General features: G+C 60.9%; 57 protein-coding genes and 2 riboswitches (1 of these 59 cut by a window edge). Of the genes, 22 read left to right on the top strand and 35 right to left on the bottom strand.

Features of this window, described 5'->3' with window-relative positions; genetic code table 11:
* A protein-coding gene (locus DHB74_RS10525) for an NADPH:quinone oxidoreductase family protein (protein ID WP_499161415.1) crosses the window boundary here: on the top strand, positions 1-178 show its 3' end. 800 nt of this gene lie to the left of the window's left edge; 178 of the gene's 978 nt are visible here — the last part of the coding sequence; its start codon lies off the left edge, out of view; its stop codon occupies positions 176-178.
* A 98-nt stretch (positions 179-276) separates the two neighbouring features.
* Here the strand turns inward: DHB74_RS10525 and trmL are convergent, their stop codons facing one another.
* From trmL to glcD, 9 genes are all read right to left on the bottom strand, one after another.
* Positions 277-741, bottom strand: a complete 465-nt coding sequence (trmL, locus tag DHB74_RS10520) for a tRNA (uridine(34)/cytosine(34)/5-carboxymethylaminomethyluridine(34)-2'-O)-methyltransferase TrmL (RefSeq protein ID WP_036991364.1) — start codon at positions 739-741, stop codon at positions 277-279.
* Positions 742-901: 160 nt separating this feature from the next.
* Positions 902-2,332, bottom strand: a complete 1,431-nt coding sequence (gene ntrC, locus DHB74_RS10515; protein ID WP_499161414.1) for a nitrogen regulation protein NR(I) — start codon at positions 2,330-2,332, stop codon at positions 902-904.
* Entirely contained in the window at positions 2,329-3,414 is a 1,086-nt protein-coding gene (glnL, locus tag DHB74_RS10510; protein ID WP_499161413.1) for a nitrogen regulation protein NR(II), read from the bottom strand. Before glnL ends, ntrC begins: the two co-directional genes overlap by 4 nt.
* A 240-nt stretch (positions 3,415-3,654) precedes the next feature.
* A complete protein-coding gene (locus tag DHB74_RS10505) occupies positions 3,655-4,278 on the bottom strand; it encodes a DUF4124 domain-containing protein (protein ID WP_051611155.1) in 624 nt (207 codons plus the stop codon).
* Between the two features lie 181 nt (positions 4,279-4,459).
* Positions 4,460-6,634 (bottom strand): malate synthase G, encoded by a 2,175-nt coding sequence (locus DHB74_RS10500; RefSeq protein WP_036991354.1) that lies wholly within the window; start codon positions 6,632-6,634, stop codon positions 4,460-4,462.
* Between the two features lie 19 nt (positions 6,635-6,653).
* A complete protein-coding gene (locus DHB74_RS10495; RefSeq protein WP_036991353.1) occupies positions 6,654-7,055 on the bottom strand; it encodes a GlcG/HbpS family heme-binding protein in 402 nt (133 codons plus the stop codon).
* 19 nt (positions 7,056-7,074) lie between these two features.
* Entirely contained in the window at positions 7,075-8,292 is a 1,218-nt protein-coding gene (gene glcF, locus DHB74_RS10490) for a glycolate oxidase subunit GlcF (protein WP_036991352.1), read from the bottom strand.
* Between the two features lie 18 nt (positions 8,293-8,310).
* Complete coding sequence (glcE, locus tag DHB74_RS10485) at positions 8,311-9,405, bottom strand: glycolate oxidase subunit GlcE (RefSeq protein WP_074779195.1); 1,095 nt, start codon at positions 9,403-9,405, stop codon at positions 8,311-8,313.
* Positions 9,405-10,904, bottom strand: a complete 1,500-nt coding sequence (gene glcD, locus DHB74_RS10480) for a glycolate oxidase subunit GlcD (RefSeq protein WP_036992007.1) — start codon at positions 10,902-10,904, stop codon at positions 9,405-9,407. Before glcD ends, glcE begins: the two co-directional genes overlap by 1 nt.
* Positions 10,905-11,140: 236 nt before the next feature.
* Between glcD and glcC the strand changes: the two genes are divergently transcribed.
* Positions 11,141-11,911: a transcriptional regulator GlcC gene (gene glcC / locus DHB74_RS10475; RefSeq protein ID WP_036992005.1), complete on the top strand. Its 771-nt coding sequence runs from the start codon at positions 11,141-11,143 to the stop codon at positions 11,909-11,911.
* A 49-nt stretch (positions 11,912-11,960) separates the two neighbouring features.
* Here the strand turns inward: glcC and DHB74_RS10470 are convergent, their stop codons facing one another.
* Positions 11,961-13,679 carry an L-lactate permease gene (locus DHB74_RS10470; RefSeq protein ID WP_499161412.1) on the bottom strand — a complete coding sequence of 573 codons (1,719 nt, stop codon included), beginning with the start codon at positions 13,677-13,679 and terminating at the stop codon, positions 11,961-11,963.
* Between the two features lie 342 nt (positions 13,680-14,021).
* Positions 14,022-15,425: a glutamate--ammonia ligase gene (gene glnA / locus DHB74_RS10465; protein WP_036991347.1), complete on the bottom strand. Its 1,404-nt coding sequence runs from the start codon at positions 15,423-15,425 to the stop codon at positions 14,022-14,024.
* A gap of 323 nt (positions 15,426-15,748) precedes the next feature.
* On the opposite strand from glnA, the gene thiI reads away from it, so the two are divergent.
* From thiI to DHB74_RS10440, 5 genes are all read left to right on the top strand, one after another.
* Positions 15,749-17,203 (top strand): tRNA uracil 4-sulfurtransferase ThiI, encoded by a 1,455-nt coding sequence (gene thiI, locus DHB74_RS10460; RefSeq protein ID WP_499161411.1) that lies wholly within the window; start codon positions 15,749-15,751, stop codon positions 17,201-17,203.
* Between the two features lie 121 nt (positions 17,204-17,324).
* The gene (typA, locus tag DHB74_RS10455; RefSeq protein WP_036991344.1) at positions 17,325-19,136 is read left to right on the top strand and encodes a translational GTPase TypA; all 1,812 of its coding nucleotides are present in this window, start codon (positions 17,325-17,327) and stop codon (positions 19,134-19,136) included.
* Positions 19,137-19,721: 585 nt separating this feature from the next.
* Positions 19,722-20,297 carry a hypothetical protein gene (locus DHB74_RS10450; RefSeq protein WP_499161410.1) on the top strand — a complete coding sequence of 192 codons (576 nt, stop codon included), beginning with the start codon at positions 19,722-19,724 and terminating at the stop codon, positions 20,295-20,297.
* 93 nt (positions 20,298-20,390) lie between these two features.
* Positions 20,391-21,671, top strand: coding sequence for a hypothetical protein (locus tag DHB74_RS10445; RefSeq protein WP_499161409.1), 1,281 nt, complete (start codon positions 20,391-20,393; stop codon positions 21,669-21,671).
* A gap of 171 nt (positions 21,672-21,842) precedes the next feature.
* A complete protein-coding gene (locus DHB74_RS10440) occupies positions 21,843-22,610 on the top strand; it encodes a hypothetical protein (RefSeq protein WP_499161408.1) in 768 nt (255 codons plus the stop codon).
* Positions 22,611-22,787: 177 nt separating this feature from the next.
* Here the strand turns inward: DHB74_RS10440 and DHB74_RS10435 are convergent, their stop codons facing one another.
* Positions 22,788-24,029: a serine hydrolase domain-containing protein gene (locus tag DHB74_RS10435; RefSeq protein WP_499161407.1), complete on the bottom strand. Its 1,242-nt coding sequence runs from the start codon at positions 24,027-24,029 to the stop codon at positions 22,788-22,790.
* Positions 24,030-24,103: 74 nt separating this feature from the next.
* Between DHB74_RS10435 and DHB74_RS10430 the strand changes: the two genes are divergently transcribed.
* Both DHB74_RS10430 and DHB74_RS10425 read left to right on the top strand, forming a co-directional pair.
* On the top strand, positions 24,104-24,517 hold the full coding sequence (locus DHB74_RS10430; protein WP_280165054.1) for a GFA family protein: 414 nt from the start codon (positions 24,104-24,106) through the stop codon (positions 24,515-24,517).
* A gap of 112 nt (positions 24,518-24,629) precedes the next feature.
* Positions 24,630-25,868, top strand: coding sequence for a DUF2254 domain-containing protein (locus tag DHB74_RS10425; RefSeq protein ID WP_499161406.1), 1,239 nt, complete (start codon positions 24,630-24,632; stop codon positions 25,866-25,868).
* Positions 25,869-25,900: 32 nt separating this feature from the next.
* Here DHB74_RS10425 and mapR read toward each other — a convergent pair whose 3' ends face one another.
* The gene (mapR, locus tag DHB74_RS10420; RefSeq protein WP_136868445.1) at positions 25,901-27,310 is read right to left on the bottom strand and encodes a GntR family transcriptional regulator MpaR; all 1,410 of its coding nucleotides are present in this window, start codon (positions 27,308-27,310) and stop codon (positions 25,901-25,903) included.
* Between the two features lie 17 nt (positions 27,311-27,327).
* The gene (gene ccoG / locus DHB74_RS10415; RefSeq protein WP_499161405.1) at positions 27,328-28,734 is read right to left on the bottom strand and encodes a cytochrome c oxidase accessory protein CcoG; all 1,407 of its coding nucleotides are present in this window, start codon (positions 28,732-28,734) and stop codon (positions 27,328-27,330) included.
* Between the two features lie 354 nt (positions 28,735-29,088).
* On the opposite strand from ccoG, the gene DHB74_RS10410 reads away from it, so the two are divergent.
* The gene (locus DHB74_RS10410; RefSeq protein WP_036991330.1) at positions 29,089-29,442 is read left to right on the top strand and encodes a CidA/LrgA family protein; all 354 of its coding nucleotides are present in this window, start codon (positions 29,089-29,091) and stop codon (positions 29,440-29,442) included.
* The gene (locus tag DHB74_RS10405) at positions 29,439-30,125 is read left to right on the top strand and encodes an LrgB family protein (protein WP_036991328.1); all 687 of its coding nucleotides are present in this window, start codon (positions 29,439-29,441) and stop codon (positions 30,123-30,125) included. The genes DHB74_RS10410 and DHB74_RS10405 overlap by 4 nt, the downstream gene beginning before the upstream one ends.
* A 51-nt stretch (positions 30,126-30,176) precedes the next feature.
* Here DHB74_RS10405 and DHB74_RS10400 read toward each other — a convergent pair whose 3' ends face one another.
* Positions 30,177-31,637: a catalase gene (locus DHB74_RS10400; RefSeq protein ID WP_499161590.1), complete on the bottom strand. Its 1,461-nt coding sequence runs from the start codon at positions 31,635-31,637 to the stop codon at positions 30,177-30,179.
* Between the two features lie 147 nt (positions 31,638-31,784).
* Positions 31,785-32,405 carry a trimeric intracellular cation channel family protein gene (locus DHB74_RS10395; RefSeq protein ID WP_036992001.1) on the bottom strand — a complete coding sequence of 207 codons (621 nt, stop codon included), beginning with the start codon at positions 32,403-32,405 and terminating at the stop codon, positions 31,785-31,787.
* Between the two features lie 23 nt (positions 32,406-32,428).
* Positions 32,429-32,526, bottom strand: a riboswitch (glycine riboswitch).
* Positions 32,527-32,559: 33 nt separating this feature from the next.
* A riboswitch (glycine riboswitch) is annotated at positions 32,560-32,648 on the bottom strand.
* A gap of 116 nt (positions 32,649-32,764) precedes the next feature.
* Between DHB74_RS10395 and DHB74_RS10390 the strand changes: the two genes are divergently transcribed.
* From DHB74_RS10390 to dtd, 5 genes are read left to right on the top strand one after another with little or no spacing between them, the layout of a single operon-like run.
* Positions 32,765-33,301 (top strand): DUF924 family protein, encoded by a 537-nt coding sequence (locus DHB74_RS10390; protein ID WP_499161404.1) that lies wholly within the window; start codon positions 32,765-32,767, stop codon positions 33,299-33,301.
* Between the two features lie 49 nt (positions 33,302-33,350).
* Positions 33,351-34,307: an META domain-containing protein gene (locus DHB74_RS10385; RefSeq protein ID WP_499161403.1), complete on the top strand. Its 957-nt coding sequence runs from the start codon at positions 33,351-33,353 to the stop codon at positions 34,305-34,307.
* A gap of 20 nt (positions 34,308-34,327) precedes the next feature.
* Positions 34,328-34,909, top strand: coding sequence for an NnrU family protein (locus DHB74_RS10380; RefSeq protein ID WP_499161402.1), 582 nt, complete (start codon positions 34,328-34,330; stop codon positions 34,907-34,909).
* 44 nt (positions 34,910-34,953) lie between these two features.
* Complete coding sequence (gene pip / locus DHB74_RS10375) at positions 34,954-35,925, top strand: prolyl aminopeptidase (RefSeq protein WP_499161401.1); 972 nt, start codon at positions 34,954-34,956, stop codon at positions 35,923-35,925.
* 1 nt (position 35,926) lies between these two features.
* Entirely contained in the window at positions 35,927-36,364 is a 438-nt protein-coding gene (dtd, locus tag DHB74_RS10370; protein WP_499161400.1) for a D-aminoacyl-tRNA deacylase, read from the top strand.
* A 2-nt stretch (positions 36,365-36,366) separates the two neighbouring features.
* On the opposite strand, the gene DHB74_RS10365 is transcribed toward dtd, so the two are convergent.
* The 3 genes from DHB74_RS10365 to DHB74_RS10355 all read right to left on the bottom strand — a co-directional run bounded on the left by DHB74_RS10365 (position 36,367) and on the right by DHB74_RS10355 (position 38,141).
* A complete protein-coding gene (locus DHB74_RS10365; RefSeq protein ID WP_499161589.1) occupies positions 36,367-36,708 on the bottom strand; it encodes a GlpM family protein in 342 nt (113 codons plus the stop codon).
* A gap of 85 nt (positions 36,709-36,793) precedes the next feature.
* Positions 36,794-37,387 (bottom strand): 2-hydroxychromene-2-carboxylate isomerase, encoded by a 594-nt coding sequence (locus DHB74_RS10360; protein WP_499161399.1) that lies wholly within the window; start codon positions 37,385-37,387, stop codon positions 36,794-36,796.
* Positions 37,388-37,412: 25 nt separating this feature from the next.
* Positions 37,413-38,141: an SDR family oxidoreductase gene (locus DHB74_RS10355; RefSeq protein ID WP_074779232.1), complete on the bottom strand. Its 729-nt coding sequence runs from the start codon at positions 38,139-38,141 to the stop codon at positions 37,413-37,415.
* A 103-nt stretch (positions 38,142-38,244) separates the two neighbouring features.
* On the opposite strand from DHB74_RS10355, the gene DHB74_RS10350 reads away from it, so the two are divergent.
* The gene (locus DHB74_RS10350) at positions 38,245-38,757 is read left to right on the top strand and encodes a winged helix-turn-helix transcriptional regulator (protein WP_036991314.1); all 513 of its coding nucleotides are present in this window, start codon (positions 38,245-38,247) and stop codon (positions 38,755-38,757) included.
* Positions 38,758-38,792: 35 nt separating this feature from the next.
* Here the strand turns inward: DHB74_RS10350 and DHB74_RS10345 are convergent, their stop codons facing one another.
* From DHB74_RS10345 to ubiE, 9 genes are read right to left on the bottom strand one after another with little or no spacing between them, the layout of a single operon-like run.
* Positions 38,793-39,500 carry a 16S rRNA (uracil(1498)-N(3))-methyltransferase gene (locus tag DHB74_RS10345; protein WP_036991313.1) on the bottom strand — a complete coding sequence of 236 codons (708 nt, stop codon included), beginning with the start codon at positions 39,498-39,500 and terminating at the stop codon, positions 38,793-38,795.
* Positions 39,497-40,282, bottom strand: a complete 786-nt coding sequence (tatC, locus tag DHB74_RS10340) for a twin-arginine translocase subunit TatC (protein WP_036991312.1) — start codon at positions 40,280-40,282, stop codon at positions 39,497-39,499. The genes DHB74_RS10345 and tatC overlap by 4 nt, the downstream gene beginning before the upstream one ends.
* On the bottom strand, positions 40,279-40,665 hold the full coding sequence (tatB, locus tag DHB74_RS10335) for a Sec-independent protein translocase protein TatB (RefSeq protein ID WP_136868437.1): 387 nt from the start codon (positions 40,663-40,665) through the stop codon (positions 40,279-40,281). Before tatB ends, tatC begins: the two co-directional genes overlap by 4 nt.
* A 6-nt stretch (positions 40,666-40,671) precedes the next feature.
* Entirely contained in the window at positions 40,672-40,902 is a 231-nt protein-coding gene (gene tatA / locus DHB74_RS10330) for a twin-arginine translocase TatA/TatE family subunit (protein ID WP_036991309.1), read from the bottom strand.
* Positions 40,903-40,923: 21 nt separating this feature from the next.
* Positions 40,924-41,256: a phosphoribosyl-ATP diphosphatase gene (locus tag DHB74_RS10325; RefSeq protein ID WP_036991307.1), complete on the bottom strand. Its 333-nt coding sequence runs from the start codon at positions 41,254-41,256 to the stop codon at positions 40,924-40,926.
* Positions 41,249-41,662, bottom strand: coding sequence for a phosphoribosyl-AMP cyclohydrolase (gene hisI / locus DHB74_RS10320; RefSeq protein WP_036991304.1), 414 nt, complete (start codon positions 41,660-41,662; stop codon positions 41,249-41,251). The genes DHB74_RS10325 and hisI overlap by 8 nt, the downstream gene beginning before the upstream one ends.
* A gap of 12 nt (positions 41,663-41,674) precedes the next feature.
* Positions 41,675-43,291 (bottom strand): ubiquinone biosynthesis regulatory protein kinase UbiB, encoded by a 1,617-nt coding sequence (gene ubiB, locus DHB74_RS10315; RefSeq protein WP_036991302.1) that lies wholly within the window; start codon positions 43,289-43,291, stop codon positions 41,675-41,677.
* Positions 43,288-43,914, bottom strand: a complete 627-nt coding sequence (locus DHB74_RS10310; RefSeq protein WP_136868435.1) for a ubiquinone biosynthesis accessory factor UbiJ — start codon at positions 43,912-43,914, stop codon at positions 43,288-43,290. Before DHB74_RS10310 ends, ubiB begins: the two co-directional genes overlap by 4 nt.
* Positions 43,914-44,675: a bifunctional demethylmenaquinone methyltransferase/2-methoxy-6-polyprenyl-1,4-benzoquinol methylase UbiE gene (gene ubiE / locus DHB74_RS10305; protein WP_036991993.1), complete on the bottom strand. Its 762-nt coding sequence runs from the start codon at positions 44,673-44,675 to the stop codon at positions 43,914-43,916. Before ubiE ends, DHB74_RS10310 begins: the two co-directional genes overlap by 1 nt.
* Positions 44,676-44,810: 135 nt before the next feature.
* Between ubiE and DHB74_RS10300 the strand changes: the two genes are divergently transcribed.
* Together DHB74_RS10300 and DHB74_RS10295 are read left to right on the top strand one after the other, a co-directional pair.
* Positions 44,811-45,086 carry a polyhydroxyalkanoic acid system family protein gene (locus DHB74_RS10300; RefSeq protein ID WP_036991298.1) on the top strand — a complete coding sequence of 92 codons (276 nt, stop codon included), beginning with the start codon at positions 44,811-44,813 and terminating at the stop codon, positions 45,084-45,086.
* Positions 45,087-45,163: 77 nt separating this feature from the next.
* Positions 45,164-45,940 carry a phasin family protein gene (locus tag DHB74_RS10295; RefSeq protein WP_036991297.1) on the top strand — a complete coding sequence of 259 codons (777 nt, stop codon included), beginning with the start codon at positions 45,164-45,166 and terminating at the stop codon, positions 45,938-45,940.
* Positions 45,941-45,996: 56 nt separating this feature from the next.
* Here the strand turns inward: DHB74_RS10295 and DHB74_RS10290 are convergent, their stop codons facing one another.
* From DHB74_RS10290 to DHB74_RS10265, 6 genes are all read right to left on the bottom strand, one after another.
* Positions 45,997-46,377 (bottom strand): gamma-butyrobetaine hydroxylase family protein, encoded by a 381-nt coding sequence (locus DHB74_RS10290; protein ID WP_280165064.1) that lies wholly within the window; start codon positions 46,375-46,377, stop codon positions 45,997-45,999.
* Between the two features lie 24 nt (positions 46,378-46,401).
* Positions 46,402-47,742, bottom strand: coding sequence for an ATP-dependent protease ATPase subunit HslU (gene hslU, locus DHB74_RS10285; RefSeq protein ID WP_499161398.1), 1,341 nt, complete (start codon positions 47,740-47,742; stop codon positions 46,402-46,404).
* 19 nt (positions 47,743-47,761) lie between these two features.
* Entirely contained in the window at positions 47,762-48,292 is a 531-nt protein-coding gene (gene hslV, locus DHB74_RS10280; protein WP_036991992.1) for an ATP-dependent protease subunit HslV, read from the bottom strand.
* A 154-nt stretch (positions 48,293-48,446) separates the two neighbouring features.
* Positions 48,447-49,034, bottom strand: a complete 588-nt coding sequence (locus DHB74_RS10275; RefSeq protein WP_036991290.1) for an SPOR domain-containing protein — start codon at positions 49,032-49,034, stop codon at positions 48,447-48,449.
* A 5-nt stretch (positions 49,035-49,039) separates the two neighbouring features.
* Positions 49,040-50,785 carry an arginine--tRNA ligase gene (gene argS, locus DHB74_RS10270; protein WP_499161397.1) on the bottom strand — a complete coding sequence of 582 codons (1,746 nt, stop codon included), beginning with the start codon at positions 50,783-50,785 and terminating at the stop codon, positions 49,040-49,042.
* A gap of 99 nt (positions 50,786-50,884) precedes the next feature.
* The gene (locus DHB74_RS10265; RefSeq protein WP_499161396.1) at positions 50,885-53,101 is read right to left on the bottom strand and encodes a primosomal protein N'; all 2,217 of its coding nucleotides are present in this window, start codon (positions 53,099-53,101) and stop codon (positions 50,885-50,887) included.
* A 222-nt stretch (positions 53,102-53,323) separates the two neighbouring features.
* Between DHB74_RS10265 and rpmE the strand changes: the two genes are divergently transcribed.
* The 3 genes from rpmE (at position 53,324) to DHB74_RS10250 (ending at position 55,733) form a co-directional block, all read left to right on the top strand.
* On the top strand, positions 53,324-53,539 hold the full coding sequence (gene rpmE / locus DHB74_RS10260) for a 50S ribosomal protein L31 (RefSeq protein WP_036991287.1): 216 nt from the start codon (positions 53,324-53,326) through the stop codon (positions 53,537-53,539).
* A 23-nt stretch (positions 53,540-53,562) separates the two neighbouring features.
* Positions 53,563-54,333, top strand: a complete 771-nt coding sequence (locus DHB74_RS10255; protein ID WP_499161395.1) for a thermonuclease family protein — start codon at positions 53,563-53,565, stop codon at positions 54,331-54,333.
* Positions 54,334-54,470: 137 nt separating this feature from the next.
* Complete coding sequence (locus DHB74_RS10250) at positions 54,471-55,733, top strand: malic enzyme-like NAD(P)-binding protein (RefSeq protein ID WP_036991285.1); 1,263 nt, start codon at positions 54,471-54,473, stop codon at positions 55,731-55,733.
* Between the two features lie 145 nt (positions 55,734-55,878).
* Here DHB74_RS10250 and DHB74_RS10245 read toward each other — a convergent pair.
* Positions 55,879-56,077: hypothetical protein (locus tag DHB74_RS10245; RefSeq protein WP_499161394.1), on the bottom strand; the 199-nt coding region annotated here is incomplete at its 5' end.

Raw genomic sequence — 56,077 nt, 5'->3', positions numbered from 1 at the left:
TGCCAAGCGCGAGCCCCAGGCCAACCTCGAGAACTTCCAGCAGCTGTTCCGCTGGTACAGCGAGGGCAAGCTCAAGCCGCTGGTATCCCAGACCTTCGAAATGAACCAGTACGAAGCAGCGTTGACCACCCTGACCACGCGTCAGGCCGTGGGCAAGATCGTCATCAAGACGCGTTAAGCCTCTGCGGCTTCGGGTGTAGGGGCGGGTTTGTCCGCGAGGAGCTGTAGAAAGCTTCGCGGCCAAGGCCGCTCCTGCCTCTTGCCGCCGCCCCGCATTCAATTGGCCCCGGCAAAACCCTGTTGCCGCCAGGCCTCGTAGACCAGCACCGCAGCACTATTGGACAGATTCAGGCTCCGGTTATCCGGATGCATGGGGATGCGCAGCACCTGCTCGGGTGGCAGCGCGTCACGGATATCCGCAGGCAGGCCACGGCTTTCCGGGCCGAACAGAAATAGATCCCCTGGCTGATAGCTGACCTCGCTGTAGCACTGCCGGCCCTTGGTGCTCAGGGCGAACACCCGGTTGGGTTGTACCTTCGCCAGACAGCTGGCCAGATCCGCATGGGTCTGCACCGGTGCGTACTCGTGATAATCCAGTCCCGCCCGGCGCAGGCGCTTGTCATCCAGTTCAAACCCCAGGGGTTCAATCAGATGCAGCTGGCAGCCGGTATTGGCGCACAGCCGGATGATATTGCCGGTATTGGGCGGGATCTCGGGTTCGAGCAGGGCGATATGAAACATGCGGCGCATTCCAGTGAAAAACGCGCCAGTGTAACCGGGAATCACGGCTGGCAAACAGCCGAAAAAAAAGGCGACCCCGGCCTGCCTGAACCGGAGCCACCCCAATACACCCACTGACAGACTAAGCAGCTAGTGTGCCAGTTTCATTGCAGAACCATGATCATTCGGAGTCGTCCTCCTCATCAGTACCCAATTCCAGGCCCAGGTCCTTGATCTTGCGGGTCAGGGTATTGCGGCCCCAGCCCAGCAGTTGCGCGGCGTCCCGGCGGCGGCCGGCGGTGTGCTTCAGCGCCGTTTCGATCATGATGCGCTCGAACGCGGGTACCGCCTGATCCAGCAGTTGGGTGACGCCGCGGGCCAGCTCACGGTCGGCCCAGATGCGCAGACTTTGCTCCCAGTGACCGTCGCCTGCACTGTCCTGGTGCTGAACGAGCAGCTCCGGCGGCAGGTCTTCAACCAGCACTTCCCGGCTGGAAGCCATGACGGTGATCCAGCGGCACGTGTTCTCCAGCTGGCGTACGTTGCCCGGCCAGGGCAGGCCACGCAGATAGTCGCGGGTCTGGGGCTTGAGAATCTTGGGCTCCACGGCCAGCTCCTGGGCGGCGCGGGAGAGGAAATGCTGGGCCAGTGCCGGGATATCCTCCCGGCGTTCGGACAGGCGCGGGATATGGATGCGGATGACGTTCAGGCGGTGGAACAGATCCTCGCGGAACTTGCCGGCCTGCACCAGGCTTTCCAGATCCTGATGGGTAGCGGCGATGATCCGCACATCCACCTTGATCGGCGTATGCCCACCGACCCGGTAGAACTCGCCGTCGGCCAGCACCCGCAGCAGCCGGGTCTGGGTTTCGGCGGGCATGTCGCCGATCTCGTCGAGAAACAGAGTGCCGCCATCGGCCTGCTCGAAGCGTCCACGGCGCTGCATGGCGGCGCCGGTAAAAGCGCCCTTTTCGTGACCGAACAGCTCCGATTCCATCAAATCATGGGGAATCGCCGCCATGTTCAGGGCAATGAAGGGATTTCGCGCCCGCGGGCTATGGCGGTGCAGGGCATGGGCCACCAGCTCCTTGCCGGTGCCGGACTCACCGTTGATCAGCACGGTGATATTGGAGTGCGACAGCCGGCCGATGGCGCGAAACACCTCCTGCATGGCGGGCGCCTCGCCGATGATCTCCGGCGTGTGGCTGATCTGGTCGCCGGTGGCGTGATCATCTTCATGGCTGTGAGCCAGGGCCCGCCGCACCAGCGATACCGCCTCATCCACATCGAAGGGTTTGGGCAGATATTCGAAGGCGCCGCCCTGGTAGGACGCCACGGCGCTATCCAGGTCGGAATGGGCAGTCATGATGATGACCGGCAGTTTCGGATAATGTTCGCGGATGCTCGACAGCAACTCCAGACCGCTGGTGCCGGGCATGCGGATGTCGCTGATCAGCACATCGGGGCGTTGCTGGCGCTGCAGGCGCGCCAGGGCGCTGTCGGCGCTGTCGAAGCACACCGGTTGCATCCCATCCTGTTGCAGGGCCTTTTCCAGGACCCAGCGGATGGAGCGATCATCGTCGACGATCCAGACGTCAGCAGTTCGAGTCATTCTTCCTCTCCCGGAGTGAATTCCAGCGGCAGAAACAGGGTAAAGACGGTACAGCCCGGCACGCTTTCACATTCGATCAGGCCGTGGTGCCGGGTGATGATGTTCTGGGTAATCGACAGGCCGAGGCCGGTGCCTTCGGCGCGCCCGCTGACCATCGGGTAGAAGATGCTGTCGACGATGCCCGGGGCGATGCCGGGGCCGTTGTCGAAGATCTCCAGCCGGCATACCAGCCGATGGCGCCGGGGGCCGATGGTGAACTGGCGCAGGGTGCGGGTACGCAGGGTGATCTGGCCGTGTTGGGTGGTCGGCTCGGTGAGCAGCGCCTGCATGGCGTTGCGCACGATGTTAAGCACCGCCTGGATCAGCTGTTCGCGGTCGCCCATCAGGTCCGGAATACTCGGATCGTAATCACGCAGCAGTTGCAGATCGCCCTGGGTCTCGGCCTCCACCAGGCTGCAGACGCGCTCGGTGATCTCATGGATATTGATGCGGGACAGCTGCGGCGGGCGGTAGGGGCCGAGCATGCGATCGACCAGGTTACGCAGGCGATCGGCTTCCTGAATGATCACATCGGTGTAGTCCTGCAGCTCCGGTTGCGGCAGTTCCCGGGCCAGCAGTTGCGCCGCACCGCGGATGCCACCCAGCGGATTCTTGATCTCATGGGCCAGCCCGCGTACCAGTATCCGGGTCACTTCCTGCTTGGACAGTTGCGCCTCCTCCCGGGTGATGCGCAGTAGCCGGTCACGGGGCAGCAATTCCAGCAATACCCAGTTGCGCTCCTCTGCGCTGACCGGCGTGACCGAATAATCGGCAATCAGCGCCTGGCCATTGCTCAGGTTCAACTGGGCTTCGCGTTTGGTGAAGGGGCTCCCGGTGGCCAGCGTGTTGCGCAGGGGCTGGAGGGACTCCACCGAATCGCTGAACAGACTGTCGAGGCGCTGGCCAGTGACTCGCTGACCGCTGACCTCAAGCAGCATTTCCGCTGCGGGGTTCATATAGTTGACCTGCAGGTCGGCATCCAGCAGCAGTACCGCGGTGGTCAGGTTATCCAGAATCTGGCGCAGAAAGAGATCAGGTAGCATGGGGCATTATCCACGACGCTGTGGGCGGCTGTTCCGCCAGCTGTTGCAAGAAGCGAACCAGATCAGCGCGTGCTGCCCGGCGCGTGCGCAGAGCTTGGGCATATACTTGGGCAGCGGTCCGCTGTATGCCGGGCACGGCAGAGAAAGAGCAACTGGAAGCGTGCCAGGGCAGTGTCCGGTTGGCGAATCACTATGGCACGAAAAAGGGGCATGCGCACCATAATGGTGCGCAAAGGTACCTCAGCCGCCGGTACCCGGCTTGGGCACATTGGGCGCTCTGGGTGCAGCGGGTGCCCGGGGTGCCTGATTGGCGCCGCCGCGACCCGGTTGGTTGAGCGAGGTGCGTTGCAGGTGCACGGTGATCGGCGCGCTGCGCTGCAGCTCTTCTCCCCGGGCATTGACCACGACCACGGCAATCTGGTGGCTGCCCCGGTCGACATTGCCCACCGTCAACTGATGCATCGCCGCACCGTTGCCCGGCACGGCGCTGTCGCTCAGCACCCCGTCCAGGGATACCCGCAGCAGATGGCTGCCACTGAGCGGCGGGTCGGTCTGCACTACCAGGGTGAGATCACCCTCGTTGCTGCGGATATTGCTGTCATGGGCGGGGCTGGTGATGTTCAGCTCGCGGTAGAAGCTCGCGTTGCCGCTGTCGGCCGGCGGGTCGATGGGCCTGGGTTGCGCAGCGGCCGGCGCCGGCTCGATGACATTGGTCGGCCCCAGCTCAACGGTGCTGGCACCGGGACGGGGCTGATCGGAGAAGATGCGATTTCCGTCCGCATCGGTCCAGGAATAGATCTGCGCGCCCGCCGGGCCGGCGAGCAGCAGGGCACACAGGGTGGCGGCCAGGGGTAACCGGAACATACTGTTTCACTCCATTGATGATTGCTTAAGACTTGCACTCAATCGGCGCGCTGGCAAGTGGCGAAGGCAGCAGTGAGACGCCGTTCGGGTATTGCGGATAACCGGTGGTCGGTAGGGTGAAGGACAAAAGAAAACGCCCCCGGAATCGGGGGCGTTGTCAGGTGAGCAGGTCAGGCGCCGATCAGCGCGCCTTGGCGACCTGCCGCCAGTGGTGCAGCAGCGGCTCGGTATAGCCGCTGGGCTGCTCCAGACCCTTGAACACCAGGTCCAGGGCCGCCTGGTAGGCCGGCGAGTTGGTGAAGTCGGTGGCCATGGCGCTGTACTCCGGGTCACCGGCGTTCTGCTGGTCCACTACCTTGGCCATGCGCTCGAAGGTCTCGATCACCTGCTCCTTGCTGACCACGCCGTGGTGCAGCCAGTTAGCCATGTGCTGGCTGGAGATGCGCAGGGTGGCGCGGTCTTCCATGAGGCCGATATTGTTGATATCCGGCACCTTGGAGCAACCGACGCCCTGGTTCACCCAGCGCACCACGTAGCCGAGGATACCCTGGGCATTGTTGTCCAGCTCCTGCTGCTTCTCTTCATCGCTCCAGTTGGCCTGTTCCGCCAGCGGCGCGGTCAGCAGGCCGTTGAGCAGGGCTTCCTGCTCGTTCTGCAGGGAGATTTTCTCCAGCTCCTGCTGCACGGCCTGCACATCGACCTGATGATAGTGCAGTGCGTGCAGCACGGCGGCGGTCGGCGAGGGTACCCAGGCGGTGTTGGCACCGGCCTTGGGATGGCCGATTTTCTGCTCCAGCATGGCTGCCATCAAGTCCGGCATGGCCCACATGCCCTTGCCGATCTGCGCCTTGCCGCGCAGGCCGCAGGTCAGGCCGACCAGCACGTTGTTGCGCTCGTAAGCCTGGATCCACGCGGTAGGCTTCATGTCGCCCTTGCGCAATACCGGGCCGCCCTGCATTACGGTGTGCATCTCGTCGCCGGTGCGGTCGAGGAAGCCGGTGTTGATGAAGGCTACCCGGGCGCTGGCTGCGGCGATGCACGCCTTGAGGTTGACCGAGGTGCGGCGCTCCTCGTCCATGATGCCCATCTTGATGGTGTTCTGCGGCAGGCCGAGCAGTTGCTCGACGCGACCGAACAGTTCATTGGCGAACGCCACTTCATCCGGGCCGTGCATCTTGGGTTTGACGATATAGATGCTGCCGGTGCGCGAGTTGCCCTTGCGCTGCAGATCGTGGATGGCGATCAGGCTGGTGCAGACGGCGTCCATGATGCCCTCGGGGATTTCGCTGCCGTCTTTCAGCAGGATCGCCGGGTTGGTCATCAGGTGACCGACGTTGCGGATGAACAGCAGCGAACGGCCATGCAGGGTCAGCTCGCCACCGTCGGCGGTGGTGTACTGGCGGTCGGGGTTCAGCCGGCGGACCATGGCGCGGCCGCCCTTTTCCATCTGCTCTTCGAGGTCGCCACGCAGCAGACCCAGCCAGTTACCGTAGGCCAGGACCTTGTCTTCAGCATCAACGGCGGCGATGGAGTCTTCGCAATCCATGATGGTGGATACTGCGGCTTCCATCAGTACGTCTTTCACGCCAGCAGCGTCGGTCTTGCCGATGGCGTGCTCGCGGTCGATCTGGATCTCGAAGTGCAGACCGTTGTGGACGAACAGCAGCGCATCCGGGTTGGCCGGGTTGCCCTGGTAGCCGGCGAACAGCGCCGGGTTCTGCAGGCCGGTGGTCTGGCCTGACAGCAAGGTGACCTGCAGTTGGCCATCCTGCACGCGGTAGGCTTCGACCTGGGTATGGTCGCCCTGTTGCAGCGGGATGCTCTGGTTGAGGAAGTCACGGGCAAAGGCGATGACCTTGTCGCCGCGCACCGGGTTGTAGCCCGGGCCGCGTTCGGCGCCATCGTCTTCGGCGATCGCATCGGTGCCGTACAGGGCGTCGTACAGGCTGCCCCAGCGGGCGTTGGCGGCGTTCAGCGCGTAGCGGCCATTCATGACCGGTACCACCAGCTGCGGACCGGCCTGCTGGGTGATCTCGATATCGGTATTGGCGGTGGTGATGCGGAAGTCCGCCGGTACCGGCTTGAGATAGCCGATGGAGGTCAGGAATTCGCGGTACGCCGCCATGTCCCGGATCGGGCCGGGGTTGGCGCTGTGCCATTGGTCCAGCTCGGTCTGCAGGCGGTCACGTTCGGCCAGCAGGGCGCGATTCTTCGGCGCCAGGTCGTGGACCAGCTCGCTGAAACCGGCCCAGAACGCGGCAGCGTCGACGCCGGTGCCAGGCAATGCCTGTTGCTCGATAAACTGATGCAGGGCCGTGTCGATCTGCAGGCCCTGGATGTCCTTGCGTTGAGTCATGTCAGGATTCCTCCTCGGATTACAGTGCGGCGATGCCGGCCTTGGCGACCTGGGCATCCTGATCCGGTTTGACACCGGAAACGCCGATGGCGGCAACAACCTGACCTTCGACCTTCAGCGGCACGCCACCTTCGAGCAGGCCGGACACTTCCGGAGCGGACAGGAAGGCAGTACGGCCGCCATTGATCATGGCTTCGAATTCGCTGGTGTCGCGGCGACCCAGAGCAGCGCTGCGGGCTTTCTGCGGTGCGATGTAGGAAGCGATTGGCGCGCAGCCATCCATCCGGCGCATGGCCAGGATATGGCCGCCGTCATCGACCACGGCGACGGTGACCTTCCATTCATTCTGGTCCGCTTCAGCGAAGGCCGCGTCGATCATACGGTTGGCTTCTTCGAGGGTCAGTACGGGTTTGCTCAGCATCTTGTTATCTCCTGGGAGGTCAGTTGATTGCGTCTTCGACGACTTCGATCCAATGGCGCACGGGGGTTCGGTTGGCCGAGCCCAGATGGGTCTGGCAGCCGATATTGGCAGTGACGATAGTATCGGGTTTACCGGCTTCCAGCGCGTTCAGTTTATTGTCGCGCAGCTGCTTGGCCAGTACCGGCTGGGTAATAGAGTAGCTGCCGGCCGAGCCGCAGCACAGATGCGCATCGGCTACCGGCGTCAGGCTGAAACCCAGCTTGCGCAGGATCGGCTCCACGCGCCCGCCCAATTTCTGGGCATGCTGCAAAGTACAGGGGCAGTGGAAGGCCAGGGTCTGGGTGGCCTTGACCTGCAGCGGTTGCAGATCTTCCTTCTCCAGCACTTCGACCAGATCCAGCGCCAGGGCGCTGATCCTGCGCGCCTTCTCGGCATAGGCCGGATCATCGCGCAGCAGGTGGGCGTATTCCTTGACGAACGCACCGCAGCCGCTGGCGGTCTGGATGATCGCCTCGGCGCCATTCTCGACGGCTGGCCACCAGGCGTCGATGTTCCGCCGCGCGCGGTCGAGCCCGGCTTGCTGGGCATCCAGGTGGTAATCCACCGCGCCACAGCAGCCGGCCTCGCTGATCGGCTTGATGGAAATGCCCAGCCGGTCCAGCACGCGTGCCGTGGCGGCGTTGGTGTTGGGCGACAGGCCCTGCTGGGCGCAGCCTTCGAGGATCAGCACGTGACGGGCATGGCGCGGGGCCGGGCGCGGCTTGGCTGGAGCCAGTTTGGCCGGAATCTTGTCCTTGACCGCCGCTGGCATGAAGGTGCGGACTGCCTGGCCAGCCTTGAGCAGCGGGTTGAAGATCACCGGGTTGGGCACCACATGGCGCAGCGCCGAGCGCAGCATGCGCTGTTGCAGCGGACGCTCGATCTCGCTGGCCATGGCTTCGCGACCGATATCCAGCAGGTTGTGATACTTCACGCCGGACGGGCAGGTGGTTTCGCAGTTGCGGCAGCTCAGGCACTGGTCCAGGTGCAGCTGGGTTTCCCGGGTAGTGGCTTCGCCTTCGAGAAATGCCTTGATCAGGTAGATACGCCCGCGGGGACCGTCGCGCTCGTCGCCGAGCAACTGATAGGTCGGGCAGGTCGCATTGCAGAAGCCGCAATGCACGCAGGAGCGCAGAATGCTTTCTGCCTCTTCGGCGCGCGGCAGCTTGCGCGCCTTTTCAGTGAGATTGGTTTGCATGATGTTACCTCTTCAGTCTCAGAGCCCGGGATACATCCGGCCGGGGTTGAACAGGCCCTGAGGATCGAGCTGCTTCTTCAGTTGCCGGTGATAGCGTTGCAGCAGCGGTGTCAGGGGCTGGAACGGGCTATCTGTGACGCCGGCGCGGTAACAGGTGGCATGACCGCCGTGACGGCTGGCCAGTGCCTGGAGTTCCTCGGCAGCGGCGTCGGACTTCAACCAGCGCTGGGCACCGGCCCAGTCGAGCAGGCTGGCGCCGGGCAGCTCCAGTTCCGCCGTCAGCGGTGGCAGCGACAGGCGCCACAGCGGCCGTGGGTCCTGGAAGAAGTCCAGTTGCTGTTCATTGAGCTGGGTCCAGAAACCGGCATCCAGTTCCTCGCCACCGATACGGTCGGCGGCTGAGCGCACCGAACCCACGCCGCCTTCCAGGCGCAGATGCAGATGACCGTCCAGGTAGCTGGCAGCAGTGATCGGAATCGGCTGCTGGCCCCATTCGGCGAGCTTCAGCAGCGCCCTCTCGACGGGCAGCTCCAGACGCAGGTGATGGCTGCTGACCGGCTTGGGTAGCACCTTCATGGACACCTCGGTAATGACCCCGAGCTGACCGAAACTGGCGGCCATCAGGCGGGACAGGTCATAACCCGCCACGTTCTTCATGACTTCACCACCAAAACGCAGCAGCTTGCCATGACCGGTGATGACGCGGGTGCCGAGCACCAGGTCGCGTACTGCGCCAGACCAGGGGCGGCGCGGGCCGGACAGGCCGGCAGCGATCATGCCACCCACCGTCGCCTGGCCGTTGAAGGTCGGCGGCTCGCAGGTCAATGTCTGGCCTTGATCATCCAGCGCGGCAAGCAGCTCGACCAGCGGAGTGCCACTGCGTACGGTCACCACCAATTCGGTGGGATCGTAGTTGACGATGCCGCTGTGGCCCCGGGTATCCAGCACCTGGCCATCGACCGGGCGGCCGAGAAAGGCTTTGCTGTTGGCGCCCTGGATCGCCAGCGGGGTGTTGCTGTGCAGAGCATCAAGCACCTGCTGCTGCAGCTGCTGTTCACTGGCCGACGCGGCGCGTTCGCCAGGGCGATGGGCATGTTCGTGTTGGGCCGACATCAGAAACGCTCCAGTTCAGGGAAGGGCAGCTCGCCATTATGGATATGCATGGCACCGAATTCGGCGCAGCGGTTCAGTGTTGGGATGTTCTTGCCCGGGTTGAGCAGGCCATCGGGATCGAACGCGGCCTTCACCGCATGGAAGGTCAGTAGCTCGTCATCGTTGAACTGCGAGCACATCTGGTTGATCTTCTCCCGGCCGACGCCATGCTCCCCGGTGATCGAGCCTCCCACGGCGACGCAGAGTTCGAGGATCTTGCCGCCGACCGCTTCGGCGCGCTCCAGCTCGCCTTCCTGGTTGGCATCGAACAGGATCAGCGGGTGCATGTTGCCGTCACCGGCATGGAACACGTTGGCCACGCGCAGGCCGTACTCGGCGGACAGGTCGGCAATGCCCTGCAGCACCTTGGGCAGTTCGCGGCGCGGAATGGTACCGTCCATGCAGTAGTAGTCCGGCGAAATGCGACCCACCGCCGGGAAGGCATTCTTGCGCCCGGCCCAGAACAGCGCGCGTTCGGCGTCATCCTTGGCCTGGCTGATAGCGGTCGCGCCGCTGTTCTCCAGCACCTGGCGCACCCGCTCGCATTCATCGGCAACATCGGCTTCGACGCCATCAAGCTCGCACAGCAGAATGGCTTCAGCCTCCACCGGATAGCCGGCGTGGATGAAATCCTCGGCCGCGCGGATGGCCAGGTTGTCCATCATCTCCAGCCCGCCGGGGATGATGCCGGCGGAAATGATGTCACCCACAGCCTTGCCGGCCTTGCCCACGTCATCGAAGCTGGCCATCAATACCTTGGCGACCTGGGGCCGCGGCAGCAGCTTGACGGTGACCTCGACGACGATGCCGAGCATGCCTTCGGAGCCGGTAAACAGTGCCATCAGGTCAAAGCCGGGGCTGTCCAGTGCGTCGGAACCGAGCGTCATGCGCTCGCCCTCAACAGTGACAATCTCCACTTTCAGCAGGTTGTGTACGGTCAGCCCGTATTTCAGGCAATGTACACCGCCGGCATTCTCGGCCACATTGCCGCCGATCGAACAAGCAATCTGCGACGACGGATCGGGGGCGTAGTACAGCTGATAGGGCGCGGCGGCTTCGGAGATCGCCAGATTGCGCACGCCGGGCTGAACCCGCGCGAAACGGCCCTCGGGATTGACCTCGAGAATGTTCTTCAGGCGCGCGAGCACCAGCAGCACACCGCCTTCCAGCGGCAGGGCGCCACCTGACAGGCCGGTACCGGCACCACGGGCCACGACCGGGACCTGGCGCTGATGACAGATCTTCATGAAGGTCTCGATCTGCTCAACGGTCTCGGGCATCACCACCAGCAGGGGCATGACGCGGTAGGCCGACAGCCCATCGCATTCGTAGGGCTGCAGGTCTTCACGTTCGTGCAGCAGTTCCAGATCAGGCAGTGTCTGGCGCAGCTCGTTGATCAATCCCGCCTTGTCTACGGGAGGCAGAGGACCGTCGAGCTTTTCATCATAGAGAAGGTTCACGGATATCACCTGTTTGTTATCGATGGTCTTGGGACCCACTTCTGGCTTCGAATACTGCTGCTTTGGGCGGCCGACGTCCAGCCTAAAACCAGCTGGTCGGACCAGTTTGTTACGTTCATATTGCTGATTTTGTTTGCCATGGCGCGTGAGATACAGGCAATCACAAAAATATAGTGGATTTGTAAACGCGCCATCCTTACTCTGGTATGACCAGTTTTGCCAAGAAGGGTGAGGTCATGGTTGAAAATGCTTCGGAGCGTCGCCAGGTGGGCGATGTGGTTGCTGACCGTATCGAGAAGCTGATCGCGGACGGTGTGCTGAAAATGGGCCAGATGCTGCCATCCGAGCGGCAGCAGTGCGAGAAGCTGGGCATTTCCCGCAGCGCCCTGCGTGAAGGGCTGAAGGTACTGCGCGGCAGGGGGCTGATCAAGACCTCCCAGGGGCGCGGCTCTTACGTTGCCAGCCTGATGGGCAATCGGGATGAGACGCCGATGATGCACCTGTTCAACAATCACCCACGGACGCTGTTCGATCTGCTTGAGGTGCGCGCCCTGCTCGAAGGCGAGTCGGCGCGGCTGGCGGCGCTGCGCGGCACCGATGCCGATTTTGTATTGATCCAGCGGCGCTATGATGAAATGGTCGCCGCCCATACCGGCGGCCCGGCGCGGGACCCGGAAACCCTGGCGCACCTGGACCATGCTTTTCACCTGGCGATCTGCGACGCCTCGCATAACCCGGTGCTGGTGCATACCCTGCAGTCGCTGACCAAGTTGTTGCTGGGCTCGGTGTTCGCCTCGGTGCAGAACCTCTACCACCGGCCGACGCACAAGCGGCAGTTGGATCGCCAGCATGCCCGGCTCTACCACGCGGTGATGGAGCGCTTGCCGACCCAGGCCAAGCGCGCGGCGATGGATCATATTCACAGTATTCGAGACAACCTGCGGGATATCGAAAACGAAGGCCAGCGACTGGAGCGGGCAACCTTGCGCCTGGAGGGCTGGCAATAAAAAAGGGCGGTGCACATCAGTGCGCCGCCCTTTTATCCGCACTGGGGAATCAGTTACCTGTGGTGGTGATTCCCGCTGCGTTCAGCGGATCGCTGATACCTAGCACGTAGATCGCCAGCATCATCAGCAGGCCGGCAAAGGTGACGTAATAGAGAGTCGGCAGCAAGGTCTTGCGCAGGGTAACGCCCTCACGTCCCAGCAGGCCGACGGTGGCCGATGCCGCTACCACGTTGTGGATGGCAATCATGTTACCCGCAGCCGCACCCACCGATTGCCCCGCAACGATCATGGCGCCGGAGATACCCAGCAGCTCAGCGGTATTGAACTGGAACTGCGAGAGCATCAGGTTGGAGGCGGTGTTGGAACCGGCGATGAACGCACCCAGCGCACCTACCGTCGGGGCGAACAGCGGGTAGACATCACCCACCGCGTTGGCGACGGCATTGGCCATGGCCACCGGCATGGAAGGCAGGTCGGACAGGTTGACTCCCGAGTTGATCAGGATACGCACCATGGGAATGGTGAAGATCAACACGAAGCCGGCGCCAATGATGGTGTTGGTAGACTCGCCCAGCGAGCGCTTGAACTCGGTGAACGACATTCGATGCACCAGGGCGGTGACCAGCACCACGAACACCAGGATGCCACCAGGCAGATACAGCGGCTCAAGGCTGGCGGACAGACCCGTTTCACCCATGATGTCGGTGAACTTGAAGCTCAGGCTGTTGAGCAGGCCCTTGAGGGTGTCGTTGGTGCGCGACAGCACCAGCGTCGCCGCCAGCAGCACATAGGGCAGCCAGGCCATCCAGATGGCGATCGGTCGCTTGCCGGCCACATCATCCAGCTTCATTTCGACACTGCCCATCCAGTCAGCGGGCCAGTCCTTCGGATCGGCGAAGTCCCAGGTTTCCTTGGGCATCAGGAAGCCAGCCTTGGCAGCGGGCACCACAATCGCCAGACCGACGAGGCCGCCGATGATGGAGGGGAACTCCGGTCCGAGAAACACCCCGGCCAGCGCGTAGGGAACGGAGAAAGACACCGCGGCAAACAGGGCGAAGGGAGCAACCGCCAGGCCTTCTTTCCAGGAGCGGTTCGCGCCGAAGAAGCGGGTCAGGATCATGACCATGATCAGCGGCATCAGCAGGCCGAGCAGGGCGTGCGTGATGGCGACCTTGGAAACGATCAACTGGAAGAAGGTCGGCCAGTCAGAGCCGACAGTAGCCAGGCTGGCACCGATGCCAGCTTGATCCAGGCCCGCGCCGACACCAACGATCATCGGCGTGCCCACCGCACCGAAGGACACCGGTGAGGATTGCACGATCATGCCGACTACCACCGCAGCAACGGCCGGGAAGCCCAGCGCCACCATCAGTGGTGCGGCGACCGCAGCCGGAGTACCAAAGCCGGAGGCGCCTTCAATGAAGCAGCCGAACAGCCAGGTGACGATGATCGCCTGCACGCGACGGTCCGGGCTGATGCCCGAGAAGCCCTTGCGGATGGCGAGGATGCCGCCCGAATGCTTCAGCGTGTTGAGCAGTAGAATCGCACCGAAGATGATCCACAGGATGGAAGCCGTCAGAACCAATCCCTGAAGACTGGAAGCGACGACCCGTACCCACGTCATATCCCAGGCGAGCAGGGCAATGGCGACGGTAACGATGAAGACGACAGGCATTGCATATTTCGCCGGCCAACGGAACCCGACCAGCAGGACCCCCGCGAGAACCAGAGGAAAGAATGCAAGCAGAGACAAAAGAGTTTGGCTCATCTGGAATTTCCTTTGTTTTTTTTATGAGGAATGCGCAGCAACTGCAGCATAGCTCGGTCGGATGGGATATTGCTATCACCGATCGGACAGGTCCAGATGTTATCTCAATGGTCAGACCAGTAATTTATTCCCCAGGAGAGGGCGGGCGGGAGACCCCTTGTGGGCCATGAGTTGACGAGTTGGTCATGCTTTTTCGAGGGTCACAGTCAAACTGGTCCTACCAGATAGCATGAATGGCCGGGCAGCTGCTGACTGGCTGGTCAGAGCGTCTGGCGCAGCAAAAACGCCGGGCCAGAAAGCAGAAAACCCCGGCAAGCCGGGGTTCGTCACTGCGAAAGCGGATCAGACGCTGTAGTACAGCTCGTATTCCAGCGGGTGAACGAAGGTACGCACCTTGAGCTCTTCGGCTGATTTCAGCTCCAGGAAGGTATCGATGAACTCGTCGGTGAACACGCTGCCCTTGGTCAGGAACTCGCGGTCAGCGTCCAGCGCCTCCAGTGCTTCCTTCAGGCTACCGCACACCTGCGGAATCTGGCTGGCTTCCTCCGGGGGCAGGTCGTACAGGTTCTTGTCCGCAGCATCGCCGGGGTGAATCTTGTTCTGAATGCCATCCAGGCCAGCCATCAGCAGCGCGGCGAAGGCCAGGTAGGGGTTGGCAGCCGGATCCGGGAAGCGGGCTTCGATGCGTCGGGCCTTGGGGCTGGATACATGCGGGATGCGGATCGAGGCGCTGCGGTTACGGGCCGAATAGGCGAGCATGACCGGTGCTTCGAAACCCGGGACCAGACGCTTGTAGGAGTTGGTCGACGGGTTGGTGAAGGCGTTCAGGGCCTTGCCGTGCTTGATGATGCCACCAATGAAGTACAGCGCCGTCTCGGACAGACCGGCATAGCCTTCGCCGGAGAAGGTGTTCTTGCCATCCTTGCTGATCGAGATGTGCACGTGCATACCGGAGCCGTTGTCACCGTACAGCGGCTTGGGCATGAAGGTAGCGGTCTTGCCGTAGGCATCGGCGACATTGTGCACCACGTATTTCAGGTTCTGCACTTCATCGGCCTTGGCCACCAGCGTATTGAACTGCACGCCGATCTCGTTCTGGCCAGCGGTAGCCACTTCGTGGTGGTGAACTTCCACTACCTGGCCCATTTCCTCCAGCGCGTTGCACATGGCGGTACGGATCTCATGGTCATGATCCAACGGCGGCACCGGGAAGTAGCCACCCTTGACGCCGGGGCGGTGTCCTTTGTTGCCGGTCTCGAAGGAGGCGTCGGTGTTCCACGAGCCCTGCTCGGAGTAGATCTTGAACATGGAACCGGAGATATCGGACTTGTACTTCACCTCGTCAAAGATGAAGAACTCCGGCTCAGGGCCGAAGAAGGCGGTGTCGCCGATGCCGGTGGACTTCAGGTATTCCTCGGCCAGGCGGGCGATGCTGCGCGGGTCGCGCTCATAACGCTGCATGGTAGCCGGTTCGATGATGTCGCAGACGATGATCAGCGTCGGCTCTTCGGTGAACGGGTCCAGCACTGCGGTGCTGTCGTCGGGCATCAGAATCATGTCGGACGCTTCAATGCCTTTCCAGCCGGCGATCGAGGAGCCGTCAAACATCTTGCCATCCTCGAAGAAATCTTCGTTGGCGTCGCGGGCCGGCATGGTGACATGCTGCTGTTTGCCCTTGGTATCGGTGAAGCGCAGATCAACCCACTTCACATCAAATTCGTTGATCAGTTGGATCGCTTTCGACATGCTGTTCTCCAGTAGGAATCTCGTTCCAGGTGTCGGCCTGGCCCTTTCATACGTAGTGATGCGGGAATTGATTTATCCCGCCCGGTTCGTTTGTCCAGGTAATGGCAGCAAAAGCTGTGCCAGCATTGCCAGGCAGCGCAAACCCCGGCTGCAGCGTGATCTGGGGATCAGTGCAGGTCTTGCCGGGCATTATCGCGCACTTGATCGGTGCGGGGAACAGTTGCGATGCACCATATTGGCGCGTCGGTCGGTAAACCGGGCGAATGCCGGGCAGCACGGGTATAATGCGCCCCTTTTCGCTGCGCCGACCCAGAATTGTTCCTATGAAACTGATTATCAAATTCTTCGCCGAGATCACCATCAAATCGCCGCAGGTGCGCAAGCGCTTCGTCTCCCAGCTGCGCAAGAACCTCAAGGTGTTGCTCAAGCCGATCGACCCCGAGCTGCGCATTGCTGGTAACTGGGACAGCCTGGAGATCATTACCGGCGACGATCCGGCGCTGCAGGCGCGGGTAATCGAACGGCTGCAGAATACGCCCGGCATCAACCATATCCATGAAGTACACGAGCACGAGCTGGGTAGCCTGGATGAGCTGGCCGAGCTGTGCGTGGCGTGCTTTGCCGGGCAGCTGCAAGGCAAGACTTTCGCGGTACGCTGCAAGCGGATCGGCAAGCACCCGTTCTCGTCCACTGACGTGAACCGGCTGCTGGGCTCGCGGCTGATGGAGGCGAGCGGGGCGGCGGGCGTTTCGCTGAAGGACCCGGACGTAGAGATCCAGCTGGAAATCCGCCAGCAGCGGGTATTCCTGATCCAGACCCGGCATGAAGGTATCGGCGGCTTCCCGCTGGGCACCATGGAGCCGGTGTTGAGCCTGATGTCCGGCGGCTTCGACTCCACCGTGGCCAGCTACCAGATGCTGCAGCGCGGCATCCTGCCCCATTTCGTGTTCTTCAACCTCGGTGGGCGTGCCCATGAACTGGGCGTGCGCCAGGTCGCGCACTATTTATGGGAGAAGTACGCGGCCAGTCATCGCCTGCGCTTCATCAGTGTGCCATTCGAGGGCGTGGTCGCGGAAATCCTGCAGAACGTGGACAACAGCCAGATGGGCGTGGTGCTCAAGCGCATGATGCTGCGCGCCGCCAGCCGTATCGCCCAGCGCCGCGGCTTCCAGGCGCTGGTCACCGGTGAGGCTATCGCCCAGGTGTCCAGCCAGACGCTACCCAACCTGGCCGCCATCGATGAGGCCTGCGACACGCTGGTGCTGCGGCCGCTGATCACCACCAGCAAGACCGAGATCATCCGCACCGCCCGGCGCATCGGCACCGAGGCGTTCTCCGCGAGCATGCCGGAATACTGCGGGGTGATTTCGGTCAGCCCGGACATCCACACCAATATGCGCAAGGTCATCGCCGCCGAAGCCGGTTTCAATTTCAGCATCCTGGATGAGGCCATCGAACAGATGACCTCGACCGACTGCTGCGATCTGGAGCTGGAGCTGGAAGGCTCCGAAGTGGAGACGGTTGAACAGGCGCTGACCGGCCAGGTAGTACTGGATGTGCGTCACCCGGATGAGCAGGAAGCCAACCCGCTGGTGCTCGAAGGAGTGGAAGTGCAGGCCGTGCCCTTCTATCAATTGAACAGTCGCTTTGCCGAGCTGGACCCAGGCCGGGCCTATCTGCTGTATTGTGAAAAAGGCGTGATGAGCCAGCTGCACGCCCAGTATTTGCTGGACCGCGGGCATGATAATGTCCGCGTATTGCGGCTGCCACGGCGCTAAATCTACCGGCGGTCCGACAACTTCGTACAAAAAACAGACACTGTCATCTCAGTGTCTGTATAATGCGTGACTCTTTTTTTCAGACAGGCTCGCCTGTCGCCTCGCAATCCAGGATACCCCCGTGATCGAGAATCTTCGTAATATCGCCATTATTGCCCACGTTGACCACGGCAAGACCACGCTTGTTGACAAGCTGTTGCGCCTGTCCGGTACCTTGGATCGCAAGGAGCTCGAAAACGAGCGCGTCATGGACAGCAACGACCAGGAAAAGGAACGTGGTATTACCATCCTGGCCAAGAACACCGCGCTGAAGTGGAAAGACTACGACATCAACATCGTCGACACCCCCGGCCACGCCGACTTCGGTGGTGAAGTCGAGCGCGTGATGAGCATGGTTGACTGCGTACTGCTGGTGGTTGACTCCATCGACGGCCCCATGCCGCAGACCCGCTTCGTGACCCAGAAAGCCTTCCAGGCCGGCCTGAACCCGATTGTGGTCGTGAACAAGATCGACCGTCCCGGCGCGCGTCCGGATTGGGTGGTAGACCAGATCTTCGACCTGTTCGACAACCTCGGCGCCAGCGAAGAGCAGCTGGACTTCCCGATCGTCTACGCCAGCGCCCTGAACGGCCTGTCCGGTCTCGATCACGAGAACCTGGAAGACAACATGGACCCGCTGTTCCAGGCCATCGTTGACCACGTGCCGGCTCCCAATGTTGATCTGGACGGTCCGTTCCAGATGCAGATCTCCCAGCTGGACTACAACAGCTTCCTCGGTGTGATCGGCGTTGGCCGTATCGCTCGCGGCAAGGTCAAGACCAACACCCCGGTCATCGCCATCGGCGCCGACGGCAAGAAGCGCCAGGGCCGTATCCTCAAGATCATGGGTCACTCCGGTCTGCAGCGTGTGGAAGTGGAAGAAGCCCAGGCCGGCGACATCGTCTGCGTCAGCGGTATGGACGAGCTGTACATCTCCGACACCCTGTGCGACATGAACAACGTCGAAGCCCTGCCGGCGCTGACCGTGGACGAGCCCACCGTTTCCATGACCTTCCAGGTCAACGACTCGCCGTTCGCCGGTAAGGAAGGCAAGTTCGTCACCAGCCGTAACATCAAGGAGCGTCTGGAAAAGGAACTGCTGCACAACGTTGCCCTGCGCGTTGAAGAAGGCGACTCCGCGGACAAGTTCAAGGTCTCCGGTCGTGGCGAACTGCACCTGTCGGTACTGATCGAAACCATGCGCCGCGAAGGCTTCGAGCTGGCCATCGGTCGTCCGGAAGTGGTAATTCGTGAGATCGACGGCGAGAAGCAGGAGCCCTACGAGAACGTCATCATCGACATCGAAGAGCAGCACCAGGGTGCGCTGATGGAACAGATGGGCCTGCGCAAAGGCGATCTGACCGACATGGCACCGGACGGCAAAGGCCGCATCCGCCTGGAATACGTTATCCCGGCCCGCGGCCTGATCGGCTTCCGTAACAACTTCCTGACCATGACTTCCGGTACCGGTATCCTGGCCTCCACCTTCAGCCACTACGGCCCGATCAAGGGTGGCGACGTAGGTCACCGCCAGAACGGCGTACTGGTCTCCATGGCCACCGGCAAGGCACTGACCTACTCGCTGGAAACCCTGCAGAGCCGCGGCAAGCTGTTCCTCGAGCCCGGCCAGGAAATCTACGAAGGCCAGCTGGCTGGTATCCACAGCCGCGACAACGACCTGGTGATCAACCCCACCAAGGGCAAGAAACTCGACAACATGCGTGCCTCCGGCAAGGATGAAGTCATCGCCCTGGTACCGCCGATCCGCTTCACCCTGGAGCAGGCGCTGGAGTTCATCGATGACGACGAACTGGTCGAAGTAACACCCAAGTCGATCCGTCTGCGCAAGAAGATCCTCGACGAGAACCAACGCAAGCGCGCCAGCAAGAGCTGATCCGCTAGCCAGCAGTTCAAAAGCCCCCGACGGTTAACGCCTCGGGGGCTTTTTTATGCCCCCAAATCATTCCTCACATGCCGCGTGTCCCGCCCCGTAGAGCGGCGTTGCTGCCCGCAAGGCGCAGTGCTCTGTGCATTCTTACGGTAGCCTTGCGCCATTATCTGGGCTATGTTCAAAGCCAAACGACAGGAACGCAGCCACATCGGCCCACCAAGCACGGGCTGGCTGCATCCTAAAAACGATACGGAACACGCCGGCATTGGTCGTCCATAACTGCGGGCGGTAGCGTGCCTGCATACGGGCTGTAGCAGGCGGCCTTTATAACTCGTTGATTTTTATTGGGTATAACAGATGCTGCTATGTGGTCGGCCCGGAGTTATACCGCAGTCGTTGTTATATATTAGTGCCGCGTGCGGCCTAATTACTATTAGTCATGCTGATTTTTGGCAATGGATTAAGAATGAATAGTACAGGTATAGTTAAAAACCCTCTGTCAGTGATAGCAATATTTGCTGGAGCCACTGAGATCAGTGGCGCAGGAATTCTGCCTTTCATCGATGCAGAAAACCAAAAGCTTTATATATGGTTCTTGATGATTTTCCCTGTTACCTTAGTCTTCTGTTTTTTGCAACACTGAATTGGAATCATAAGTCCCTTTATGCTCCATCTGACTACAAAAGTGATGAGTCATTTTTAGAGAGCGCAAATGGCAGCAAGTCAAAAAGGGAAGGCATTGCTTCGATGGAAAAAGTTATAGAGGCTAAAATTTATGAAGTCCTTGATGCTGCAGATGATGCTCCTAGTCCTGAGGATAGAAAAAGTATTGCTGAGAAAATAACTGAATCAATCAAAGTCAGCACATTTATTACTGTCGATGCTAGACCTTTAACAGGTTTTGACGCGGATGTTTTCGATCTACCTTACGTTGCATTTTCATCATTCGACAGTCTAACCAATGAGATATTTTTCTTGATTGAAAGGCATGTGAGACCGTTTGAATATGGTTATTCTTGGGTGCTAAAAAATGAGGAAGGGAAAGTCATCAAAAACGCCAGGATGATCACTAGAACGAAAGCCGGTGTGCCATGTACAGATAGCCGTGGGCTTAAAGAGATTGGGATACTACCTGGCATGAAAATTACAGTGAGTAAGCCGTAGCTCATAACAAACGACCGCAGCGAATCAGTTGCCCCTTCGCTCCAATTGCTCGCTGAGTTGGGCGTTAGGTTTCAATCATAGATAGGAGATCAAATGTCACAGTGGGATGATAGGTTCAATGAGCATGCTATTCATGCAAGCCTTGAGAATTTGACAGAGAGATTGGAAGATAAAGAACTTGTATCCGAAGACCTCAATATGATTGAAATTATTGATCGTGTTACTCAGGCGAAATTATATGCTGAGTTGTGCCTTCAAAGCTTGATTCCTGCACTTGTAAACCATGCCCATTTAAATAAGGCTAATAGTTATATAAGTAGCATAACCTCGGAAGTTAATGGTTATATCTCAAGCAAAAATATGGCGCATCTAAATAACACATCTGCCCATGTCGATAACTTGATGCTACAGCTAAATGCATTGCCTGTTACCAAGCAATCTATTACGGAGCAATCATTTACTACTTCACTTGTTGAGTTTAAAAAGTTAGCCGAAAAATCATTTGCCAAGTTAAAGAAGTCAAAAGATGAACTGCTTGATTCTGTTGAAGCTGTTGCGAAGGACTCAGCAGCTCAAAAATCTAAACTTGAAGAGTTGGTGGTTGAAATCAATAAGTACGATAAAAGTATTCAAGCATCACTTAGCAGTTTTAATGAGCGATTTGGCGAAGCGGAACAACGATATTTTAAAAGGCTAGACGAAACAACAAGTAACTTTGAAAGCCAATACCAAGCTTTTTCAGAAGATGTTAGCGAAAAGCTAAACGCTAACGTAGTTGCAAATGAAGAAAAAGTGGAAGAGCTTCTAGTTGAGCACAGAGAACACTTTAGTGAGCAAGTTGAGAAACAAAAATCTGATGCTCAGGCAGTTTTGGATGAATTAGAAGAGAAAAGATCAGAAGCTTCTACTCTACTACAGATCATAGGAAATATTGGTATAACAGGTAACTACCAAAATATTGCAAACAATGAGAAAGAAGCAGCAGATATCTGGCGTCGTATTGCTCTTGGCTTGATGATAGGAATGGTATTGTTTATTGGCGTTACAATTTTCATATCCGCTAAAAATGGGTTTGATTGGAAGTTAGCATTGTTTAGAGTAGGCGCTGCTCTTGTCTTAGCAATACCTGCGGCTTATGCGGCTAAAGAATCTGCCAAACATAGGAATTTAGAAAACCACAATAGGCGCTCTGAATTGGAATTGGCTTCCTTAGATCCATATTTAGAAAAATTGCCCAAAGATACTAGAGATAAAGTTAAAGAGGAACTGACTAAAAAGTTTTTTGGTTTAAATGGTGCTGAGCCAAAAGTAGAAGATCCTGTTTCGAACAAAGCAATATTCGACTTATTGAAAGCGGCTATAGATAAAAAGTAGCACGATCTGGCAAGAGTTTCCACGTCGGACAAGTTATAGCCGGATTTTTGTTCGTGTCTCACTTGTTTTAGCCAGCTGTAGTTTGCCGCTTAACGGCGTTAGAATTATGGGAGAATAAACACCATGTTTACCCGAAATTTTAGGTTGCTGACTCAGGAGGGACATTTGACGATGTCTAGCCTTCTAGGTGGCTTAAACTCAATAAGAAATGCAAATATTGATGACAGCCGTCGAGGTTTGTTTTATTCAGGTTTATTTGAATTGGCGACTGGGTCTGAGCGCCTGATGAAGATAGTGCTTATTCTTGACCATCAGCTCAAGAATGGTCTGAAAAATCCTACAAACAAAGAGCTGCGGGATTTTGGGCATAATATAAAAGACCTTTTTGAAAAATGTTCAGAGTTGTCGCAAGAATATGGATTGCGGACGGAGTTAAAACTAAATGATAAGCAAAATAAAATACTTGCAACTCTTGCAGAGTTTGCTGTAGGCTCTCGATACTACAATCTTGATGTATTGACAGACTATACCAAAAATGAAGACCCTATTAGTCTTTGGCTTTCTGTAATTGATGATCACATTTGGAGCTTGCGTAACGATGTACGTGCCAAATTGCAACGTGATGCAATTCAGTTTGTTGACCGTTCTGGCATGGCTGGAAGTTGGCAACAAAATGTCGATGGTGAGTGGGTTACAATGCTCGACTTCTACTATTTGATGTTTGCGATAGAAAAGGCTAATCCTCATATTGTTTGGTCGATAATTGAAATTCTCCGTCCATTTCATGGGTTACTATGGCATCAATGCGATGAATTGCATGAGTTGTATGTGTCACATGGTAAGGAGAATGAAATACCATGCATGTTCGAGTTTTTCCCTTTTTTTCTGGTGCCAAAGACTTCGGCTTTAAAAAAGAAACAGTGGGCGTGGGGGAAGTAAGCCTAACAAAGCGCTTAAGAGCAAGTTGTCAACGCTTGCCAGTTCACTTCGCTCAGATTATGGCAGGCATTTCGTCACGCCTTAACGCGGCGTTAGGCAAGGAAGCGATGTTTATATTTATATATTACATTTTTTATAAGTTCCGGTTGGGGAGGCACTAGCTGGCGCAATGTTCTCTTAACGCTCCCCAAACAAAATACGACTGACCGTACCATGCACCACTCGTGAGTGGCGGTAGTCCGTGTTCTGCATCATCCCCAATACGATCCGGTTATTGCTCGGGTCAACCCACATCCAGGGACCCTGGATGCCCCACCACCAGTAGGTGCCGACCGGCAGGTGTCCGGCCTTGGCACTGTCCTCAACGATAGCCACGTTCAGGCCGAAGCGGTTGCCGGGTGCCCAGTTGGGGCCATCAACATCTGGCGGCAGCTGGTCGCGGGCCATTTCGTTTATCGATTCGGCTGAGAGAAGTCGCACGCCGTCCAGCTCGCCGCCATTGAGCAGCATGCGGGCGAAGCGTAGGTAGTCGCCCATGCTGGAGATGAGGCCGCTGCCGCCCTGGGTCAGCTTGGGTTTGGTCAGGTACTGGGTGTTGTCCTGCGGCTCCAGACCGTTGTCGCCGGGCTTGTAGGATATTGCCAGCCGTGGTGCCTGTTCGGCATTGACGTGGTAGCCGGTGTCTTTCATGCCGAGCGGCTTGAAGATGTTCTCGGCGAGGAACTGCTCATACGGCTGGCCGCTGACGACTTCGACTACCCGTGCCTGGATATCCACCGAGAGGCTGTAGTTCCAGGCGGTGCCGGGCTGATTGAGTAGTGGTAGCTTGGCCAGTTTGCCGACCATTTCTTCCAGGGTCTGCTCGGTGTTGAACAGGTCCGCCTTCAGGTACAGGGTATCGACCTGGGACTGACTGAATACGCCATAGCTGAAGCCGGCGGTCTGGTTCATCAGCTCGCGCAGGGTCGGTGCGTGGGTGTGGGCGGCGGTTTGCGGTATGCCGTCCGGGCCGTCGGCGACGGCGACCTTGAGGTCGGCAAATTCCGGCAGGTATTTGGCCAGGGGATCATCCAGTGATAATTTGCCCTGTTCCTGCAGCATCAACATGGCGACGCTGGTGACCGGCTTGGTCAGCGAGAAGATCTTGTACAGGGTGTCTTCGGCCAGCGGTACTTCGGCGGCGATATCCTGATACCCATGCTGGCTGCGGTGCAGCAGCTTGCCGTCCTGCTCCACCAGTACGGCGATGCCGGCAAGACGCCCCTGATCGACTTCGGCCTGCAGGGCTTTTTCGAGCATCTGGAAGCGTTCGGCTGCGATGGGCGGCGCTATGGTTTCAGCGTGCAGGACGCTGGTGAACAGCAGGCAGGCGAGGGCAAGCCAGGAGGGGTACAGACTACGGGAATAGGGCTTCAGCATGGCAGTATTTCTTGTTGTTTAAGATGTGGCACACAATAGCATCCTGCCCCAGCGGGAAAAAGGGAGGTAATTCCATGTACACAGGCCACTGCCAATGCGGCGACGTTCGCTTTCAGATTGTGGGTGAGCTTGAGCCGATTCAGATCTGCCACTGCTCCCAGTGCAGGCGAGCGCAAGGTACGCCCTTCGCGACCAACATTCCGGTGCAGGAAAGTGCCTTCACCCTGCTCAGCGGTGCGGAGCTGCTCAAGTCCTTCGAGTCATCCCCCGGTAAGCATCGGGTGTTCTGCAGTCATTGTGGCTCACCGCTGTACAGCACCAAGGATGATATGCCCGGTGTGCTGCGCATCCGTGCCGGCTTGCTGAACGAGCCGCTGGCTACATCGCCTGGTGCGCATATCTATGTGGGTTCAAAAACCAACTGGTGGTCGATTAATGATGAGGTGCCTCAATACGAGGCCGGGATACCTCCGCGCCGGGCTAGATGATGGGGAGCGAGCAGGCGCGATCTGGACGGCATAACGCCCCCTGCCTCGCACTGCTGTCACGTTGCCGGGACGGTGCTACGCTCTAGTCAGCGAAACGGGAGCGGAGGCAGGCGTGAATTACTGGCATTGGCTCTATGAGCGAGTAAAACGCCAGCTATGGTGGCGGGCGGTGGCCTTTGGTATCGCGGGGATGCTCACGGCGGTGCTGGCGCTGGTCGCGGAGCGGGTCTTCCCTTGGGAGATGCCGTTCAACCTGAGCTCGGATGCGGTGGATAGTCTGCTCAATATCATCGCTTCGAGCATGCTGGCGGTCACGACATTCTCGCTGGGGGTAATGACCGCGGCCTTTGGCGCGGCAACCACCAACGTGACGCCGCGGGCGACCAAGTTGTTGATGGAAGACGAGCTGACCAACAACGTGCTGTCGACCTTCATTGGCGCCTTTCTGTTCAGCATCGTTGGCATCATTGTGCTCAAGACCGGCTCCTACGGTGAGCGCGGGCGAGCGGTGCTGTTCCTGTTCACCATCGTGGTTATCGGGCTGGTAGTGATCCAGTTGTTGCGCTGGATCAACCACCTGATCTCGCTGGGTCGGGTGGGCACGACCATCGACCGGGTCGAGCAGGTTGCCGGCGCGGCGCTGACCGAGCGCCTGGCGGTGCCCTATCTGGGCGCCAACCCCTGGCACGATGTTGGCGCGGTGCCGCCGGGCGCGATTCCGGTGTACGCCAGCGCCATCGGCTATATCCAGTTTATCGATATCCCGGTGTTGTCCCGCCTATGCGAAGAAGCGGACTGCGAAGCCTACTTGCCACTTAATCCGGGCGCGTTCGTGTTCGAGGATACCGTGGTGGTCTGGCTCCATTCGCAGCAGGATCTGTCGGAGGTGACCGGGCAGATTGCAGATCAGTTTGTGATCGACACCAACCGGAGCTTTGATCAGGACCCGCGCTTCGGGTTGGCGGTCATGTCGGAAATTGCCTCGCGGGCGCTATCGCCGGCCGTCAATGACCCGGGCACGGCCATCGATGTGATAGGCCGTCTGACGCGCCTGCTGTCCCAATGGGCGGGTGGGCGGGAAGATGTGCCCGTCGACTATCCACGCCTGCATCTGTTGCCACTGGGCGATGACGACTTGCTTGAAGATGCGTTCATGCTGATAGCCCGCGATGGCGCCGGGATGATCGAGGTGCAGCTGCGGCTGCAGAAGTCGCTGGCGGCGTTGCAGCGGCGGGGCAATGCGAGCTTTCGCCAGGCGGCCGCCAGACAGTCGGCCATCGCGTTGCAGCGCAGTGAGATGGCGTTGACCTGTGTGGCAGATCAGCAGCGGCTGCGCGAAGCGCTGGAATGACCAGCTCGGTTTGCTGAGGCTGAAGGCGAAGCTCAGAACGACCGCAGCATCCGCCCCAGCAGTTCCATCGCCCGCTCGCTGTCCGGCCCCCAGGCGTGGCCGTGGTTCAGGCGCGCGCAGTGGCGAAAGCTCTGGCTGGCGGAGAAGATCGGGCCGGGTGCCAGGCTGATGCCCTGGGCCAGGGCTAATCGGAATAACTGCAGCGAATCGACCTGCTCGGGAAACTCGAACCAGAGGAAATAGCCACCGTCGGGCTGGGTGACGCGGGTGCCTTTGGGGAAGTGGCGGGCGGCGGAGGCGAGCATCGCCTCCTGTTGGCGTTGCAGGGCATGGCGCAATTTGCGCAGGTGGCGATCGTAGCCGCCATGCTGCAGGTAATCGGCGATGGCAGTCTGGGCCGGTACCGAGGGCGAGATGGTGGTCATCAGCTTGAGCCGGGCGATGCGCTCGGTGAAACGCCCGCCGGCTACCCAGCCCACCCGGTAGCCGGGCGCCAGGGTCTTGGAGAAAGACCCGCAGTGAATCACCAGGCCTTCACTGTCCAGCCCCTTGATCGGCATGGGCGGACGTTCGCCGTAATGCAGTTCGGCATAGACATCGTCTTCGATCAGCGGCACCTGATGCTCCTGCAGCAGGTTGTACAACTGCTGTTTGCGGCTGTTATCCAGGCTGGCGCCGAGCGGATTCTGAAAGCTGCTCATGAACCAGCAGGCCTTGATCGGCAGGCTGCCCATACGTTCGCGCAGTACCGCCAGATCGATGCCGTCCCGTGGGTGCACGGGAATCTCTACGGCCTTCAATTGCAACCGTTCGAGTACTTGCAGGCAGGCATAGAAGGTCGGTGACTCGATCGCCACCAGGTCGCCGGCCTGGGTCACGCTCTGCAGCCCAAGGTTGAGGGCTTCCAGTGCACCGTTGGTGACCACCAGTTCTTCTATTGGCAACCTGACCCCGCTGACCATGTAGCGCAGGGCGATCTGGCGCATCAGGTCGGCATTGCCTGCGGTCATGTCGGCGATGATGTCGTGGGGCGACAGGTTGCGCAGGCTGCTGGTCATGGAGCGGGCCAGACGGGCCATCGGGAACAGGTCGGGACTGGGAAAGGCCGAGCCGAAGGGAACCGTATGCGGGTTCTTCAGTGAGCCGAGTACCGAGAATACCAGCTCGCTGACACCGACCTCGGTGGTTGGGGGCACTGCCGGGGTGGGTTGCGGGTCAGGCAGGGGCAGCCCGGCCAGGCTGCGGACAAAATAGCCGGAGCGGGCGCGGGCCTGGATCAGCCCGCGGTCCTCCAGCAGGTAATAGGCCTGGAATACCGTGGACGGGCTCACGCCATAACTCTGGCTGGCCTGGCGCACCGAAGGAATCCGCTCGCCCGGCGCCAGAATGCCCGTGCGAATCAATTCGGCAATGGTATCGGCCAGGCGCTCGTAGCGTTTCATCGAAGGGTTCCATGCAGTCAGTAGCTGGCCGGTGCCAGAAAGGTTGATTCGGCCACAACCGGTGCGCTGTTGTCATCCTCTGCAGCGAGGACGAAGCGGATGCGCTGGCGTGCCGCGGGAGATTGTTCGCCGGTCCAGACCACACTGAGCGGCAGATCGTGGATATCTTCGGCCGCCAGCTGCACGCTGACCGGGGTCGCCAACTGCAGGCCTTGCGGTGCATCGAGGGTGACCTGATAGCGGCCGGGTTGTTGGCTCTTGTTGATCACCTTGAGACTGTAGCTGTTCTCCAGCTGGCCGGCGCTGTTCTCGCGAAACAGATTGCCACGGTCGCGGCTAACGTCCAGCGACATCATCGGCCGGTCCAGCAGCGCCACCACGAACAGCCCGATCATCAGCGCCAGCATGCTGCCGTAGCCAAGCAGCCGTGGTCGCAGCCAGTGGGTGGTGCCGCCTTGCTGAGCACGTTCGGAGGTGTAGCTGATCAGGCCGCGCGCATAACCCATGCGGTCCATGACGCTGTCGCAGGCATCGATGCAGGCGGCGCAGGCGATGCATTCGAACTGCAGGCCATCACGGATATCGATGCCGGTCGGGCAGACCTGCACGCACAGGGTGCAGTCGATGCAATCCCCCAGGCCCTGCTCGGCCGGCGTGCTGTCCCGGCGCCGCGGTCCGCGTTGCTCGCCCCGTTCGGTGTCATAGGCGATGACGAGGGTGTCGCGGTCGAACATCGCGCTCTGGAACCGCCCGTAGGGGCACATGTCGCGGCACACTTTCTCGCGCAGCCAGCCGGCGTTGATATAGGTGGCGGCAGTGAAGAAGAACAACCAGAACGCCGCCTGGGCGCCCAGCTCGAAGGTGAGCAGATCCACCGCCAGCTCGCGGATTGGCGTGAAGTAGCCGACGAAGGTGAGCGCCGTGGCCAGGCTCACGCCCAGCCAGATGGCGTGCTTGGCGCCGCGTCGCAGCAGTTTGCTCAGTGACCAGGGCGCAGCATCGAGGCGGACGCGCTGGTGGCGATCGCCTTCGGTGACTTTCTCCGCCCACATGAAGACCCAGGTCCATACGCTCTGCGGGCAGGTATAGCCGCACCAGATGCGTCCGGCAACCACCGTGATGAAGAACAGGCCGAAGGCGGCAATGATCAGGATCGCCGACAGCAGGATCAGATCCTGGGGCCAGAAGGTCGCGCCGAAGATATGGAATTTGCGGCTGGCCAGATCCCATAGCACGGCCTGGCGCTGGTGCCAGCTCAGCCAGGCCGTGCCGAAGAACAGCAGGAACAGCAGGCCGGCGCCGAGCAGGCGTAGCCGCCGGTAGTGTCCTTCGAAGCTGCGTGTATGAATCGGTCCGCCGAGCTGGGCGGGTGTGTTGCGTGCAATGGTGGCGTCGATGATCTCGACGGGAATACGTTCACCCATGGTCTACCCCATCAGTCATGAATCAGGCTGGTGACATGATCGTGATTGGGTCTGATATGAAACAGGCTCAGGTTTTCGATAAAAAACCGTATCAGCAGCAAAGCCGCGTCGTTAAGGGGTGACGCATTGTCGCAGGCCGCTCTGTTATGACGAGGCGGGGATTAATGGCGCGATCAGACGTTCATGGCAGGGCGCTGATACGGTTTTCAGCACGGCAACTGAGCCTGTTCATTTGTTAATTGATGTTGCATAGTGCGCGGTCGAATCCAATTTGCCATGGGGCTGTCGCTGCATGTATTTCCAGCAAAACAAGTGCGTACGGGGCGGGTCTGGTCCCCGTGAAAGGGGGCGGGCATGAATCTGGGTGCTCTGCTGTGGTTGATGGCGCTGCAGGTGGCGGGTGCGGTGATCAGTCATTTTCTGGTGCCGGCGCTGCCGGGGCCGATTATCGGCATGGTGTTGCTGGTGCTGGGCCTGGCCTTCCTCGGCGAGGTGCCGGAGTCGCTGCAGCGGACCGCGTCCGCACTGCTTGGCTATCTGCCGCTGCTGCTGGTGGTGCCGGCGTCGGGCATCATGCTCAGTCATGATCGTCTGCTGGCGGACTGGTTGCCCATCGCGCTGGCGCTGGTCGGCTCGCTGCTGGTAGCCGTGCCGTTCTGTGGCTGGCTGCTGCAATGGCTGATCCGCCGTCAGGAGAGCCGCCAATGATCGCCCTGCTGGTAACCATCCCGGTGTTTGCGCCGATGTTGACCATAGCGGCCTATCAGGTGGCGCTCTGGGTGCAGCGACGCACTGGTTCGCTGCTGCTGCAGCCGGTAATCGTGACGCTGATGCTGGTGATCGCGATGCTCCTGCTGCTTGATATCGATTACCTCATCTACCGCGAAGCCGCGGAGCCGATTGCCCTGTTGCTCGGCCCGGCGACCGTGGCGCTGGCGGTGCCGCTGTACCAGCAGCGCCAGCGCATCCGCATGTTGCTGTGGCCGATCCTGATCACCCTGCTGGTCGGTGGCGTGCTGATTGTGGTGCTCACCCTGCTGCTTGGCTGGCTGTTGGGCGCGCCCTTCGTCACGCTGATGTCGCTGGCACCCAAGTCGGTGACCATGCCGATTGCCATGCTGTTGTCCGAGCAGGCCGGGGGTGATGCGGCGATGACCGCAGCGCTGGTGATGCTGACCGGGGTGATCGGCACTGTGATGGCGCCGCCGTTGCTGCGTCTGGCACGGGTTGACTCGCCCGCCGCGCGGGGGCTGACCCTGGGCATGAATGCCCATGCCATCGGCACGGCGCATGCGCTGCGCGAAGGTGGCGAATGTGCTGCCTTTGCGGCGTTGGGGATGAGTCTGCTGGGGTTGGCTACAGCGTTGCTGCTGCCCTGGTTCGTGGGCTGAATGCAATGCGGGGCCTGCATTGCGCAGGCCCCGCATTATCAGGACTTCAGCTCAGGATTCGCCCATGCCTGGCACCGGCTCGGGTGCCGAGTGGGCCCGCACCTTCTCTTCGATACGCCGTCCTACCTCCGCATCAATGTTGCGCCAGTACTCGAAGGCGCGCTCCAGCACCGGGCTGCGCACACCACCGAGCAGGCTGCCGGCTACCTGATCGACCAGTTTGGTGCGTTCCTCATCGTTGAATACCTCACGCACCAGCGTGCCCGGCTGACCGAAGTCATCATCCTCGGAGTGTAGTTCGTAGGCGCTGCGCACCATATCGCCGTCCGCTTCCCAGCCATCCTCCATCTTGCCGGTACTGTCCGCCCAGCTGCGATCGCTGCTGTTGGGTGCGTACACCGGTGCGTTGCCGCTGTGCTCGTAGGTCATCTGACCATCGAACATGTAGGTGTTGACCGCCACCTTGGGGCGGTTCACTGGCAACTGATGGAAGTTGGTGCCGATGCGGTTGCGCTGCGCGTCGTTGTAGGCGAAGGCGCGGCCCAGCAGCATCTTGTCCGGGGACAGGCCGATACCCGGGACCGTGTTGCCAGGCGAGAAGGCCGCCTGCTCGATCTCGGCAAAGAAATTCACCGGGTTGCGGGTCAGGGTCATCTTGCCGACCTTGATCAGCGGGTAATCCTTGTGCGACCAGATCTTGGTCAGATCGAAGGGGTTGAAGCGGTAGGTGGCGGCGTCGGCATAGGGCATGACCTGCACTGACATGATCCAGCTGGGGTACTCGCCGCGGGCAATGGCCTCGAACAGATCGCGGCGGTGATAGTCCGCATCGATCCCCGCCATGTCGGCGGCTTCGGCGTTATTGAAGAACTCCATGCCCTGCTCGGTATGGAAGTGATACTTGACCCAGAAGCGCTCACCGGCGGCATTGACCCACATGAAGGTATGGGAGCCGTAGCCGTTCATGTGGCGCCAGGTGCGCGGCAGGCCGCGGGGCCCCATCAGGTAGGTTACCTGATGCGCCGATTCGGGGTTGTTGGTCCAGAAGTCCCACTGCATGTGGTTGTCGCGCAGGCCGGAGTCGGGCAGGCGTTTCTGGCTGCGGATGAAGTGGGGGAATTTCATCGGGTCACGCACGAAGAAGATCGGCGTGTTGTTACCGACCAGGTCGTAATTGCCTTCGTCGGTATAGAACTTCAACGAAAAGCCGCGCACGTCGCGCCAGGTATCCGGGCTGCCCATCTCACCAGCAACGGTGGAGAAGCGCGCCAGCATCTCGGTCTGGCTACCTTTCTGGAACAGCGCCGCCTTGGTGTAGGCGGACACATCTTCGGTGGTTTCGAACACACCGAAGGCGCCGGCGCCCTTGGCATGGGGTTGGCGCTCGGGCACCTTCTCACGGTTGAAATGGGCCATCTGCTCCAGAAAGTGCACATCATGGAGCATGATCGGGCCATTGGCGCCAATGGTCAGAGAATTGCGATCGCTGGGTGCCGGTGCGCCGGTACTCATGGTCGAGCCGGTTGGCGTTTTACTGTTTGAATCACTCACGGGGCGTCCTCCTTATCAGGCATCTGGCGAAGCTCTCTCGCATGGCTTCAGCTCTTAATGTAGACCATACGGGGGAATAGGCAGCCTTGCCAGTTGCCGGCTCGAGAATCAGTCGTTCCAGCGCCCCGGCGCGTAGGAAAACACCGGCAGTGCCAGCGACCAGCGAATTGCCGCCAGCCGCACTGCCAGGCCGAAGCTGAAGGAGGCCAGCAGGTTCACGTCATGGTTGATGCCCCAGTGACGCAACACCAGATAGAGAATCGCCACCGCCAGTGAAACGCTGGCATACAGCTCCTTGCGCAGCACCATGGGTGTGCGATTGCACAGCAGGTCGCGCAGAATGCCGCCGAAAATACCCGTGGTGATGCCGGCCATGATCACGACCGGGGTGGGGTAATCGAGCCGCAGAGCGACGTTGCAGCCGATCACGGTGAAGGCGATCAGCCCCATGGCATCGAGGATCAGGAACAGGCTGTGCAACCGGTGCATGAAACGGGCGATCAGCACGGTCAGCAGGCCAGCGGAGATGGTCAGGTAGATGTACTCCGGATGCTGGGTCCAGGTGACCGGGTAGTTGCCCAGCAGCATGTCGCGGACCGTGCCGCCGCCCAGAGCAGTGATGAAGGCTATGAAGGCGACACCGAACATGTCCATGTTGCGGCGGCCGGCAGCGAGGGCGCCGGACATGGCTTCGGCAGTGATGGCGATCAGATAGATGTAGAGAAGCACACAGAACTCCTGCAAGCTGTGACGCCTCTCCCCCTGTCCTTTTACCTGAGAGTTTACGCAGTCATGGACTGCTTGCCCCTTCGGTGGGTTGCCTTGGCAACCTCTCTCCAGCTGGCTGTGCGGTCACCCGCTGCGCTGGGCAGTATCGGGTGTCCTGTGGTTCGCAGTAATGGGTACCTGAGCGATTATGGGAGTTTGCGCCTTCGGCGGAGGCCTGGGGCCCCTCTCTCCTGCGACCGGCGATTATACAGCAAGCGCCTGGCTTTGCTATTGCTGACTGCTTCATTGTGTCGCCCGGCGCCGGGCCGGCAGATTGGTTACACTGGGACTGTTTTCCCCAGCAGCAAGCGGAGGGACCAATGCACCAGCAGATTCTCGATTTCTGGTTTGATCAGCTCAAGCCGGCGATGTGGTGGAAGAAAGATGCGCAGCTGGACCAATTGATCGAGCAACGCTTTGGCGAGCTGCATCGGCAGGCCGCCAGGGGTGAGCTATGGGAATGGCGCGCCACGCCCGAGGGGCGGCTGGCCGAGATCATTCTGCTCGACCAGTTCTCGCGCAACATCCACCGCGACCAACCCGATTCTTTCGCCCATGACGGGATCGCGCTGGTGCTGGCCCAGGAGGCTATTGCCGCCGGCGCCGATATGGCCCTGCCGGTGACACCGCGCAGCTTCCTGTATATGCCATTCATGCACAGTGAGTCGCTGGTGGTCCATGAGCGGGCGGTCGTGCTGTTTGACACACCCGGTATGGAATCCAGTCTGGACTTCGAACTGCAGCACCGGGATATCCTGCGGCGCTTCGGTCGCTATCCGCATCGTAACCGCGTGTTGGGACGAGCCTCCACCGAGGAAGAATTGCAATTTCTGACCCAGCCGGGTTCCTCATTCTGAGCCCGGGATACCTTACTGTCGTATCGATCCATATTCGAGGAGTCTGACCATGCATACCAAGATCCTGCCATCGGCCGTGCTTGCCGCTGCCCTGACCACGCTGGCCGGTTGCAGCACCTCGGCGCCGGATACCACCGTGCCCCGGATCGGTGGTGGTGAGCCTTTTACCGCCGAGCTGAATTGCGGGCGCCTGCCGATTTCCGCCAAGGGCGATGATGACCTGCTGCTGACGGTCGGCGATGAGCAATTCGCCCTGAGCCGGGCGATCAGCGCCTCCGGTGCGCGTTATGTGGCTGCGGGGGAGCCGGAGACCAGCCTGTGGTTCAAGGGTCAGCAAGCCTGGCTGGTGTTGCGCGGTGACGACTACCCACTGTGCGCGCCGAGCGACAGCATCATCGAACCCTATCGCGCCGCTGGCAACGAGCCCTTCTGGTCGGTGACGTTGGAGGGTGGTCAAATGACCCTGAACCGGCTCAACGAAGGTGAATCACCGGCCCAGCCCTATATGGCGGGCGAGACCGCCGGCGAGGTGGTGACCAGCGGCAACCCACCGATTCGGTTGCAGGCCAGCGATCAGCTGTGCCGTGACACCATGAGCGGAATGCCCTATCCGCAGCAGGTCAGCGTGCAGGTGGACGGCGTTACCCTGAACGGCTGCGGTGGTGACCCGGCGCGGCTGCTGCAGGGCGGCGAGTGGGTAGTGGAGGATATCAATGGCGGTGGCATTATCGACCGCTCCCGTGTGACCCTGAATTTCTGGCGTAACGGCCAGGTGAATGGCCGTGCCTCCTGCAACAACTTCATGGGAGAATACCAACTGACCGGTGAAAGCCTGACCATCAATCAGCCGGCCACCACCCGCATGGCCTGCGCGCCTTCGCTGATGGAACAGGAGCAACGGGTGCTGCGCAATCTGCAGAGCCTGCAGGGCTTTGATTTCGACGATACCGGTGCCTTGCTGCTGCGCTCGGCTGAGGGTTCGCTCAAGGCCCGTCTGGAACACTGATAATAATCAAGGAGATCTACATGCTGGCGTTGATATTGGGTTTGGTGCTGTTTCTCGGGATACATTCAACTCGCCTGTTTGCTGCTGACTGGCGGGTCGCGCAGATCGACCGGCGCGGCTTGCTGGCCTGGAAGGGATTCTATGCTGTTGTTTCGCTGGTGGGGCTGCTGCTGATCATCTGGGGCTACGGGCAGGCACGGTTGTCGCCGACCTGGCTGTGGCTGTCGCCCATGTGGACCCGCCATCTTGCTGCGCTACTGACGGTTCCGGCCTTCATCCTGTTGGCGGCCACCTATATTCCCGGAACTCATATCAAGGCCCGGGTCGGCCATCCCATGCTGCTGGGCGTCAAGTTCTGGGCCATCGCCCACCTGATCGCCAATGGCACGCTGGCCGACCTGCTGCTGTTTGGTGGTTTCCTCGCCTGGGCGGTAGCGCTGTATGTGGTATCGCGCCGGCGTGATCGTCTGGCTGGTGTGCGCTATCCGGCGGTCGGCTTCAGTCGGGACCTGATTGCCATAGTGGTCGGCTTGGTCGCCTGGGTGGTCTTTGCCATGTGGTTGCACGGCGCGCTGATCGGTGTCCGCCCCTTCGGCGGCTGAGCCTTACCTGATGCGGCCTGGCCGCCAACCCGGGAGTATGAACCATGCAACTGCTGTATCCGGAGATAAAGCCCTTCGCCCGTCATGATCTGGCGGTCGAAGCGCCCCATGTGCTTTATGTCGACGAGAGTGGTCAGGAAGACGGGCTGCCGGTGGTGTTCATTCATGGTGGGCCGGGTGGTGGCTGCGACAACCTGAGCCGGCGCTTCTTCGATCCGTCGATCTACCGCATCATCACCTTCGACCAGCGTGGTGCCGGCCGTTCCACGCCCCACGCCAGCCTGGAGAACAACACCACCGCCGCGCTGATCGAGGATATGGAGGCGCTGCGCATCCACCTGGGGATCGACAAGTGGGTGCTGTTTGGCGGTTCCTGGGGTTCGACCCTCGCCCTGGCCTATGCCCAGGCGCACCCTGATCGGGTGCTGGGCATGATTCTGCGCGGGATCTTCCTGTGCCGCGACGAGGACATCCACTGGTTCTATCAGGAGGGTGCCAGCCGCATCTTTCCCGATTATTGGGAGAGCTACCAGGCGTTGATCCCGGAGGCGGAGCGCGATGACATGGTAGCCGCCTACTACCGACGCCTGACCGGGGACGATGAAATCTGCCAGATGCATGCGGCCCGGGCCTGGTCCGGCTGGGAGGGTTGCTGCGCCACCTTGCGGCCCAGTGCCCAGCTAGTCGATCGCTTTACCGAGTCGCGGCGAGCGCTGGCCATGGCGCGGATTGAGTGCCACTACTTCATCAACCAGTCTTTTCTTGAACCGGATCAGCTACTGCGCGATATGCCGAAGATTGCACATATCCCCGGCATCATCGTCCATGGTCGCTACGATATGGTCTGTCCGCTGGATAATGCCCACGCGCTGCATCAGCGTTGGCCCGGCAGCGAATTGCAGATCATCCGCGATGCGGGTCACGCGGCTTCCGAGCCGGGTATTGCCGATGCCCTGGTGCGCGCTACCCAGAGCATGGCCCGGCAACTGCTGAAGCTGGCGCCGGAGGCGGAATAGCATGAAGGGGTTGTTGCAGCGGGTCAGCCAGGCCCGGGTGGAGGTGGCGGGCGAGATTGTCGGCGCCATCGATCAGGGCTTGCTGGTGCTGGTTGGCATCGAGCCGCAGGATGATCGGGCCAGTGCCGACCGGCTGTTGCACAAGTTGCTCAACTATCGTGTCTTCAGTGATGCCGAGGGGCGCATGAATTGCTCGGTGCAGGACGTACAGGGCGGATTGTTGCTGGTATCCCAGTTCACCCTGGCGGCCGATACGCGCAAGGGGCTGCGCCCGGGATTCTCCACCGCGGCGCCACCGCAGCAGGCTGCCGAATTGTTCGATTACCTGCTGCAGCGGGCGCGCGAACAATGGTCACAGGTGGCTACCGGGCGGTTCGGTGCGGACATGCAGGTGCATCTGGTCAATGACGGGCCAGTGACCCTGCTGCTGGAAACCTGACCTCAGCTTGGCTGGAACCGCACCCACAGCATGATCAGCAGCGTCGCGGCCACGCCCCAGGCGAGCAGCGCCAACAGCAGGATGGCAGGCAGCGGCAGCTTGCCGGCACCCCAGGCGATCACCGCAAGATAGATGGCGTAGGGCAACAGCGACCATAAGCCGAAGATGGCCGTGGTACGCAGGTCCGCCGCCGGGCGGGCGCTGCCGATAATGTAGTGGGCGATCACCGCAAAGGTGGGAAACAGCGGCACCAGTCCGGCGATATAGAAACTCTTGGAGCGCGCCAGCAGCGCAATGAGCAGAACCGCCAGTGCGCCGAGCAGCGCCTTGAATGCAAGTGAAATCATGAAGTCCATACCGGGCCGATGCGCTGCTCACGCTATGCCCGGCAGGTTATCAAGTCAAGGCCGCTCCCACATCAACTTGCGATCACTGAGCTCGGTTCAACGCTTCCTCCACGAATTCCAGCCGATCCTGACCGAAGAACATTTCGTTCCCGACAAAGAAGGTCGGCGCACCGAAGACGCCCCGTTCGATGGCCTCTTCGGTGATCTGCCGCAGCTGGTCTTTCACCACCGGATCATTGATCTTCTGCTGTAGTTCAGCCATATCAAAACCGTGGCGACCCAGTACGGCGGCGACCACCTCGGGGTTGCCCATATCCTGTTGATCGACCCAGATGGCCTGAAACACAGCATTGACGTACGGGATGAAGCGATCAGTACCCAGGTAGGCGGCCGCGCCGCGCATCAGCTGCATGGTGTTGATCGGGAAGAACGGATTGTGCTGGAACGGCACAGCATAGCGCCGCGCGTAACGTTGAAAATCCTCGCGGGTATAGCGCCCCTTCGCCGGCACGGTTGCCGGGGAGCTATTGCCGGTGGCCTTGAACACCCCGCCCAGCAGCATCGGCTTGTATGCCAGTTCGGCATCGTGGCGCTGCGCCAGGCTGGCGATCTGGGTCCAGGCCAGGTAACTGGCAGGGCTGCCTACATCAAAATAGAATTCGACTTTCTTGTTCATGTGCCTTGTCCTGTGGTGGTGGGGGTCAGAAGGTTTCCATCCAGGGCCGCAGATCCAGTTCATGGGTCCAGCAGTCCCGTGGCTGGCAATGCAGTTGCCAGTACTGTTCGGCGATGTGCTCCGGGTCGAGAATGCCGCCCTGGTCTTTCAACGCGTAGCGCTCGGGAAAGTTGTCGCGGATAAACGCGGTGTCGATGGCTCCGTCGATGATCGGATGGGCGACATGAATGCCCTGCGGCCCGAGTTCGCGCGCCATGCTCTGGGCCAGGGCGCGCAGCGCGAACTTGGCGCCGGCGAAGGCACTGAAACCATTGCCGCCCCGCAGCGAGGCGGTGGCACCGGTGAAAATGATGGTTCCGCGAGCGCGGGGCAACATCGCCTTGGCTGCTTCGCGGCCGGTGAGGAAGCCCGACAGCGCCGCCATTTCCCAGACCTTGCGGTACACCCGTTCGGTGGTTTCGGTAATCGAGAATCGTACGTTGGCGCCGATATTGAACACCACCACCTCGATGGGACCTATGTCCCGTTCGATATCGCTGAACAGCGCGACCATCTGTTCTTCACTGCGGGCATCGCAACCAAAGGCATGGGCGGCGCCGCCGGCCGCTGCGATATCGCTGACCAGCGGCTCAAGTTTATCGGCCTGGCGGCGGGTGACGCACAGGGTGAAACCTTCACGGGCGAAGCGCCGGGCAATGGCCCCGCCGGTGGCATCGCCGGCGCCGATGACAACGGCAACGGGTGGTCTGGACATGGGGTACTCCTTATCGGTTCTTTTTTGGAACTGATTAGATAGTCAGTTTCTTTTTGGAACTTGTCAAGCTATCCTGTGGCCCTGTACGAACGAGGAGTCGAGTATGCGTTGGGAAGAGTTGGACCAGCAGCCCTGTTCATTGTCCCGCACCCTGGCGGTGGTCGGTGACCGCTGGACCTTGCTGGTGCTGCGCGATTGCTTTCTCGGCGTTCGCCGTTTCGATGAGTTTGAAAAGCGCCTTGGGGTCACCCGTCACGTATTGGCTGATCGCCTGAAGAAGCTGGTCGAGTACGGAGTCTTGGCCAGGGTGCCCTATCAGCAGCGCCCGCTGCGCGAAGAGTACCGGTTGACCGAGCGCGGGCTGGAGCTGCATTCGGTGATGCTGGCGCTGGTCAGCTGGGGTGACCGGCACATGGCCGACGAGCGGGGCGCACCGATCCGCCATATCCACAAGGGCTGCGGCCAGGTCATGCGACCGGTGACGGTCTGTTCCGAATGTGGTGAACCGGTAGCGGCGCGGGATGTGCAGATCGAGGTGGGAGATGGCTGGCAGGATGCGACTGGCGAGCTCATTCCCCCGAGGTTGGCGCGCCAGGCGGGGAATCAGGATCGCTGATACAAGCGCTGCTTTTCTCCCATCTGGTCAGATGATCAGAACAGCCGGGCAAGCAGTGCGTTCACGGCGGTTTCTACCCGCAGGATGCGTTCACCCAGCTGTACCGGCTGCAAGCCGGCGGCGCAGAGCTTGTCCACTTCATAGGGGATCCAGCCGCCTTCCGGGCCGATGGCCAGGGTGACCGGGCCAGCCAGCGCCCTTGGGCAGGTGGGAAAGTCGCCGGGGTGGGCTACCAGTCCCGTGGTCCCGGCTACCAGCGTCGGGAGCTGGTCTTCGACAAAAGGCTTGAAGCGTTTCTCGATGCGCACGCTGGGCAGCACCGTATCGCGCGCCTGCTCCAGGCCCAGCAACAGATTCTCCCGAATCACCTCAGGCTGCAGGAAGGGCGTCTGCCAGAAGCTCTTTTCCACCCGATAGCTGTTCAGCAGGATGATCTCGGCCACGCCGAGTGTGGCGCAGTGCTGCAGGATGCGGCGGAACATCTTGGGGCGAGGCATGGCCAGCAACAGCGTCAGGGGCAACTTGGCGGGCGGTGGCTGGGTCAGGTTGATCTGCAGCTCGGCCTGCTGCTGGTCCAGCGCTAGCACGGTGCCCTGGCCCATCAAGCCGTTCACTTCCCCGACCCGCAAGCTGTCGCCGACGGCTACCTGCTGGATCTCCAGCATATGCTGCAGGCGCCGGCCGCTCAGCCGCACCTGCTGCGGAGCAATGAAATCCTGCTCCTCAAGCAGCAACAGGTTCATGCGGAGGGGGTGTCGTCTTCGGTTTCGGCTTCGGTCGTGCGGGTCACCGGTTTGAGCAGCCCGGCGAACAGGATTCCGACCTCATAGAGCAACCACATGGGGCCGGCCAGCAGCGTCTGGGAGATGATGTCCGGCGGGGTCAGCACCATGCCGATGACGAAACAGCCGACCACCACATAGGGCCGAATCTGCTTGAGCTTGGCGACGTCGACCGCGCCGGACAACACCAGCAGGACCGTGGCCACCGGAATCTCGAAGGACAGGCCGAAGGCCAGGAACAGCGTCATGACGAAGTCGAGGTAGCTGTTGATGTCGGTCATTACCGTCACCCCTTCGGGGGCGGCGCTGGTGAAGAAGCCGAACACCAGGGGGAACACCACGAAGTAGGCGAACGCCATGCCGGCATAGAACAGGATGATGCTCGATGCCAGCAGCGGCAGGGCGATGCGCTTCTCATGCTTGTACAGACCGGGCGCGATGAACCCCCAGATCTGGTGCAGGACAAAGGGCATGGCCAGGAATAACGCGCTGATCAGCGCCAGCTTGAACGGCGTCAGGAAGGGCGAGGCCACATCCGTGGCGATCATGCTGGTGCCTTCGGGCAGGTAGGCCCGCAGCGGCTCGGAGATGAAGGTGTAGAGGTCGTTGGCGAAGTAGAACAGGCCGGCGAAGATCAACATCCAGATCAACACGATGCGCAGCAGGCGCGAACGCAGTTCGGTCAGGTGCGCGACCAGCGGCATCTCGCCGAGGTTGGTCTGGATCGGGGACTTTTTACTCATTTGGGTGCAGTCGGATCATCGTCAGTGGGGCTGGCAGCCGTAACGGCAACCGGTGGAGTGGGCTCGGCCGGTGCCGAAGTGTCGACCTCGGGCGGCTCGGGCCTGGTCTCGTCAGCTGTCGCAGTGATGTTACGTTTGACGTTGGACTCACCCGGCTTCTTCTTCGCCAGATCGGCCATGATCTTTTCGTTATGCAGGGTCTGGCGTATTTCGTCAGCCCCCAGCTCGCGCTCTACCTGGCTGCGTACATCCGCCAGGCTGCGCTTGATCCGCCCCAGGTACAGGCCGGCCATGCGCACCGCACCGGGCAGGCGCTCGGGGCCGAGCACCAGCAGGGCGACGATCGCCACCACCAGCATTTCCAGAAAACCGATATCGAACATGGACCGTCAGTCCTTGTGGGGTGTGGATTCCGTTTTCTTCTCGGCCTGGACATCCAGCGTTTCGCCCTGCTTGTCTTCCACGGCGGGCTTGTCGTCATCATTCATCGACTTGCGAAAGCCCTTGATGGCCTCGCCGACGTCCGAGCCGATGCCTTTCAATCGCTTGGTGCCGAATAACAGGATGACGATCAGCAGGACGATCGCCAGTTGCCAGACACTGATTCCACCAAAACCCATCTCAACCTCCAGGGCAAAGCCCTATTCGTGTGTGCGCGCTGCTTTTTCGGCCAGGCCGGACAAGTCAAAACGCCGTTCCAGTTCTTGCAGTACATCATCCGGGCCCAGGCCCAGGTGACTGAGCATGACCATGCTATGAAACCACAGATCGGCGGTTTCATAAATCAGCTCGCTTTTGTCCGCGCTGTGCTGACAATCCTTGGCCGCCAGCAGGGTTTCGGTGCATTCCTCGCCAACCTTTTCCAGGATCTTGTTCAGACCCTTGGCATGCAGGCTGGCGACATAGGAGCTGTCCGCTGCTGCTTGTTTGCGCTGTTCCAGCACCTCGGCCAGACGCGCCAGAGTGTCATTCATGCTTGTGCTCATAGATATGTTCCGGGTTTTTGATGACAGGATCACTATCCTGCCAGTGACCATCCCTGAAAACCTTGTAGAAGCAGCTTTCCCGACCGGTGTGGCAGGCAATGCCGCCGCGCTGCTCGACCTGCATGATGATCACGTCGTTGTCGCAATCCAGGCGCAGCTCATGCAGCACTTGTATATGGCCCGACTCTTCACCCTTGCGCCACAGCTTGCGCCGGGAGCGGGACCAGTAGACGGCGCGGCCTTCCGCTGCGGTGAGTTGCAGCGCTTCGCGGTTCATCCAGGCGACCATGAGTACGCGGCCGCTGGCGGCGTCCTGGGCGATGGCAGGGATCAGGCCGTCGGCGTCCCATTTGATGCAGTCCAGCCAGTCGGTATCGGTTCGGGTATCGGTCATATCGGTTGGTCGTCAGAGTCGTTTTGGGTTGCTGCCGTCGCGCCGCAATACCAGCCAGCTCCCGGCGGCCAGTAACAGCCAGTACATCGGCTGGGCCTCGGTCCACAGGTTCATGTCCGTACCCAGACCGTTGGCGCCCAGTGCCACCAGCACCACACCTATCACCCGCAGGGCGAGAGCATCGCTGTGACGGCTGGCGGGGGCATGGTGATCCCGTTGGGCGATATTGTCCAGCGCCCGGTGGGTGGTTTCCAGCAGCGGCGGGATGCGCTCCAGGTGCTGTCGCAGGTTCTGCAGTTGATGCCGCGGACCAGCGCGCTCACGCATCCAGCGCTCAAGATAGGGTTTGCCGGTGCTCCACAGATCCAGATCGGGGTACAGCTGGCGCCCCAGCCCCTCGATATTGAGCAGAGTTTTCTGCAGTAGCACCAATTGCGGTTGCACTTCCATGTTGAAGCGCCGGGCAGTCTGGAACAGGCGCAGCAGCAACTGGCCGAAGGAGATGTCCTTCAATGGACGCTCGAAGATAGGTTCACAGACGCTGCGGATGGCGGCCTCGAATTCGTTGATCCGGGTCTCCGGCGGCACCCAGCCAGAGTCGATGTGCAGCTGCGCCACGCGGCGATAGTCGCGCTTGAAGAAGGCCATCAGGTTGCGCGCCAGATAGGTCTGGTCCTCCGGCGTCAGGCTGCCGACGATGCCGAAGTCGATAGCGATGTACTGCGGTTCCTGCGGCTGATGGCGGGAGACGAAGATATTGCCCGGGTGCATGTCCGCGTGGAAGAAGCTGTCGCGGAACACCTGGGAGAAGAATACTTCGACGCCGCGCTCGGCCAGCTTCTTCATGTCCGTGCCCTGGGCGCGCAGGGCGTCGATGTCGGTCACCGGGATGCCGCTGATGCGCTCCATGACCAGTACCTTGTGGCGGCACCAGTCCCAATAGATGGTCGGCACATAGAGTACCGGCGAGCCGAGGAAGTTACGCCGTAGCAGCGAGGCGTTGGCGGCCTCACGATACAGGTCCAGCTCGTCGAAGATGGTCTGCTCGTAATCGCGTACCACTTCCACCGGACGCAGCCGCCGCCCCTCGCGGGAGACGCGCTCCAGGGTGCGCGCCGCCAGGTACAGCCATTGGATGTCCTGATGAATGACTTCTTCGATCCCTGGGCGCACGACCTTGACGACCACGTCGCTGCCGTCATGCAGCAGGGCGGTATGTACCTGGGCGACGGAAGCCGAGGCCAGTGGTGTATCGGAAAACTCGGCGAATACCGCTTCGATCGGCATGCCCAGCTGTTCTTCGATACGCTGGCGTGCCTCATCGGAGGGGAAGGGCGGTACCTTGTCCTGCAGGAAGGCCAGTTCGATGGCGATGTCGTCGGGCAGCAGATCGCGGCGGGTCGACAGGATCTGGCCGAACTTGATGAACACCGGGCCCAGGCTTTCCAGGGCCAGGCGCAGGCGCAGGCCGCGGCTCAGGTCCCGGGGGGCCGGATACAGCTTCCATGGCCCGAACAGCATCAGCCGGCCATACCAGGGCAGCGGCAGTGGCTGGATCAACTGATCCAGACGGTAGCGGGTAAACACCAGCAGAATGCGAAACAGGCGCAGAAAAGCGGTCAGGTTCATGCGTCGTCAGGTCCCGTTTCAGGCAGCTCAAGGCGGCGTATGCGCGCGTCCAGCCGGTCCAGCTGCAGGCGCAATTCATGGATCGACGCCGCGGCGGCGTCGGCTTCAGCGCGGCCGACCAGTTGCCGGCCCTCTTCAGTGAGGTATTCACCGACCGCGCGTTGCAGGCTCTGCCGGGTGGTGCCGAGCCAGTTCCGACTGCCACGCGCCAGATTGCCGAGAGCATGCGCGGCAACGGGTCCCAGCCAGCGGGCCAGGGCGGCCTCCCCATCGATCTGCAGGTCGTTGAAAATGTTCTGCAGCTGCACCAGCACCTGGGTATCCCCGGTCAGTTCCAGCTCCGGTGACAACAACAGTTGCTGGCGGTTGCTGCTCAGCGCCAGGCGGGCCAGCAGGCTCGCCGGGGCGCTGAGGGTGCAGTCGACGTCGTACTCATAATGCTGCGCCAGGCGAACTCCGCCGTGCCCCGGCAACAGGTACAGCTGCAGGTCGGGCTGGCGTACGCACAACAGGATGGCGCGCCCCTCCAGGGCCGCCAGTCGCTGGGCGGTCAGCGGGTCCTGATCGATGGCCAGTGCAAGACTGCGCTCGACACCGGCCAGCAGGGCGGTGCTCAACAGCATCAGGGTTTGATGCCCCGGTGCAGGGCCACGATGCCACCGGTCATGTTGTGGTACGTCACCCGGGCGAAACCAGCGGTTTCCATCATGCCCTTGAGGGTTTCCTGGTCCGGATGCATACGGATCGATTCGGCCAGATAGCGATAGCTTTCCGGATCGCCGGTCACCATGCGGCCGATCAGCGGCAGCATGGTGAAGGAATATTGATCGTAGGCCTTGGACAGCAGCTCGTTCTCCGGTTTGGAGAACTCCAGCACCAGCAGGCGCCCGCCGGGCTTGAGCACACGCAGCATGGAAGCGATGGCGTCTTCCTTGTGGGTGACGTTGCGCAGGCCGAAGGCGATGGTGATGCAGTCGAAATGGTTATCCGGGAAGGGCAGTTTCTCGGCATCGGCCTGCACGAAACGCACATTGCCGGCTACGCCCTTGTCCAGCAGGCGGTCGCGGCCGACGCGCAGCATGGAGGCATTGATATCAGCCAGCACCACCTCACCTGTCGGGCCCACCAGGCTGGAGAACTTGCGTGTCAGGTCACCAGTGCCGCCAGCGATATCCAGCACCCGGTTGCCGGGTCGCACGCCGGACAGCTCGATGGTGAAGCGTTTCCAGATCCGGTGGACGCCACCTGACATGAGGTCGTTCATCAGGTCGTATTTGGCGGCGACCGAATGGAAGACCTCGGCCACCTTGGCGGCCTTTTCCGATTCGCGAACGGTCTGGTAGCCGAAGTGGGTAGTGCGGTCTGTGCTGGACTTGTCTGTCATGGGAGCATCTGCCTTGGCAAATTGATGGGCCATTCTACCTGTATTTGCGGGCCCGGAGGGGCATTTAATGTCGCATGCAGGCGCACGATGCGGCATGCTATGCGTCTTTTTTCAACCATACTGGAAGGGACAGAGATGGCAACCGTAGAAATCACCCGCGAGCACGCATTGGGCAAGGAAGCAGCGAAGGAACGCGCCCAGAAAATGGCCGATAAGCTGGCTGCCAAGCTGGATGCCAAATGCACCTGGCAGGACGATGAACTGACGTTCCAGCGCAGCGGTGTGGATGGCAGCATCCTGGTTGGCGAAGACAGCGTCCGGGTGGCCGTCAAGCTGGGGATGATGCTCACCCCGATGGCCGGCATGGTGAAGGGTGAGATCGAGAAGGCGCTGAACAAATATCTCGCTTGACGCAGCGCAATAGCACTCGGCGTGACCTCTGCTAAGCTGGATAATCTCATCGGCAGCGGCTCACAAGGAGTCTATTCATGGCGGACAAGAAGAAGCGGGAAGGCAAGGATAATGATTGGGTGGAAGGTCTGGAGGGGTATTCCCGGCAGATCTGGCTGGCGGGCCTGGGTGCTTACACCCGTATGGGCAAGGAAGGCGCCAAGTTGTTCGAATCCCTGATTCGAGACGGTGAGCAGGCAGAGAAATCGGCCAAAGCCGAAACCGGCAAAAGCGCCAGCAAAGGCACCCGCAGCAAGAAGGATCCGCTGGATGGCGCGCGGGCCAAGGTGGACAAGGCGCGGAGCAAGTTATCCGACAAGTTCGGTGGCCTTGAGGAGATGTTTGACAAGCGCGTGGCGGGCGCGGTCGAGCGGCTGGGTCTGGCGCGTCAGGAAGAGCTGCGGGCGCTGGAGCAACGTGTTGCCGAACTGACCCGTGCGGTGGGGCAGCGCAGTACCAAGCCGGCCGCTGCCGCCAAGCCGACCCGTACTGCCCGCAAGCCGGCGACGGCTGCCGCGGCAACTGCCAGTTCCACCGTGATCGCCGATTCGGTGACTCAGGCAGCAGCCGAGGCGGCGACGCCAGCCAAGGCTACGCCCAGGCGGGCCAGGTCGACTGCAGCCAAACCTGCTGCGAGCAAGCCGACCAATACCAGGTCGACCAGCACCAAGCCGGCCAGCACCAAGGCGGGAGCCGCCGCGCCGGTGAAGCCTGCCACCCGCCGCCGTGCTACCGCGCCAAAGGCCGCCACCCGCGGCAAGTCCGCGCCGGCACCGGCCACTGATGCCGAACCGGGCAAACCGACGGAGCAGTGATGCCAGGCCCGCCGCCCTGATGACCCTGGGCGGCGGGCCTTTATCTGCTCACGGCCTTACAGCATCACCTTCACCACCGACACCTCCGGATCACGGCTGGCGCCGGCAGCTTGCAGTTGATCGAGATACTCCTGCCACAGTGCGTCCTGGTGCTCGCCCAGTTTCAGCAGATAATCCCAACTGTACAGTCCGCTGTCATGGCCATCGTCGAACACCAGTTTCAGTGCGTAATTGCCGGCCATCTCTACGGCGGTCAGGGCAACATTCTGCTTGCCGGTCTGCAGCACTGGCCGGCCATGACCCTGTACCTCCGCCGAGGGTGAGTGCACCCGCAGGAACTCCGCCGGCAGGCTGAACTGCCGGCCATCGGCATACTCCAGCTCCAACGTGCGGGACGCCTTGCGCAGCTTGATCTTGCTCGGTATCGGACTGGTCATGGCGGGCTCCCCGACGGTGTCGTGTTACAGGATATAGCGGGACAGGTCTTCATTGACCGCCAGCTCGCCCAGGTGCTCGTTCACATAAGCGGCGTCGATCACCAGCTTCTCGCCGTTCTGCTTGGCAGCCAGATCGGCGGCGCCGAACGAAACTTCCTCCAGCAGACGTTCCAGCACGGTGTGCAGGCGACGGGCGCCGATGTTCTCGGTCTTCTCGTTGACCTGCCAGGCAATTTCCGCCAGTCGGGCCACGGCGTCTGTAGCGAATTCGATTTCCAGCCCTTCAGCCTGCAGCAGCGCCCGGTACTGTTCGGTGAGCGAGGCATCGGGTTCGGTGAGGATGCGCTCGAAGTCCGCCGGTGACAGCGACTGGAGCTCGACACGAATCGGCAGACGGCCCTGCAGCTCGGGAATCAGATCCGACGGCTTGGACAGGTGGAAGGCGCCCGAGGCGATAAACAGGATGTGGTCGGTGCGCACCATGCCGAACTTGGTATTGACCGTGCAGCCTTCGATCAACGGCAGCAGGTCACGTTGCACGCCCTCGCGGGAGACATCCGCACCGCCGCCGCTGTTGGCGCGTTTGCTGACCTTGTCGATTTCGTCGAGGAAGACGATGCCGTTCTGCTCGACTGCATCAATGGCACGGCTCTTCAGGTCATCTTCATTGACCAGGCGTGCGGCTTCCTCATCGCGGATCAGCTTGAAAGCTTCCCTGACCTTGAGCTTGCGGCTCTTGCGCTTGTTCTTGCCGAAGCTGGAGAACATGTTCTGCAGCTGGCTGGTCATTTCCTCCATGCCGGGCGGCGCCATGATTTCCACGCCTACCGGGGCGTCGGCCACCTCGATGTCGATTTCCTTGTCGTCCAGCTGGCCTTCACGCAGGCGCTTGCGGAACAGCTGGCGGGTGCTGCTGTCTTCGCGCACCGGCTCATCGCTGGTGCCCTGGCGTGCCGGCGGCAGCAATGCGTCGAGAATACGTTCCTCGGCGGCATCCTCGGCGCGGTGGCCGACCTTGGTGATTTCCTGCTCGCGCAGCATCTTCAGCGCGGCGTCCACCAGGTCACGGATGATGGATTCCACATCCCGGCCGACATAGCCGACTTCGGTGAACTTGGTTGCTTCGACCTTGATGAAGGGCGCCTGGGCCAGGCGCGCCAGGCGGCGGGCGATCTCGGTCTTGCCGACGCCGGTGGGGCCGATCATCAGGATGTTCTTCGGGGTGACTTCATGGCGCAGCGCATCAGGCAACTGCTGACGACGCCAGCGGTTGCGCAGGGCAATGGCGACCGCGCGCTTGGCTTCCTGCTGGCCAATGATATGACGGTCCAGCTCGTGGACGATTTCGCGGGGTGTCATGGACATGTGCAGATTCCCGGGCGCCTCAGGTATTGGCGTCCAGCTCCTCAATAGTGTGATGCTGATTGGTATAGATGCAGATTTCGCCGGCAATGTTCAGGCTGGATTCGACGATCTCACGGGCCGACAACTCGGTGTTGCGCAGCAGGGCGCGGGCCGCTGACTGGGCGTAGGGGCCGCCGGAGCCGATGGCAATAATGCCTTCTTCGGGCTCGAGCACGTCGCCGTTACCGGTAATGATCAGCGAGGCATCCTTGTTGGCCACGGCCAACAATGCTTCGAGGCGGCGCAGGGTGCGGTCGGTGCGCCACTCCTTGGCCATTTCCACGGCGGCGCGGACCAGTTGACCCTGGTGTTTTTCCAGGTGGCCTTCGAAATGCTCGAACAGGGTGAAGGCGTCGGCCGTGCCGCCGGCGAATCCGGCGATCACCTGGTCGTTGTACAGGCGGCGGACCTTGCGGGCATTGCCCTTCATTACGGTGTTGCCCAGGGATACCTGGCCATCACCACCGATTACCACTTTGCCGTGGCGGCGTACTGAAACGATTGTAGTCACGCGCAGCTCCTGTTGGCTGGTCAGATAGCGCAACACGCCGGGCGTGCTGCCTTTGCCGTTATCTGGGGGCTGCTGGCGTTGAATTCAAGACGTTGGGGCGGCCGGATGATAGCCGGGGAGGGATGCCGGCAGTGCAAGCTGCCGGCGGCTGGTCTCAGCGGTTGGTGGTGCGCTGCTGCCGGAGCAGGTTATTGAAGCCATTGCCGGCCAGGGTCTGTTCGGCCTGGGCCAATTTGCCCTGATCGCCGAAGGGGCCGACCTGCACCCGGTGCCAGGTTTCGCCGTTGGCCAGTTTGGCGTCTTCCAGTCGCACATCCAGCCCCATGAGCAGGATCTGGGCGCGAACCCGGTCTGCCTCGCTGCGCTGGCGGAATGAGCCGGCCTGCAGATAGTACTGGGTGCTGGAGGTCGGTTTGGCAGCTACTTCCGGTTCGGCTTTCGCCGCTGGTGGCGGCGGCGGAGCGGGCGGGGCCTTGGGCACCACCACTTCTGACTCGGGCAGCAGCGTGTAGAAGTCGTAGCTGGGGCCGGCCGGCTTGCTGGGGGCCGGCGCTACCGCAGGCTGGGGCGAGGCGGTATTGCGTTTTACCGTCTCGCGGCCAGGCTCCAGCTGAAACAGAAAGGCGACGAACAGGCCCAGAACCACCCCGCATACGGCAATCAGCCAGGTAGGCACTCGTCGGCTGGGTTTGGACCGGGCGCGGCTGGCGCCGCGACGGGGTGTCTTGCGTGCTTTGGCCATGCGACTTACATGCGCTCCAGAGTAGTGATGCCGAGCAGGTTAAGGCCTTGGCGCAAGGTGCGTCCAGTCAGTGCAGCCAAACGCAGACGGCTGTCACGCTGGGCCTGGTCCTCGGCGGCCAGGATCGGGCAGTTTTCGTAGAAGCTGGAAAAGCGGCCGGCCAGCTCGTACAGATAATGGCACAGCGAATGCGGCGTGCCTTCGCGGGCCACGTATTGCAGCAGGCTGCCGAACTGCGCGAGGTGGGCAGCCAGATCGATTTCGGGTTCGTCCTGCAGGACCAGCGGCGCGAGGTCGTCCAGCTGCGACATGTCGCGGTCGATCTTGCGGAACACGCTGGCGACCCGGGTATAGGCATACATCAGATAGGGCGCGGTGTTGCCTTCGAAGCTGAGCATCTGTTCGAAGTTGAAGTTGTAATCGCTGCTGCGGTGCTTGGACAGGTCCGCGTACTTGACCGCGCCAATACCCACGGCACGGGCGATCTGCTGCAGCTCGGCGCTGTCGAGCTCGGGGTTCTTCTGTTTGACCAGTTGGTAGGCCCGCTCCTCGGCCTCGTCCAGCAGATCGATCAGCTTGACGGTGCCGCCATCGCGGGTCTTGAACGGCTTGCCGTCGGCGCCGTTCATGGTGCCGAAGCCCATATGTTCCAGCTGCATGTCAGGCGAGACGAAGCCGGCCTTGCGGGCTACGGCGAACACCTGCTGGAAGTGCAGCGCCTGGCGCTGATCGACGAAATACAGGACGCGGTCAGCGCCCAGCGCCTGCTGACGGTAGCGCATGGCGGCCAGGTCGGTGGTCGCGTACAGGTAGCCACCACCGGCCTTCTGCACGATGACCGGCAGCGGCTTGTCCTCGCTGTTGCGGAACTCGTCAAGGAAGACGCAACGCGCGCCTTCGCTCTCGGTCAGCAGGCCGGCCTGCTGCAAGCTGTCGACCACGTCGGCAAGCTGATTGTTGTAGGCACTTTCACCGCGCACATCAGCGGGCGTCAGGCTGACTCCCAGGCGATCGTACACCGCCTGGCAGTGGCCCAGGGAAATGCTGTTGAAGCGGTTCCACAGTTCCAGGCACTGGGCGTCGCCCGCCTGCAGTTGTACGACCCGTTCGCGGGCACGGTCGGCAAAGGTCTCGCTTTCGTCAAAGCGCTTCTTGGCCTGGCGGTAGAAGTTCTCCAGATCACCCAGCTCGGCTTCGGCGGTAACCGGGTTCTCTTCCAGGTAGGCCAGCAGCATGCCGAACTGGGTGCCCCAATCGCCGACATGGTTCTGGCGGATGACGTCGTGACCGAGGAATTCGAGCACTCGCGCCATGGCGTCGCCGATGATGGTCGAGCGCAGGTGCCCGACGTGCATTTCCTTGGCCAGGTTGGGGGAGGAGTAGTCCACTACCACGCGCTGGGCTGGCTCGGCCTGGGGCACGTTCAACTGCGGATCGTCCAGCGCCTGCTGCAGCTGCGCAGCGAGCCAGTCGCGGGCCTGGAAGAAGTTGATGAAGCCGGGGCCGGCGATACTGACCTGAGCCACTGCATCGCTGTGCGGCAGCGCGGCAACCAGCTGTTCGGCCAGGTCCCGGGGCTTCATGCGGGCGGGCTTTGCCAGCATCATCGCCAGGTTGCTGGCAAAGTCGCCGTGGCTCTTGTCCCGGGCGGTTTCCACCTGAATATTGGGGGAAATGTCGCTGGGCAGTACACCTTGACTCTGCAGGGTGCTGACGGCGTTGGCGAGCAACTGGCTGATCAGGTTTTTCATAGGTAATGGAGTATCCGGCAACGGCCTGTGGAAAACCCGGCATTATCCGACTTAACGGGCTGCTTGCCAAATCCCTCTGTCTGGCAGTGCGCTTAGGGCTTAGAACATATCCAGCGGATCGACATCAATTGACCAGCGCACGCGGCGGGCCAGGGGGTGCTGCTCCAGTGCCGCCAGCCAATGGTGCAGCAATTGATGCAGGATCGAGCGTTGCCCGGCCTGGACCAGCAACTGAGCGCGATAACGGCCGGCGCGACGCTCCATGGGCGAGGGCACCGGGCCGAGCAGCTCGACGCCAGCGATGTCCAGGCTGGCAGTCAACTGCTCGGCCAGGGTGCAGGCCTCGTCGAGGAATTGGTTGGTCTGCACCGACGCGTTGGATTCGGCACGCAACAGCGCCATGAAGCTGTAGGGTGGCAGCTGCGCAGCGGCACGGCCTGCCAGTTCCCGCTCGGCGAAGCGGTCATAATCATGCTCGGTCAGATCCAGCAGCAACTGGTGTTCGGCCATGTGGGTCTGGATCAGCACCTGGCCGGGTTTGTTCGCCCGGCCAGCGCGGCCAGCTACCTGGATGATCAACTGCGCCATGCGTTCGGGGCCGCGAAAGTCAGCGGAAAACAGGCCGCCGTCGGCATCGAGGATGGCCACCAGGGTCACGTCTGGAAAGTGATGCCCCTTGGCAAGCATCTGGGTGCCCACCAGCACGCAGGGAGCGCCACTCTGGATGCGTGCCAGCATGCTCTGCATGGCCTGCTTGCGCGCCATGGTGTCGCGGTCGATGCGCAGGATCGGAAAGTCCGGGAAGCACTCGGTCAGATGTTCCTCGGTGCGCTCGGTGCCGGCGCCGATAGGGCGCAGGTCCTGGCTCTGACATTTGGGGCAGCAGCGATCGACCGCGCGCTGACTGCCGCAATGGTGGCAGTGCAGCTGTGCGGGTGACTGGTGCAAAGTCATGCGCGCATCACAGCGGCGGCACTCGGCCATCCAGCCGCAGTCATGGCACATCAAGGTCGGAGCGAAGCCGCGGCGGTTGATGAAAACCAGCACCTGGTTGCCCCGCCGCAAATGTTCACCCATTAACTGGATTAGTGGTCGCGACATGCCTCCTTCCAGTGGTCGGCTGCGGATATCCAGGCATTGAATGGTCGGTGGGCTGGCGTTGCCCGCGCGCTGGGTCAGGCGCAGCCGCTGATAGCGCCCGCGCTGGACATTATGCAGGCTTTCGAAGGATGGCGTGGCGGAGCCGAGAATCAGCCCGACCTGTTCCAGGTGGGCGCGATAGACAGCCAGGTCCCGAGCGTTATAGCGCAGGCCTTCCTGCTGTTTATAGGAGAGATCGTGCTCCTCATCGACGATGATCAGTCCGGGCCGCGCCAGGGGAGTGAAAATGGCCGAGCGGGTGCCGATGACGATGCCGGCTTCGCCGTCGCGAGCGGCAATCCAGGCATCGAGGCGCTCGCGATCATTCAGCCCCGAATGCAGTATGACTACCGGTACGCTGAAGCGGCGGCGAAAGCGCTCCAGGGTCTGGGGCGTCAGCCCGATCTCGGGGATCAGTACCAGCGCCTGACGCTGCTGTTGCAGGCAATGCTGGATGGCCTGTAGGTAGACTTCAGTCTTGCCGCTGCCAGTGACGCCTTCCAGCAGCCAGGCATGGAACCCATCGCGCGCGGTAATCGCATCCAGCGCGGCCTGCTGTTCGCCATTGGGCGACAGCGGTGTTTCCTTTAATAGCGGCTGGGGTTCGCTGGTGTGGTGCGGCGATTGATGGATGCGCTGGGCCAGGCCCTTGCGTTCCAGCGATTCAAGGGCGTCGCGGGTCAGCCCCCACTGGCTGATGAGTGCGTGCGACAGGCCATGGGGGTGTCTGCTGAGGGTCTGCACCGCCTCCTTCTGCTTTGGCGCCCGGCTGATTGCGGGGTGCTCGGGGTAGGCGCCGGGGAGCAGTTGCCAGAGCATGTCCTGACGAGCCATCGCCGGCTCACCGCGCCGCAGCAGCACCGGCAGGGCGCTGCTCAATGTGTCGCCGAGGCCATGTTGGTAGTAGCTTGCAGTCCAGCTGCAGAGCTTCCACAGGCTATCGGGCAGTAGCGGGCTGTGATCGATCAATTCGCTGGCGCGCTTGAGCTTGCCCACCGGCACGCTCGACTGGTCGCTGATGGCTGCGATCACGCCCACCATCTGGCGGTTGCCGAAGGGCACGCTGACGCGCAACCCCACCTGCAGATCGTCCAAACGCAGGCCCGCCGGCGCCCGGTAATCGAACAGGCGGCGCAGGGGAGAGGGAAGGGCAATCTGGAGAATCGGTCCTGACACTGTGACATCCCGTTCTGACAAGCCGTGATGGTAGCATTGCCTGCCGCGATATTCAGCGCCTCCCCGCCGCGGCATGCGTAATGCTTGCGCGGCAGCGGAATTCTGTTATCATCGCCGGCCTGTTTTCCGGTCCATTCGATTGTTCGATGCCGGATGCGTCATTACAGTGCGGTGCCTGATCAGGTTGGTCCGGTGGCGGCACACAAAACCGAGGAATCATCCATGAAAGCTGATTTGCACCCTGCGTACGAAGAAATCGAAGCCACCTGTGGTTGCGGCAATGTCATCAAGACCCGCTCCACTCTGGGCAAGAGCATCTATCTGGACGTCTGCTCCGCATGCCACCCGTTCTACACCGGCAAGCAGAAGGTTCTGGATACCGGCGGCCGTATCGAGCGCTTCAATCAGCGTTTCGGTGCTGTTTCCAGCAAGAAATAAGATCGACGGGCCATTCAGTGGTCATGTCCGATTCGAAAAAGGCGCTCCGTTGGGGCGCCTTTTTTATTGCCTGGCTGGCAGCCATGCCAGCGCTGGCTGGTACCTGTGGTAGTTCACCGGATATCGGCGAGCCAGTGGTCAGTCGGTATGTCATCGATGGGGATACGCTGGAGTTGGTTGATGGTCGGCGGGTGCGCCTGATCGGCATCAATGCGCCGGAGATCGGTCGTCGCGGCAAGGCCTCCGAGCCGTATGCGCAGCGGGCTCGGACTGAGCTCGAGCAGCTCGTTGAGAAGGCTGGGTTGCGGTTGCTGGTAGGTGAGGATGCGCAGGATGATTACGGTCGTACGCTGGGTCATCTGTTCGACATTCAAGGTGCCAATATAGAGGCGCAGTTGCTGCGTAGCGGGATGGGCTTCGCCATAGGTATTCCGCCCAACCTGGCGCTGCTCGATTGTCATTTGCGGCAGGAATCCCTTGCCCGGGAAGCTGAGCTGGGAGTGTGGCGGCAGGCGCCGATCATCCAGGCTGCCGAGGTGCATCAGGGAGGCTTTCAATTGGTTCGGGGGCGCGTGCTGTCCATCGAGCGGGCTGGTCGTTATCTCTGGCTTGAACTCGATGGGCCGTTGGTGTTGCGTGTTGCGGCGGACCAGCAGGGCTTCGATCAGCTCGACAGCTGGCGGGGACGTTCGCTGGAGGTGCGGGGGTGGGTCGTTGATCGGGGAGCGCGGCGCCGTGACCATAAGCGCTTTATGTTGCCGCTGCGCGAACCGAAAATGGTAAATTTCGATTGATTGGCGGTAATGCCGGAAGAAGCGCGCAAGATCGCTGCAGGTAGTGGTGATGTTGGAATGATCTTGTGAGCGTTAGGGCTTTTCTGTATTCTCGATTGTCCGCAACATAATAAAGCTACTTCACCGGAAACGTAATCATGTCTGATCTGAGAACTGATGCGCTCGAATATCACGCCAGCCCGCGTCCGGGCAAATTGAGCGTCGAGCTGACCAAGCCTACTGCCACTGCGCGTGATCTGGCGCTGGCTTATAGTCCGGGTGTTGCTGAGCCCGTGCGCGAAATCGCCAAGGACCTGGATAACGCCTACAAGTACACTGGTAAGGGCAACCTGGTTGCGGTTATTTCCGATGGTACGGCTATTCTCGGTCTGGGCAATCTCGGCCCGCTGGCTTCCAAGCCGGTCATGGAAGGCAAAGGGGTGCTGTTCAAGCGTTTTGCTGGTGTTGACGTTTTCGATATCGAAGTCGAATCCGAAAGCCCGCAGGCGTTCATTGATACCGTCAAGCGTATCTCCTGCACCTTCGGTGGAATCAACCTGGAAGACATCAAGGCGCCCGAGTGCTTCGAAATCGAGCGCGCGCTGATCGAGCAGTGCGATATCCCTGTTTTCCATGATGACCAGCACGGTACCGCCATCGTGACCGCGGCGGCGATGATCAATGCGCTGGAGCTGGCCGACAAGAAGCTGGAAGATGCCAAGATCGTCTGTCTGGGTGCTGGTGCGGCCGCTGTTGCCTGCATGAAGTTGCTGGTCAGCCTGGGTGCGACCATCGAAAACATCTCCATGCTCGATCGCAAGGGTGTTATCCATGCCGGTCGTGATGACCTGAATGAGCACAAGGCTATCTTCGCTTCGGAAACCGACAAGCGCACATTGGCTGATGCAATGAAGGGCGCTGATGTCTTCGTTGGCCTGTCCGGTCCCAATTTGCTGCAGCCAGCCGAACTCAAGCTGATGGCGGAGAACCCTGTCGTATTCGCCTGCTCCAACCCGGATCCCGAGATCAGCCCTGAGCTGGCCCATGCGGCGCGCCCGGATGTGATCATGGCCACTGGCCGGTCCGACTATCCGAACCAGGTCAACAACGTACTCTGCTTCCCCTTCATCTTCCGTGGTGCCCTGGATGTGCGAGCTTCCCGCATCAATGACGAAATGAAGATGGCAGCAGTGCACGCCATTCGCGAATTGGCCAAGGAGCCAGTGCCGGCGTATATCACTGAAGCCTACGGCGGACTGGAGATGGAGTTTGGTCGTGAGTACATCATTCCCAAGCCCATGGATGTGCGTCTGATTGAAAAGGTCCCGGCTGCGGTGGCCAAGGCTGCTATCGACAGCGGCGTTGCGCGTCTGCCCTATCCGGCGCACTACCCGCTGAAGTCGGTCGAAGACTGCTTCTGATCGGCTCATGAAGCCCTGCCTTGTGCAGGGCTTTTTATTGGGTGAAATATTGCTGCAACAAAGGCTTGACGGCATTTGTCAGCAGCCTATAATGCGCCCCTCGCAAGTCGCTGAGCTTTTCCAAAAGCCCAGGCCAATCAATAAGTTAGCGATAACTTGAGGGTTGACAGACAAGCGAAACGGCGTAGAATGCGCCGCTCACTGAAGAGGCCGGCAACATCGCTTTTTCAGGGTGAGAAAGGATTTTCAGGAAGGCGTTGACACGGGGTATGACTCCTGTAGAATGCGCCTCCCTGGCCCGGAACAGCAGCAGCGTTCCAGGCCGATGTGTCAAGCGGTGCAGC

Origin of the sequence: Pseudomonas sp. G11-1, from assembly GCF_024031555.1 — a bacterium.
GTDB classification, from domain to species: Bacteria; Pseudomonadota; Gammaproteobacteria; order Pseudomonadales; family Pseudomonadaceae; genus Halopseudomonas; species Halopseudomonas bauzanensis.
This window is presented reverse-complemented; position numbering and strand designations above follow the sequence as displayed.

Coding starts and splice junctions, on each gene's coding strand:
- trmL (WP_036991364.1), bottom strand. CDS start 741: ATGTTTCATATCGCCCTGCTCGAACCCGAGATCCCGCCCAATACCGGC.
- ntrC (WP_499161414.1), bottom strand. CDS start 2,332: ATGACTCGAACTGCTGACGTCTGGATCGTCGACGATGATCGCTCCATC.
- glnL (WP_499161413.1), bottom strand. CDS start 3,414: ATGCTACCTGATCTCTTTCTGCGCCAGATTCTGGATAACCTGACCACC.
- DHB74_RS10505 (WP_051611155.1), bottom strand. CDS start 4,278: ATGTTCCGGTTACCCCTGGCCGCCACCCTGTGTGCCCTGCTGCTCGCC.
- DHB74_RS10500 (WP_036991354.1), bottom strand. CDS start 6,634: ATGACTCAACGCAAGGACATCCAGGGCCTGCAGATCGACACGGCCCTG.
- DHB74_RS10495 (WP_036991353.1), bottom strand. CDS start 7,055: ATGCTGAGCAAACCCGTACTGACCCTCGAAGAAGCCAACCGTATGATC.
- glcF (WP_036991352.1), bottom strand. CDS start 8,292: ATGCAAACCAATCTCACTGAAAAGGCGCGCAAGCTGCCGCGCGCCGAA.
- glcE (WP_074779195.1), bottom strand. CDS start 9,405: ATGTCGGCCCAACACGAACATGCCCATCGCCCTGGCGAACGCGCCGCG.
- glcC (WP_036992005.1), top strand. CDS start 11,141: ATGGTTGAAAATGCTTCGGAGCGTCGCCAGGTGGGCGATGTGGTTGCT.
- DHB74_RS10470 (WP_499161412.1), bottom strand. CDS start 13,679: ATGAGCCAAACTCTTTTGTCTCTGCTTGCATTCTTTCCTCTGGTTCTC.
- glnA (WP_036991347.1), bottom strand. CDS start 15,425: ATGTCGAAAGCGATCCAACTGATCAACGAATTTGATGTGAAGTGGGTT.
- thiI (WP_499161411.1), top strand. CDS start 15,749: ATGAAACTGATTATCAAATTCTTCGCCGAGATCACCATCAAATCGCCG.
- DHB74_RS10450 (WP_499161410.1), top strand. CDS start 19,722: ATGGTTCTTGATGATTTTCCCTGTTACCTTAGTCTTCTGTTTTTTGCA.
- DHB74_RS10445 (WP_499161409.1), top strand. CDS start 20,391: ATGTCACAGTGGGATGATAGGTTCAATGAGCATGCTATTCATGCAAGC.
- DHB74_RS10440 (WP_499161408.1), top strand. CDS start 21,843: ATGTCTAGCCTTCTAGGTGGCTTAAACTCAATAAGAAATGCAAATATT.
- DHB74_RS10435 (WP_499161407.1), bottom strand. CDS start 24,029: ATGCTGAAGCCCTATTCCCGTAGTCTGTACCCCTCCTGGCTTGCCCTC.
- DHB74_RS10430 (WP_280165054.1), top strand. CDS start 24,104: ATGTACACAGGCCACTGCCAATGCGGCGACGTTCGCTTTCAGATTGTG.
- mapR (WP_136868445.1), bottom strand. CDS start 27,310: ATGAAACGCTACGAGCGCCTGGCCGATACCATTGCCGAATTGATTCGC.
- ccoG (WP_499161405.1), bottom strand. CDS start 28,734: ATGGGTGAACGTATTCCCGTCGAGATCATCGACGCCACCATTGCACGC.
- DHB74_RS10410 (WP_036991330.1), top strand. CDS start 29,089: ATGAATCTGGGTGCTCTGCTGTGGTTGATGGCGCTGCAGGTGGCGGGT.
- DHB74_RS10405 (WP_036991328.1), top strand. CDS start 29,439: ATGATCGCCCTGCTGGTAACCATCCCGGTGTTTGCGCCGATGTTGACC.
- DHB74_RS10400 (WP_499161590.1), bottom strand. CDS start 31,637: ATGAGTACCGGCGCACCGGCACCCAGCGATCGCAATTCTCTGACCATT.
- DHB74_RS10390 (WP_499161404.1), top strand. CDS start 32,765: ATGCACCAGCAGATTCTCGATTTCTGGTTTGATCAGCTCAAGCCGGCG.
- DHB74_RS10385 (WP_499161403.1), top strand. CDS start 33,351: ATGCATACCAAGATCCTGCCATCGGCCGTGCTTGCCGCTGCCCTGACC.
- DHB74_RS10380 (WP_499161402.1), top strand. CDS start 34,328: ATGCTGGCGTTGATATTGGGTTTGGTGCTGTTTCTCGGGATACATTCA.
- pip (WP_499161401.1), top strand. CDS start 34,954: ATGCAACTGCTGTATCCGGAGATAAAGCCCTTCGCCCGTCATGATCTG.
- dtd (WP_499161400.1), top strand. CDS start 35,927: ATGAAGGGGTTGTTGCAGCGGGTCAGCCAGGCCCGGGTGGAGGTGGCG.
- DHB74_RS10360 (WP_499161399.1), bottom strand. CDS start 37,387: ATGAACAAGAAAGTCGAATTCTATTTTGATGTAGGCAGCCCTGCCAGT.
- DHB74_RS10355 (WP_074779232.1), bottom strand. CDS start 38,141: ATGTCCAGACCACCCGTTGCCGTTGTCATCGGCGCCGGCGATGCCACC.
- DHB74_RS10350 (WP_036991314.1), top strand. CDS start 38,245: ATGCGTTGGGAAGAGTTGGACCAGCAGCCCTGTTCATTGTCCCGCACC.
- DHB74_RS10345 (WP_036991313.1), bottom strand. CDS start 39,500: ATGAACCTGTTGCTGCTTGAGGAGCAGGATTTCATTGCTCCGCAGCAG.
- tatC (WP_036991312.1), bottom strand. CDS start 40,282: ATGAGTAAAAAGTCCCCGATCCAGACCAACCTCGGCGAGATGCCGCTG.
- tatB (WP_136868437.1), bottom strand. CDS start 40,665: ATGTTCGATATCGGTTTTCTGGAAATGCTGGTGGTGGCGATCGTCGCC.
- tatA (WP_036991309.1), bottom strand. CDS start 40,902: ATGGGTTTTGGTGGAATCAGTGTCTGGCAACTGGCGATCGTCCTGCTG.
- DHB74_RS10325 (WP_036991307.1), bottom strand. CDS start 41,256: ATGAATGACACTCTGGCGCGTCTGGCCGAGGTGCTGGAACAGCGCAAA.
- hisI (WP_036991304.1), bottom strand. CDS start 41,662: ATGACCGATACCCGAACCGATACCGACTGGCTGGACTGCATCAAATGG.
- ubiB (WP_036991302.1), bottom strand. CDS start 43,291: ATGAACCTGACCGCTTTTCTGCGCCTGTTTCGCATTCTGCTGGTGTTT.
- DHB74_RS10310 (WP_136868435.1), bottom strand. CDS start 43,914: ATGCTGTTGAGCACCGCCCTGCTGGCCGGTGTCGAGCGCAGTCTTGCA.
- ubiE (WP_036991993.1), bottom strand. CDS start 44,675: ATGACAGACAAGTCCAGCACAGACCGCACTACCCACTTCGGCTACCAG.
- DHB74_RS10300 (WP_036991298.1), top strand. CDS start 44,811: ATGGCAACCGTAGAAATCACCCGCGAGCACGCATTGGGCAAGGAAGCA.
- DHB74_RS10295 (WP_036991297.1), top strand. CDS start 45,164: ATGGCGGACAAGAAGAAGCGGGAAGGCAAGGATAATGATTGGGTGGAA.
- DHB74_RS10290 (WP_280165064.1), bottom strand. CDS start 46,377: ATGACCAGTCCGATACCGAGCAAGATCAAGCTGCGCAAGGCGTCCCGC.
- hslU (WP_499161398.1), bottom strand. CDS start 47,742: ATGTCCATGACACCCCGCGAAATCGTCCACGAGCTGGACCGTCATATC.
- DHB74_RS10275 (WP_036991290.1), bottom strand. CDS start 49,034: ATGGCCAAAGCACGCAAGACACCCCGTCGCGGCGCCAGCCGCGCCCGG.
- argS (WP_499161397.1), bottom strand. CDS start 50,785: ATGAAAAACCTGATCAGCCAGTTGCTCGCCAACGCCGTCAGCACCCTG.
- rpmE (WP_036991287.1), top strand. CDS start 53,324: ATGAAAGCTGATTTGCACCCTGCGTACGAAGAAATCGAAGCCACCTGT.
- DHB74_RS10255 (WP_499161395.1), top strand. CDS start 53,563: ATGTCCGATTCGAAAAAGGCGCTCCGTTGGGGCGCCTTTTTTATTGCC.
- DHB74_RS10250 (WP_036991285.1), top strand. CDS start 54,471: ATGTCTGATCTGAGAACTGATGCGCTCGAATATCACGCCAGCCCGCGT.